Here is a 57,671-nt window from a genome sequence, read left to right on the forward strand (position 1 = left end):
CCCTTTAGGGGCTGACTGAAAAGGTTATGCGGTTGGTAGACTTTTTCAGAGAGTCTTGAGACTCAGCTAGTGTCATGCCCTTATAGGGCGTAATCAAGCCACCCGTTTTACGGGTGGGTACTGACTAACCGAACTAATTGCCGTTATTGTCCGGTCTACCCCCGAGCCAGTAACAATTACTTTATATGTGCCTGGAAATGTTCCACTATAAGGTATTAGCGTGTTTTTACTTGTAGCGCTTTGTATTGCAGTATTATTAACAAAGATCGGATCACTCTTGAGTTTGACTAAGGCGTGAACGACCGCTGCCTCAGCTAAGTACTGCGCCATAATACCATCACGGAATTCACAGGCTATCTCTAACTCTGTTGTAGTTAAGGACATTAAAGCAGTGCCCATAACACTAAGGAAAGCCAACGCAACGAGCGCCATCACACCTGCGGTACCTTGCTGGGTTAAACTCTTTTTAAGCCTATACATTAATATCACACCCATATAAGTTATGGATCTATAAATATGCTAGAGGCTGCAGTTTCAATAGTTATCTGCTGACCCGTTTGTAAATCTTCTGCCACGAGTTTGATTCCAATTGTCTTAGGCAATAAATTTTTACTAAGTGCAAGAACAGATATCTCTAGATTACTAATATGTATAGTAGTGTTTGTGCTTCCTCCAGTTACCGGCTGGCTGCTACGACGAAGTATGTACGGCGAATAGGCTGTATCTAGCTTATATGTTATTTTCTGATTCGGTGTCGCGTATTTATCAGTGACTATTTCGATCTGCTTGAAAGATAACACATTAATTGATTTCGCGAATTTTACATCGCGGACAATACTGTCAACAGCGTAACGAGCGGTCTGTTGAACGTCAGTGCGACTAGTACCATTACGCCAAGCAGCCATAGAAGTTGAGAGTACACCCGCAATGGCTGACAATAACATTGCAGTCAGCATTATTGCTGCAATAAGTTCAACTAACGTAGTCCCCTTCTGGCCTTTTAAACACTTAATTAATCTAAGTAAGTCCATTCCACTCAACTACCTTTTAAATGTGCTTAGAAAAAAACGTAGACAATTGAATAGCTTGGTTTTTATCTTCTGATTTCCATTCTACTCTAACTGTAACTTTGACTAAGTTATTATCTTCAGCAACAGAACCTGATTCAGTTTTTATATTGTAGGTAGTGTTGTTTAGTACTAAAGGAGGGACTTGAGATGAGTCCTGCCATGGAATATTTGAATCATTTGCATGGCTGTACCAATAGTTGGAGTCCTTATTTTTTAGTAATTCCAGTTGCTTTTGCGCCAGATTGGCAGCAACAGTATAGTGAGCAGCTTGGGTGTTAGCCTTAAATGACTGTATATTTAGTGCTGGAAAAGCGAGTAGAGCAACAGTGATAATAACAATAGCAACAATAACCTCTACCATTAGATAGCCCTGTTGTCTAAAAGTCATAAAACTTGTCCTCCGTTACAATTTATTCTATTCGTATACGGCCGACTGCATCAACTATCACTTTTTTATAGACACTACCGCTGCGTAGATTAATTGTAACAGGAGTAACGATATAGCCATTTGTACCAAAGGATATTTTATTATAAAATCCAACTACTTCAACAGTAGTTGGAAATATTTTCTTTTTAATTGTAACCGCGTTTTTAGTTATGTAATAACCATAAGGTGATGAAGTGTAAAAATATAATGATGCTATTGGATCAGAGGAAATACCTAATGAACTTGAACCTGCTGTAGCATTGACAGAGTTTTGCTGCAGCCAGCGTAAATCAGCCGCCAACTCGCGAGCAGCATTATCAAGCTCAATCAGCGCCATTGAGTGGTTTATCCTTGGCACTGCAATACCAGCCACTAAGCCTAATATTGCGATAACAATGAGTACTTCGATAGCGGTGAAACCTTTTTGTCTCACATAATCCACCTTATGTAAAGTTTTAGAATATCAATTCCATAAAGGTAACTTATGAATGCACCTGCGGCAATAAACGGCCCAAATGGAATATAGTCTTTTCTTCCTTTAAGCTTTAAGGCAAGTATAATTACGCCAAAGACGCCGCCTAGTATAAAGGAAATCAAAAGAGTCATAAGGGTAAACTTCCACCCCAACCAAAGACCTAAGGCTGCGGCGAATTTGATATCGCCTCCACCCATTCCCCCACGACTGGCAACAGCGATGAGCAAAAGCAAACCACCGCCTAATAGTGCGCCTAGAAGCATGTCAGGAATACTTGTGTAGCTGACAATAAAGCTAGTTTGTATATCAAATGAGCTTAAAATTTGGTTTATATTATTGAGAATAAGGTTTATAACAACACCAGCTCCTGCAAGCCATATAACGACCTTGTCAAGGATGAGCTGATGGTCGTAGTCAATAAAAGTGATTACGATCAAAAAGGATGTTAGGATTAGTGCTTTGGTTAGTTCTAGAGTTATATCTAGCTTTAGAAAACATACGCTAAACAGAATACCTGTTAATAATTCCACCAACGGATAGCGAATAGATATTTGCGTATTACAGTAACGGCATTTACCAAAAAGCATTAGCCAACTTGCAACAGGAATTAAATCAAATAGTTTCAGATTGCTTTTGCAACTATAACAATAGGAACTGGGAAAAACTACGGACTCTCCTTTTGGCAGTCGATAGATACATACATTCAGAAAACTACCAATTAGTAGACCTATTAAAATGGTATATGTAAAATTCATAATAAATCCTTTATATTTAGATCACCAAGGCGGCACTAGCCGCCTTGGAATTTTGTATTACTTTGTAAAAGTAGTCTCGCTCGAATATTGATAAGTTCCAGATGCTTTAGAGTAAGCAATTCTGCCATCGTTAACTACATAATGCCCGCCGTAGCCAGCAGGAACAGGTGGCAATGGATCAATTTGGTTAGTAAGTGCTGTTTTTGTTGCAGTAGTCGCTGTGCTATCAACGACAGTATCTTTAGTTAGAGCTGCGCTATTCACAAGGAACATCGCATAAGCACCCTCTAATGTTCTAAGGTCGGCTTGAATCTTAGCAGTTTTTGCACTATCCGATGCCGCAGTAAGCTTAGGTACTGCGATAGCTGCTAATATGCCAATAATTGCAATAACCACCATTAATTCTACCAGTGTAAAACCTTTTTGATTTTTCATTTTTTTTCTTAAATCATTCAACATAAATTCACCTCCCTTCATTTAAAAGTATACTTAAATTACATATGGACAGTTGTTATAACATCAAACATAGGCAATGCAACTGATATGACAATTGCCCCAATTATTACCCCAAGCACACCTATTAAGATCGGTTCCAATAAACTATTAAGTCTATTTACACTATCATCAACTTCACTCTCATAAAAATCGGCTATCTTATCTAACATTTTATCTAATTCACCAGTCTCTTCGCCAACCGCTACCATTTGAATAACTAACGGCGTAAAAATATTACTACTACCTAAGGGTGTTGATAATCCTAAGCCTTCACGAATACTTATTTGAGCTGTTGTCAAAGCATTCACAATCGGAATGCTATCAGTTGTCTTCTTTACTACTTCAAGGGCGGTGATAATAGGAACCCCTCCCCTTAGAAGAGTTCCAAATGTTCTGCTAAATCGTGCAATTGCAATCTTCTTAATTAATATTCCGAATACAGGTAATCTCAGTGATAGAGAATCAACATGTCCACGGTATTTAGGTATTTTATACAAATATACAAGTCCTAATATTATTGCGACAACTAACAATAAGAGAACTGGCCAATAATTTTGCATAAAGTTACTTAATAAGATTAATATTTTAGTAGGAAGAGGTAATTCAGTTTTCATACCCTCAAACATCTTCATAAAGGTCGGTAGTACAAATGTTAGGATAAATGCAACTGCCAACGCCGCCATAGTTAGTACTACTGCCGGATAAGTCATAGCTGACTTTACCTTTTCATTCATTTTATATTGTTTTTCATAGTGGGTAGCCAGACGAGCCAGTACTTCATCCAGCACACCACCTACTTCGCCTGCTTCAATCATGTTTATCATTAGATTAGGAAATATTTTAGGATGGTCTGACATGGCATGCGATAATGATTCACCCTCTTGAACTTTTTTCAAAACATCTTTGAAGGCATCTTTTAGTTTCGGATGATCGGTCTGCTCAATTATTGTATTTAACGCAGTTATGAGCGACATGCCTGCGTTTATCATCGTGGAGAACTGCCAGCAAACTACAGCTAAGTCTTTGAGTTTTACTGGTTTTAAATTATTAATTGACGCAATAAGTGATTTTTTTGATTTTTGTTCCTTTATTTGCGTTATAAAATATCCCTTTTCCCTAATGAAGGTGGCAACTGCAGCTTGGTTTTCTGCTACAATAGTGCCGGACAACAATTGCCCTGATCGATCCTTGGCCTTATAGGCAAATGTTTTTGCCACCATTACAACTCCATTCTACATTTATATATAAAGGTTAATTAGTAACTGCTGCATAGGCGGCTGAAACCGTCTTGATCCGTGGCTCTAGACAAGGCTTCTTCGTATGAAATCAAGCCGCCGCGGTACAGATTGCGCAGGGCATTATCCATAGACTGCATATTAAGCTTCCCGCCAGTCTGAATGGCTGAAATAATCTGGTGAGTCTTGCCTTCACGAATTAGATTTCTTATCGCAGGTGTTGCTACAAGTATTTCTAGAGCAGCTATTCGCCCTGACCCATCCGATCTTGGGAGAAGCTGCTGAGCTACAATACCCTGAAGAGTTAATGATAGCTGAATGCGGATTTGCTGCTGCTGATAGGGAGGAAAGACATCTATTATCCTGTCAATAGTTTGAGCAGCATCACCTGTATGCAACGTAGCGAAAACCAAGTGGCCTGTTTCAGCCGCTGTAATGGCTGTCGCAATCGTCTCGGGATCACGCATCTCACCAACCAAAATTACATCAGGATCTTCCCTGAGTGCTGCTCTCAATGCAGTTGAAAACGAGCTGGTATCGGCGTGCAGTTCACGCTGGTTAATTATCGAATTATTGTGTTTATGAAGATACTCTATCGGGTCTTCCAAAGTTATCACATGGCAGGACCTTGTTAAATTTATTAGGTTAATCATAGCTGCCAATGTTGTTGATTTACCGCTGCCTGTCGGGCCAGTAACAAGTACAAGTCCGCGAGGTTTAAGAGCCATGGTTTTAAGTACTTCTGGGTGTCCTAACTGTTCTAAAGTTGGAATCTTATCTGCAACCAATCGAATGACAATAGCAGTTGAACCGCGTTGCCGAAAAGCATTCACACGGAATCTGCTTAGGCCAGCAATTGCGTAAGAGAAATCCAACTCACCGGTCTGCGCAAATTTTGCTCGCTGCTCCTCTGTGGTTATTGCTTCTAGGGCAGCTAGCGTATCATTTGGCAGTAACCTTGGTGCCGCATTACTAAAAACTAAACTGCCATTAACTCTAAAAGCCGGCGGTACACCAACTGTTATATGTAAATCAGAAGCTTTTCGTAAAAATGCCTCATGTAATAAGTCGTTCATCATATAGCTGGTTCCTCCACTATATACCCGAATACGCTACCCTCATAACTTCTTCAATCGTTGTCAGTCCATCAAGAGCTTTGTCTATACCATCTTGCTTCATAGTGCGCATACCTTGTCTGCTGGCAGCAGCACCTAATTCATCACTAGATACTCTTTTATTAATAAGACCGCGAATTTCCGAATCAATAATCATTACTTCATGAATAGCCATTCGTCCACGATAGCCTGTATATCCGCAGCGCGCACAGCCTATACCCTTATGTAACAGTACTGGCTCATCTTTTTTGAGTCCGAGGAAAATTCCTTCAGGTGAGTCTGGGGTTTGCATATAGGGCTGCTTACAGTCAGGACAAATAGTCCTGACAAGTCGCTGAGCAACAACACCTAGAACAGATGATGCTACTAAGAATGGCTCAACATCCATATCTAGTAATCGCGAAATTGCTCCTGGCGCATCATTTGTATGCAGTGTGCTGAGAACCAAGTGACCCGTTAATGCAGCTCTTACGGCAATATCAGCCGTTTCATTGTCGCGAATCTCGCCGACCATTACAATGTTCGGATCTTGGCGCAAAATTGAGCGTAGGCCGTTGGCAAAAGTTAGTCCAGCTTTAAAGTTTACCTGCACTTGATTAATGCCGTCGAGTCGATACTCTACTGGGTCTTCAACAGTAATTATATTTTTTCCAGGCAAGTTAAGTCCGGTAAGTGTAGAGTAAAGTGTTGTTGTTTTACCCGAACCAGTTGGACCAGTAACTAATATCATACCGTATGACTGACTAACTAAGGTCTTAAACCTCTTTTGGTTATCTTCGGTAAAACCCAGTTTGTTAACATCTAAAATAATCGCTTTTTTATCTAGAATCCTCATTACCACTTTTTCACCTAGAATAGTTGGTAGTGTTGAAACGCGTAAATCTATTTCCCGACCTGCCTCTTGAAACTTAATGCGTCCGTCTTGTGGTACGCGCTTCTCGGCAATATCCATATCGCTTATAATCTTAATCCTAGAAACTATGGGTGGATGGGTGTGCGGAGGAAAGGATGCAGTCTCTCGCAGTACCCCATCAATACGATAGCGTATTCTAAGCGATGTCGCCTGTGGTTCAATATGTATATCACTAGCTCGTTCTTTAATTGCTTGGCTGATTAGTGAATTAACAACATTTATAACAGGAGCATCATTTGCGGTTTCAACTTCAGCAATGTCAGTTACATCATGGGCACTAATCTTACTTACAACCTTTTCTACAAGCTCCTGCACTCCATAGGATTCACTAATTGCCTGGACAATTTCCCGCTCTGAAGCTATAACTGGTTCAATATCACAGCCGCAAACCATGCGGACGTCATCAATTGCGTAAAAATTAGTTGGATCAACCATAGCTAAAACGAGCTTTTTGCCGACTTTTTTAACGGGAATAACTTGATATCGCTCTGCTAAAGCCTGGGGAATTGCTGAAGCTATTTCGCGGCTTATCTTAATATCCGAAAGCTGCATATGTGGAACTCCAAGCTGAAATTCCAAGGCTTCAATAATATTTTGTTCGGTAACGTAGCCAAGGTTTATTAAAACCTTCCCTAGCCGTTCATTAGTCTTCTTCTGCACAACGAGCGCTTTATCAAGCTGTTCTTGTGTCATAAAGTTAGCTTCAATTAATAAGTCACCTAATCGCTTACGGCTCTTAAGCAAAATTTCACCACCTAAAATTAAAAAAAGCAACCAAAACTAACTAAACACATACAAATGTTTAATTGGCCGGTTGCACTACTTGCTCCCCTCAGGCTTGAAGTGCCCACATTCGTCCTGAATATCATTGCTTCCAATAAATATTTATTTCTCACAATTGTTATTCGCGATTTATGGGGAACTTCCTGCTAATACAACAGTAAGTTATTATAAAATTTTACAAAGATTTACACTTTTTTACGTGCAAGTTCAGCATACATCACTTCCGTTGGTGCCTGAACCCCAGTCCATAGAGTAAAAGCCGCTGCCCCTTGTTCCACAAGCATACCCATTCCGTTTATGATAAGATGACCCTGCTGTTCAGCATGTAATAGAAAGTTAGTCTTTGTAGGTGTATATATTAAGTCACATACTGCAATTGGACGAGTTAAATTTGGCCAATCTACTTGTGGTTCGGCTTGGACATTTGGGTACATGCCGAGCGGAGTTGAGTTGATTAATATATCGCAGTTAGATATTATACTGTCAAACTTAGTCGATGGCCACTGATAGGCGCTAATATTAGCGAAAGGTGTAAAAACATTCATTAAGTCCTGTGCTTTTTCAACATTACGAACCCCAATTGAAACGGACGCTATACCTTGCTCAATTAACCCCCAAATTACGGCACGGGCAGCTCCGCCAGCTCCAAGTATAACTGCGTGCTTACCAGAAAGTGTAACCCCTCTTTTTAAAAGTGACTGAATAAAGCCGCAGGCATCAGTATTATGGCCATAAGCTTTATTGTCTCTAATAACAATGGTATTAACGGCTCCAACCATCTTGGCACTTTGGTCGAGCTCATCTAAGTATGACATTATAGTAACTTTATGCGGAATTGTCACATTGGCTCCGACAAAACTAAGTGCTTTTAGTCCATTGACAGCCTTTGAAAGTTGTTCAGGATGTACTGCCAGCGGAACATATGTATAATCAAGTCCTGCTGACTTAAATGCTGCATTTTGCATTTGCGGTGAGAATGAGTGCTCAACCGGCCAGCCAAGTATTCCAAGACATTTTGTTTTTCCTGTTACCATTCGCCCATACCCTTTCGTAATATCAGTTTCGTTATCTAATTCTTCTTCAATCTAAGGGAACTTCCTGCAAAGTTATGTAAATTTAATGGATATCTTTGTGCCGTTTTTTTTATTAATGAAATTTATGTATAAATAGTAACAGCCTGGAGTACGCTCCAGGCCGTTACTATTTATACTTTTTAGATGAAATAACCTACCTTAATCCCCAATTTTCATTTCGGGAATTTCTTTGCCAAATTCATCAACCAGCTTCCACTCTACTTCATCTGGTATCTGAAAAGCTTTAGGTAATTCTTGTCTTATTGTTCCAACTCCTAAAGAGCTTTCAATATCATAAAACTTATCTTTATCAATAGATAATTGCGTGTCGGTATATTCAGGATTTATTTGTCTTAATTCATCCATACCCAGAATTATAGCTAACTCCCAATACTTTCCTTGATTTCTACTTTCAATCACTACCATGATATCCCCCAATTTCTGAAGAACTAAACTGTCTTTTCCCTTATATTTTCAGCGTATTTCTTTTTCGTTATGCGTAATACGGACATATCTATTAGTAGTGACTGCATATAATATTAAGTGAAGTCGCGTTACAACCGTAATTAACTCAAAATTAATCGGAGGATATATGAAACCAATACTCATGTTTACAATGGGGTCGTGCCCGCATTGCCAGAGAGCGCTAGCTTGGATGGAGGAACTTAAAAAGGAAAATCCAAAATATCTTGGTTTAGATATCTCAATGATCGATGAGAATGTCCAGCCAAGTGTCGCTAGTAAGTATGATTATTATTATGTGCCTACCTATTTTATTGATGACATAAAAGTTCATGAAGGTGTACCTACTAAAGGTATTATACGGAAAATATTCGAAACAGCTATTGAATAATAGCTGTTTCTTTAGTACGTTTATTTAATAATCCCTTTGAACTTCAATAAACGAACAGTCAATTTCTCTAATTTCCGAGTAATCTTGGTCCCGATAAATTCATTTGTACTAAGCGGTGCTACCCAGATTGTAAATAGACCGAGTCTGTTGCCCCCGAGAACATCTGTAAATAGCTGATCTCCTATAACGGCTATTTCAGACGGTTTGAGTTTTAGTTGGGCGATTGCCCGGCGAAATCCAGTTTTAGCTGGCTTATAAGCTTTGGGGACATAAGGAACACCTAATAGCTCGGCAATATTTTTAACCCTGTGAGTCATATTATTGGATAATAAGCAAATCCGATAATCTTGCTCAAGTAAACTGCCTATCCACGAAATTATTTCTGGCTGCATACTAGGACTATCCCAAGCAATAATTGTGTTATCCAAATCAAAAATAACACCCTTTATACCTTTTTTCTTTAATAGTTCTAATTCGATATCATGCAGCGATTTAGCAATACAATTAGGCTTTAATAAATGATACAGAAAACCACCCCCGTTAGTGTAAATTGCAATTATTACTACGTAATTGTATTGCTTCAGCTATATGGATATCCGTAATTTTTTCAGACTGTGTTAAATCGGCGATGGTGCGACCAACCTTGATTATCCTGTCATAGCTTCGGGCACTTAAGTTCATTTTGGTGTATGCCTGTTTCAAAAGATATTGCGCTTCGGCGGTAAGTGGGCATGTCGATTTAAGGTTCTTATGCCCCATCTGGGCATTGCAAAAAAGGCCGAATTTCGCTAAGCGGTTACGCTGTCTAAGTCTAGCTTCTTCAACCCTTTCACGGATTGCTGCAGAACTTTCCACTGGTTTGTCGCATGATAAATCACTGTAATCTAAGCGTGGCACATGCATATGTATATCAATACGATCTAATAGCGGGCCTGATATTTTTTTCGTATATCGTCGAATATCATTAGGTGAGCAACTGCATTGATTGCTGCTATCAGTCAAAAAACCGCATGGACAGGGATTCATCGACGCTATTAGCATTAGCTTAGCAGGAAAAGACAGTGAAGCGTTAACCCGTGATATAGTTACTTGTCCATCTTCAAGTGGCTGACGCAGTACTTCTAAAGCTCCCTTAGAAAATTCAGGCAGTTCATCTAAAAATAATACTCCATTATGACTTAAGGTAACTTCACCTGGCCGGGGAATTCTTCCCCCGCCTATCATACCAGCATCTGAAATTGTATGATGCGGACTTCGAAACGGTCGGTTTTTAACAAGTCCGGCATTATTAGTCAAAAGACCAGCGATACTGTATATTTTAGTTATTTCTAAAGCTTCCTGATTAGACATTGTCGGTAATATGGAATTAATTCTTCTAGCAAGCATGGTTTTCCCTGAGCCTGGTGGTCCCACCATTAGTACATTGTGCCCGCCAGCAGCTGCTATTTCTAACGCGCGTTTGGCTGCAAACTGTCCTTGAACATCAGCAAAATCCGCTTCATCGTTCGCTCTATTCTCCTCGTAAGAAACCTTCGCTAAAGGTGAAAGATCCTGTTCACCCTTAAGAAACAGAACTACCTCTAATAATGAAGATGGTGCAAAAACTGTTAAACCTTCCACTAAAAGCGCCTCATGAACGTTATCAGGAGCTACGAAAACTGTGGTCATATTTTGGTGTAATGAGTTAATAGCCATCGGTAAGAGCCCAGTAATTCCTCGAAGTTTACCTTCTAGCGATAACTCACTTATAAAGATATATTTTTTAACAATTTCTGCATCTAATTGTCCGCTGGCTGCTAAAATTCCAATTGCTATCGGTAAATCAAGACCCGAGCTATCTTTTTTCATATCTGCTGGTGCAAGGTTTATAGTAATTCTCCTAGTTGGGAATTCTAGGCCAGCGTTTTTAATAGCAGCCCTAACTCTTTCACGAGATTCCCTAACGGCAGTATCAGGCAAACCGACAATATCTAGTGCCGGTATTCCATTAGTAATATCTACTTCAACATTAATTAAAACACCATTAAGCCCTAGTGTGGTTGACCCATAGGTTTGCGCAAACACGTCGTCACCCCTAGATTACTAATTTCCCTGCCAGCGTTCAAAAAGAGTATGTTCTATCTTAAGCATGTCGCAAATTTTTCCGACCATCATATCAACTATTGACTCCAAATTTTGGGGACGATGATAAAAACCTGGACTAGCAGGAATAATTTTAACTCCGATCCGTGCCAGTTTAAGCATGTTTTCTAAATGAATTGCGTTCAGCGGCGTTTCTCGTGGAACTAACAATAGCGGTCGACCTTCTTTCAACATTACGTCGGCTGCTCTAGTCAACAAACTATCCGCAATACCATTTGCTATGCCACCAAGGGTCCTCATCGAACAGGGGACAATAACCATCGCATCTGTCCTAAATGAACCGCTTGCTATCGACGCTCCGATATTATTCACATCATGTAAATAATCAACTTTCATTTTTAACATCTCTTTATTTATAACGCACTCATATTCCAGTACCTGCCATCCGCTTTCTGATACAACAGCATGAATTTCACATCCGGCAGCTTTTAGTACCTCAATTAATCTAATTCCATAAATAGAGCCGCTTGCTCCAGTTATTCCAATAACTATACGCATAACTACGCTAAATACTCCTTTACTCGCCAAAAGCGTGAATAATATGATTTATACAAGGTTTTTCTTTTAAATTCGTGATGATAATTTCTAATATATCAAACCGGCAGGGACTATCGTATGCTCCCGAATGGTTAAGATACCATTGTGCAGTCTTAATTATTTTCCGTTGTTTACGATAATTCACCGATTCGCAGGGCAGTCCGTAAGCATTATTTCTACGAGTTTTCACCTCTACAAATACAATAACGCCACCGTCGCCTGCAATGATGTCGATCTCACCTGTCTTTGTTCGATATTTATGTACTAATACAGTGTATCCTTTAGTCTCAAGATAACTAATAGCCGCCTTTTCACCTAGTTCACCAAGAGCTATATGGTTCAAAGCTAACACCTCAACTTACATTATTCCCTAAAAATAGGTAACATCCTGCTTTGTAAATGTCAGCTATCTAATAAAATATAACAAAAAACAACGGCTTACGCTAATATATTTAGCGTTAAGCCTTATAATCTATTGCGATTAATCTATCTACAGTATAAGCAACCAAAGAACGTGAAATACCTTATATTAGACCTCTTTGTATATAAGTCGACCTTACGCAGCGCGTCGAATGCTTACGGGGCAAACGTAACTTGTATAAAAAAAGAGCCTTGCGGCTCTTTTGCTTTTCTAGATTCATCTTGTTTAAAGCTATTATTGATGTAATTGTTTTATAATATCTTCTCTGCCCATTTTTTTAAGAACATTTTTAGCTTCATTTATATTATTACCGAGAGTTACTGATTGAATAGACCCGACTTGCATTAAAGAGAATTCTTCATTATAAGAAATTTTCTCTTTCATATCACTACTCATCCATATGGTTAATGACATTTTATACCTCCTTGAGCTATCTTATTTAAAATTCATTAATTACATCATCAGTATGTGGTGCAATTAAAACTACACCTTAATTTAGGATTCACAATTTTAGTATGTTTATGCAAAGCTATAAAAGAGCTTTCAAACTTATCTGAGTTCTTTCAGCAGATCAAAAAATTATAAGGATTTGTTTTCTTCTCATCACACATTTATTTGAGTTGTTTCTTATTCGAAGTAAATAAATTTAGAATCCATATAAATAATAGTTTAAAGTATTGTTAGTTTAAGGCGGTGAATCAGTTGGACTTGTTTTTTATGATTACATTCTTTATTTCGTGGATAATATGGTTTATTCTTGCAGACAAATCACGTTGGAGAGAAATTCTACCAGTCTGTGTTCTTGCTTCAGGTTTGGGTATGCTTACCGATGACCTAACTGAACACGCAATAATGTATTGGGAATATTTTGGAGAAGAACCCAAATGGGTCGTACAAATAGCAGATGATCTAGGTATATACGTTGTAGTTACATATTTATTCATTCAATGGCTCCAAAAAGAAAAAACATTACCAAACATGCTACCATATTGGTTTATCTGGACTGGACTCTCAATAACAATTGAATATATTCATATAGCAACAGGCCATATGACGCATCAATATTGATGGAATTATTTCTACTCATATCTATCTAATTGGATTCTATTTTGGATATTTTATAAATTTCATGCGTCATTTAATTTTAGTAAGCTAAATAATAGAGCTTACTGACCACTACCCCTTTAAATTAAATTTCTATGTGTGATGCTAGAATGTTTTACATTTTAATAATAAAACCATTTTCATTCGTTAAGCAGATTTACTTAATTTTATCGAATCTAAGAATTAATAAATCACATTCTTACTTCCCCTACATATTATGTAATAAGCGAATCTTACCAACCACACAAGAACAACTACCCTTTTCCACGAATGGCTGATCTATATAGATCAGCCATTCTATTTTATCTAGAAAGTATAGTGTTATATATAGAATTAATACCAGCTTTTATTGAGATATGCTCAAAGAGGTGTCGTAATGTGAGAAGGGTTCTTTAATGCTATTCGTCGGTCTCTTCATTCAGCCCTTAATAAATTCGGCTTTTATCATGATTTTATACGCATTGGCATGTCCATTGATTATCGTTATCTTAAGACTTCAGTACAGAGGCGCTTCTACTTGATGTTAGAAAAAATAGTAGATTGTGATCCACCTGGGAAATTAAATGAGAAATCGTAAAAATCTAGTCGGTGAATTTTTCGTAGGAACAAAAAAAGCCTGAGACTAAAAAGCCTCAGGCATAAATTACCGTTAAATATAAGTTATGTTGATTAACTGTACGGACAGGGATTCATAGAAGCTATCAGCATTAGCTTAGCAGTAAAAGACAGTGATACGTTAACCCATGCTATAGTTACTTGTCCATCATGAGCGGCTTACGCTGATGCATTTCTAGCGTTAAGCCGTTTATTCAATTGCGATTTATCTTTCTACAGTATCGGCAATATATAAACTAGTGTTCTTAGACAAATCAATTTCCGAAAAATCAGTTACAGGCACTTTATTCTCGTCTAACAAAATCCTTAGCACAGGTTTTGTTTTAGACTCGCGCGATACATCAACAACTACACCTATTTGCTTATTACTTAACCGTACTACTGACCCAATAGGATAAACCGCTATATTATCCGTAAAAACCTGAACTAATTCATTGTTAAAGCAAGTGCCTGATGCTTTTTTAATAAGCGCAATAGCTTCATATACCGACGTAGCCCGTCGGTAGCAAGATCCTGACACTAAAGCGTCGTATACATCTGCTATACCAACAATCTGCGCATATCGGTTAATCTCATCCCCTTTACAGCCCTTCGGGTAACCTGATCCATTAATACGTTCATGATGCTGCATAACACATTGAGCCGAAAGCGAACTAATCTTAGGATTTTTGTCGAGTATGTTGAACCCTATAAGAGGATGTTCTTTTATCTCATCTTCTTCCTGCTGGCTAAATCGACCGTTTTTTGCTAATAGTTCAGGTGATACTCCTAGTTTTCCAATATCGTGAAGCAATGCTCCTACACCTAACTCATTCAAGCATTCTTTATCATAACCAATACTTATGCCAGCCATTATTGATAAAACACATACATTAACAGAATGGCTATATAAATAGTCATCGACTGTTCTCATATCAATGAAATTTACCATTCCTTTATTTTTGGACAACTCAGAAACAAGAAGGTCAACTGTTTTTCGAATCTGATTAAGATCAATATTCTGCCCTAGTCTGACTTTTTCAAATAACTCTTTCACACTAGCGACAGCATTGACACGAGTTTTCTCATTTATAACATCCGGAACATCGATATCAAACGCCGAGTCTTCTTCGATATAAACGTATGTTACTTTTAATTTCTTAAGTTGATAAGTAATGCCCGCATTCATTTGTGTTCCGGCATTAAAAAGCACTGTGCCATCTGAGCTGTATAGCGGCTTTGCCAGCTTCATTCTTGAAGATATGTTATCCAAGAGAATTCGACGCATGCTAACCTCCTATTTGGGGAGTTTTCCTAACCGCTGATCAATCCGGTATACATGAGCCAAAACTTCTGCTATTGCTTGATATAGCTCAGGAGGAATTTCGCGATCTAAGTCAATAGCCATTAATACTCCTGTTAGAGTCTTATTGTGATACACAGGGACTGTATTTTTTTGCGCCAAAGCCAAAATTTGTTCAGCTACGTAACCGGAGCCTTTCGCTACAACTCTAGGAGCAGTATCTTTTTCTTGATTATAATTCAGGGCGACTGCTTGTTTTGGTTTTTCATGATTAACACTCATTTTTCACCTATTGAACCAATACTAATATCCGTCAATATTATAGGGGTAGTTTCGATCGCATTACGTAGTTCTGGGACAAGCTCACTGAAAAGCGGCGCTGCTTTGGGTTCAGTGAAACCAAGTTTTAGACTAAGATTATTATCCTTGTAAAGCCTAAACATCAAATCAACTATTCCCATATTTTCGGTGTCTAAGCAGATTCTTACCCATGTTTCGCGTTTTTGTTCCTGCAAACCGCCATGGTTTTCTTCACTCTGCTGAAAGACATGGATAAAGGCCGGATATGCTTGGCCATTATCGCCTAAATAAATTGGCGTGGTAAAAGCCATTATACGATGACTTTCGGCGCTTTCGCTATTTTGAATTTGCGGCGACTTAAATGATTGAGCAAGTTCACCTAACAGCTTGGTGGCACTATTCATCGTCTTTTGATCTAAACCACTTAGTTCACTTACATCACTTAACTGATTTAGTACCCATAACTGCTGTAGTTCGGGCATATTATATTTTTCAGCGGCTTGCCTTATTGTGTTCGGAGTACTATGAACACAAGCTTTGATAATATTCTGTAAGCTTTCTAAGTCCTTTTTTGAGTAACTGGCTAGTACATCTTCTTTAAGAAATCCCCTCAGCACAGACATATCATTTTTACTAATCTGAGGTTTACTATTTTCCATAATAAATTGAGCAAGAGCCTTTACCATTTGGGTTAGGAGTTTCAAATCAGCTTGTATTTTCTCGGATTTGGCATTTGCTAGGCTGCCACTCGTTAGATTACCATTATATAATTGTCCTTGTTTAAGGTTGTCATTACTTTTGGCAAAGCTTTCAATCAGTTGCTTAAAGCTGTCATTCGGCGTTACATCATCACCACGGACTACTGTCCCAAATATCTTTTTGATAAATGAAGCAGTTTGTTCCTGAGTTGTAGTATCCGACAATTTACTGATAAGTAAGTACAACCGGTTGTTGGTAAGGCGCTCTCCTCCGTTTTCATCTGGCTCGGATGGAAAGCTATTCTGTAAAAGTATATCAAGCGAATTGGGTAATTTAGAAGTTTTAGCTACATTTGCGCCTAGAAATTGAAGGGTTTTTGTTAGGGAAGTTAACTGCTCAACAGTGAAGTTCTGAGTTTTGATTAAATTAGATAGACCTTGGCTAAACAGCGTATCCTTCGGCTGAGTTTGCTTCAGTATCTGTTCAGCTTGATTTTTTATAGGCTGTGGCAGAGCTTGAAGCAATTCATTTCTCTTCATCATTGTTTTTGACAATTGCTCTAGCATCATATTAATGGATTCATCAATTGCCAGTTGAGTATGTACTGCCTTCCCGGGAGTGCCGATACTCTGCTGACCATCAATGTCTACACTTGAATTTTTCATGTCACGAAGGTGATTTGCCACAGATCCGGCGATTCCAAGATCAACCTTCATTACTATCCCCCCACGATTTTATGGGTTCAAAACTTTTTCTATGTATTGTGCACGGTCCTAGGCTGTTTATTGCTTTTATATGCTCTGCCGTTCCGTAGCCCTTATGTTTAGCAAAACCATAGCCAGGAAACTCATTATCGTAGTTTTCCATAATAGCATCCCGCTCAACTTTAGCAATAATCGAAGCTGCAGCTATTGAGGCAGACAGTGCATCACCATTAATTAATGATAAGGACGGAATTTTTATTTCAGTCAGTGGCACTGCATCAATCAATACAGCTTCTGGCTGAGGAGTAAGCGAGGCTATTGCTTCGTACATTCCTTTAACGGTAGCTTGATATATATTTAGCTCGTCGATTTGAGTCGCGTCAACTACGATATGAGTTGTTGTAATGGCATTCTTTTTAATGTCTTGGTACAATTTTAGTCTCTGTATAGCTGAAAGCTTTTTTGAATCGTTCAAATAAGGCAAATGGTATCCGATTGGCAATATAGCTGCTCCGATTACAACAGGTCCTGCTAGCGGACCTCGGCCAGCTTCGTCAACTCCTGCAATCAATTTAATGCCTTTATCATATAGCTGCTGTTCGTGAAAAAACATCTTGCGCAGACGTTCTTTTTCAATCTCGAGCTCTAATTGGCGCTGCTGCCATTTCTGCAGTAAACGAATAACAGAAACCCGTGAATCGTCTTTAAGAGAAGTAATTGCGCTTTCGGGAACATTATCTTGGGCTAGAAGAGACGACACTTGTGCTACAGTTAAATGGCTTTTATGCAAAATAATCACTCCGAAATAATAAAACATTCTATTTCTTGTATATTCTTGATAAGTCAGAAAAACCCTGTCAGCGTTCTTTATAAAGTTGACACACAGTTGTCAACTTTAATTTCATCATTATTCGACGACTATAGAGACCTCCCTTAATTTCCAAATAAAAAAAGAATAGCGTGTTACGCTATTCTTTGAAGTTAAAATATTTACTTTATATCATCTAATGTAAATCGGCCAAGTTTGCCTGCGCGAAATTCATTTAAGATTATTCGCCGCACTTTTTCTTCGTCAACAATTCCTCCGCTGCGCAGGCAGCCGCGCTTAGCACCAATAACTTTAAGTAGTTCAGCGCTGTCTTGGGGCAATGGAGGTGTAAGCTTATAGCGCTCTATTAATCTTTCACTGTAGTTTTCCTGAAGAAAAGTTAAAAACTTTGCCATTACTTTTTCCATGTCATATACTTCATCATTAATGGCCCCCGTTACCGCAAGCTTGAAGCCAACTTCGGGGTCCTCGAATTTTGGCCATAAAACGCCTGGAGTATCGAGGAGCTCTAAATTCTTGCCAATTTTAATCCACTGCTTCCCCCTAGTTACGCCAGGTTTATCAGCAGTACGGACTGTTGCAGTGCCTAATAGTCGGTTAATAAGCGAAGATTTCCCGACATTCGGAATACCTAATATCATTGCACGAACTGCCCGCGGATTTATCCCTTTGGCAATAAGGCTGTTGATCTTGGTACTGGCAAGCTGCTCTACTCTGCTTACTAAGGTTTTTGCCCCTTTTCCGGTCATCGAATCTAGCGCAACTACCTGTAAGCCTCTGCTGCGAAATTCAGCTATCCATCGTTCAGTCCAGTCAGGTTCGGCTAAATCTGCTTTATTTAGCGCCACTACTCTTGGCTTATTTTCAATAATATCATTGATTACTGGATTAGCACTGCTGATAGGTAGCCTAGCGTCAACAAGCTCAATAACCACATCGACCAGTTTTAGGTTTTCGCGAATCATTCGCTGGGCCTTTGCCATGTGTCCAGGGAACCAATTTATGTTCATTTGAGGTGTTTCGTTAGTTTCGTTCATCAATATCACTCTCTGCGAAAAGTTTATCTTATATAGTATTCAACTATGGCAGCGACTTTATGTGGTCTAATGGCCAAAACACCAGAACTGCTTTTCCTTTAATAAGTTCAAGCGGGACAAAACCTACATCCTTAAACCGACTGTCTTCTGAGTTATTACGATTATCTCCCATTACGAAGACAGTGCCCTCAGGTACAGTTGAAAGAGGGTATGAGCCGCGAGTTTTCTCAAGAATATAAGGCTCATTTAAAAGCTGACCATTTACAAATACTCGCCCTTCTTTAAGCTCAATAGTATCGCCAGCCACAGCAATTACACGCTTAATAAAATCTCTGCTGGGGTCGCGGGGATAACGAAATACTAATACTTCGCCTTTCTCCGGAGTTTTAAAACGGTAGATAAATTTATTTACAACCAATCTTTCACTGTTTACCAGTGTAGGTCTCATTGACGGTCCTTCGACCATATATAGTTCAACAATAAAATATCGAATGAAAAAGGCTAAAACCACTGCTATAAGTATCGATACTACCCAGTCTTTTATTTCTTCACCCAGACTTGTATTGCTCACTTTGTTTTCCCCCTGATTGAAATGAATAATAGGGACTGCATTACAGTCCCTATCAATACTAGCGTTTTTCTCTGATACGAGCAGCTTTACCAGTAAGGTTGCGCAAGTAGTACAATTTAGCACGACGTACGATACCTCTGCGAGCTACTTCGATTTTTTCGATACGAGGAGAATGTACAGGGAATGTACGCTCTACACCAACATTATAAGAAACACGTCTTACAGTGAAAGTCTCACGTACTCCGCCGCTTTGGCGGTTGATTACAACACCTTCGAAAACCTGGATACGCTCACGGTTACCCTCGACAACCTTTACGTGAACACGTACTGTGTCCCCTGGTTTGAATGAAGGAATATCCTTGCGAAGTTGTTCTTGTTCAAGAGCTTGAATAATGTTCATTTATTATTTCCTCCTTATTTAGACGTTCATGCCGGATAAAGCAGAGGACCATCTACGTTACACGAAAAACATTATACCATATCATTAAAGGAAACTCAAGAAATATATGGACAAATAACGTTATTCGTTAATCCACCACTTTTCTCCCAGAAGTCTATCTAAAATAATAGCTACTGCTGCTCGTACAGGTAGATGATTATAGTCACCCGGCCCATATATAGGTTCTAGAATATAATCAAACTTTTCCATAACTTCTTTTTGAATACCCCAACCTGTGCCAAACAACAGTAAACATGGTCTATTTTCATTTTCAATGTTATGACGGAGCTGCTGATAAGAAACAGTGTTTGAATACTTTCTGGCGTCTGTTGTAACAATAAATGGTTCTGTTCCTTCTATTTCTTTAATCCTGTTGACGGCAGTTTCGATGCTTTCAGACAGTTCTATAATACTAAAAGCCTCTCGCCGATCAGGATTATAACTTCCACCATATCCTTCCTGCCAGTAAGTTAGCACTTCCTTTGCTAACGCGGCCTGGCTTTCAAGCGGATGGATAATAAAATACTTTCGTATGTCATATGTGCGCGCCGTACGCGCAATATCATGGATATCAAAATTCGTTAACGCTGTCGTAACTACTTCATCGTTTTTATTATAAATTGGGTAGTGCACCAAACCTATATAAATAGGAAACATACTATCCTCCGGCAAGCTGAGCGATAATTTCATCTAAGAGTTTTTTATCATCAGTACTAAGTTCTACCTTATCCAGTAAATCTGGACGTCGCACTAGCGTGTTTTGAAGTGATTGTTTACGGCGCCATCGCTCAATTTTAGCGTGATCACCTGAAAGCAGTATTTCCGGGACTTCGTATCCAGCGTATTCGCGCGGCCTTGTATATTGAGGATATTCCAACAGACCATTATAGAAGGAATCATGCTTAGCCGAGTCGTTAGAACCAAGCACACCTGGCAGCATCCGCGCAACCGAATCGACAATGACCATTGCCGGAAGTTCGCCGCCTGTAAGGACATAATCTCCAATCGATATGGCCTCATCTGCAAGGAATTGTCCTACTCTGGCATCAATACCCTCATAATGTCCGCATATAAATACCAGCTGCTCATACTCGGCAAGTTGTTTGCATTTTTGCTGATCGAAGCGGCTGCCTCCGGGGCACATAAGAATTACACGGCGTTTTTCAATATTAGCTTCAGAAACAATACTTTCGACAGCGCGAAAAAACGGCTCTGGCTTCATGACCATGCCTGAACCTCCGCCAAAGGGATAATCATCAACAATACGATGTTTATCATAAGTAAAATCCCGGGGATTTACAACGTTGATATCGAGCAGATTATTTTCCCTGGCTCTTTTAATTATGCTGTGACCAAATGGCCCAGCAAACATTTCAGGAAATAATGTAACAATATCAATTCTCATAAACTACTCCCATTCTTCCTGGAGTTTTACAGTCATTTGACCGCCTTCAATATCAATATTTGTTACTACTTTCTTTAATGCAGGAATAAGCACTTGACGTTTATCTTCCTGCTCGGCCACATATACATCATTGCTGCCTGTTTTCAGTACTTCAGTAATTTTTCCGATATATTGCCCTGCATCATCATATACCTTTAGGCCAATAATTTCAAATGTGTAATATTCACCCTTAGGCAATTTTACAGCATCTTTTTTGGCTATTTTAAGTAGTTTACCCCGCAGATGTTCTATATCATTCCTATCATTTAATCCAGAAAACTTAATAGTTATGCCTTGATTATGAGTTTTAGCATACTCGATATCCAATGTAGAACCATCATCTAAAAAAACGCTCTTTAACTTACTAAACCGCTCAGGAAAATCAGTTAAAGGAATAACACGAACTTCACCCCGCACACCGTGCGGGGCTACAATTTTGCCTACAACAAGAAGTTGTTCCATATTAATTGCGAAACGCCAATACTTTGCCGTCTTCCAGCAAAATCTCGGTGTTCATAAGCTTAGGCAGATCGTCGCCGATTTTCACTTCAACGATTCTTTCTAAAGTGCCTTGAACAATTTCCGAGCCTAATTCTAGTTGAGCGGTTTCTTTAAGCTTGTCTAGCAGATGATTTTTAAATTCAATCCGCTTTTGCTTTTCAGCATCTACTTGCTGACGAATAGCAATCAAGCCTTGAGCGTCTTGCTTAGCTTGTTCAGCCATTATGCGCTTAGCATGAAATTCTATTTGTTGCAGTTCGAGATCGGCCTTTTTGATGTTTTCCTGAATCTCGGCAGCTAAATGTTGCTTTAATTCCTCTGTAACTTTAGCTTTGATAGTTACTGGACACTTTAAAGTAATGCTTTCCATGTCAGGCCCACCTTTTTTTATAGCATAAATAGCCAGCAAGCTGGCTATTATGCATTTATTTAGATAATTTCTACAGTCACCTTTTTGCTTTCGCGGGTGGCAGCAGCCTTTACAACAGTACGTAGTGCTTTTGCTATACGGCCTTGTTTACCAATTATTTTGCCCATATCATCAGGAGCTACTCGTAATTCGTAAACAGTTGTATTATTATCAGCTGCTTCTGTAACACTGACTTGTTCAGGATTTTGTACTAATGCCTTGGCGATAACTTCCACTAATTGTTTCATAGTTATTACGCCTCTTTCTTAGTGCGTTTCATTTCATCCCATTTTTTCATGATACCAGCTTTGCTAAACAAAGCCTTAACAGTATCAGTAGGTTGAGCACCTTTTTTCAGCCAGTCGATAGCTTTATCTTCATCAATCTTCACAACAGCTGGTTCAGTTGTTGAATCATAATGTCCTAAGTTTTCGATAAAACGGCCATCACGTGGAGAACGGGAATCAGCTACAACTACACGATAGAATGGGTTCTTTTTAGCTCCCATACGTTTTAAACGGATTTTAACTGCCACAGAAATCACCTCCTTCATAGAATATCAGTAAAATTTATTTCATAAAGGGCAGTTTAAAGCCGCCGAAGCCCTTCTTTTTACCGCCTTTTTGCATTTCTTGCATCTTTTTCATCATTTTTTTTGCTTCAACAAATTGTTTCAGCAGCTTGTTAACATCTTGAACTCTAGTCCCGCTGCCCGTTGCGATGCGTTTGCGGCGACTGCCGTTAATAATATTAATATCACGGCGTTCTTTCTTAGTCATAGAGCGAATTATCGCTTCAATATGTTTCAGCTCTTTTTCATCAAAATCGACACCACTGAGCTGTTTTTTGAGATTCCCCATACCAGGCAGCATCCCCAGTATCTGGTCTAAGCTGCCAAGCTTACGTACTTGCTGCATCTGCTCAAGGAAATCATCTAAGGTAAAGTCCTCTTTGCGAAGCTTTTTCTCCATTTCCTTGGCTTGTTCAATGTCAATTGTGGATTGGGCTTTTTCTATTAAACTAAGCACATCACCCATTCCAAGTATACGCGATGCCATTCGATCTGGATGAAACGGCTCTAAAGCATCTAGTTTTTCGCCCATACCAGCAAACTTAATAGGGCAGCCCGTAACAGCTTTAACCGATAACGCTGCACCACCACGAGCATCACCATCAAGCTTAGTTAATATGACCCCATCTACTCCAAGCTCATTGTTAAAAGTCTCAGCAACGTTTACCGCATCTTGACCAGTCATGGCATCAACTACGAGTAGAATCTCATGTGGCTTCACTGTCTGCTTAATAGATTTTAACTCCTGCATGAGCTCTTCATTTATGTGCAAGCGGCCTGCAGTATCTATAATAACAATATCTCTAGCATGAGAGTTAGCATATTCAATCGCCTGATCGGCAATTTTCACAGGGCTTACATCTGAACCCATCGTAAACACAGGCAAATCAAGCTGTTCGCCAAGTACTTGGAGCTGCTTAATTGCCGCCGGACGGTATATATCGCCAGCAACTAACAAGGGACGTTTGTTCTGCTTTTTTAGTAGCAGCGCCAGTTTACCCGCAGTAGTAGTTTTACCTGCGCCCTGCAAGCCAACCAGCATTACTACAGTTGGCGGACGAGATGAAATGGTAATCCTACTTTGAGTACCACCCATAAGGGCAGTCAACTCATCGTTTACTATTTTTATAACATGCTGAGCAGGTGTCAAGCTTTGCATGACTTCCTGACCAACAGCTCGTTCTTTTACTTTAGTAATAAAATCCTTAACAACCTTAAAGTTAACATCGGCTTCCAGTAAAGCCATTCGCACTTCGCGCATTGCATCATTTACATCAGACTCTGATAACTTGCCGCGACCGCGCAGCTTTTTAAATGTCTGCTGCAGTCTATCTGCTAAACCTTCAAAAACCATGCTACACCTCCTCGGATTCGACGATTAGGTCTGCCAGTTTGGTTAATACTGACTGAATCTCTGGTATATTTCTTATGTCAGCCGATAAGTTATTTACTAACTCAAAGGCTTGTTTTATATTTAGCTGTTCACGCTGATAGCGTTCTACTAGCTTAAGTTTTGTTTCATATTCGATAAGTATCTGCTCAGACCTTTTTAATATATCATGCACAGCCTGACGTGATACACCAAACTCTTCAGCAATTTCCGAAAGCGATAAATCATGTGAATAGTGCATTTCGAGGCAACGCTGCTGCTTTTCTGTAAGAAGTGCACCGTAAAAATCAAACAACATTCCTACTTTTAGTACTTTGTCCAACATGATTTCACCTACTTTTTCGTCAAGTGAATTACCTTTACAGTATTATTATATTAATAATCAAATTCGTTGTCAAGCTTTTTTACTTGTCAGTAAATAATGCCTGAGCAAAGTCATCTGGATTGAACGGACGGAGATCATTAACGCCTTCACCAACACCGATCCATTTTACCGGCAATTTTAGTTCAGCTTTCATACCAATAACCACGCCGCCTTTGGCCGTACCATCAAGTTTTGTTAAAACTACACCGGAAACTTGTGTTGCTTCGCCAAAAATCTTGGCCTGACTGATAGCATTCTGCCCTGTCGTTGCATCAAGCACTAATAGCGTTTCATGAGGGGCGTTAGGAATTTCTCTGGCGATAATTCGTTTAATTTTTTTCAGTTCTTCCATTAGATTGGATTTAGTATGCAGACGACCTGCTGTATCTATAATTAAAATATCAGCTTTTCGCGCTTTAGCAGACTGCACAGCATCAAACGCTACCGCGGCCGGATCAGCTCCTTCAGTATGTTTAATTACCTCTGCATTAATACGCTGTCCCCATATTTCCAACTGATCGATGGCCGCTGCGCGGAAAGTATCTCCAGCAGCCAACATTACTTTATGCCCCTGCTCCCGATAATAATTACCCAATTTTCCAATTGTAGTTGTTTTGCCAACTCCATTAACACCGACTACCATAACTACAGTTGGTGCTTCATTAGCTAAAGTATCTTCAATAAAACCATCTGAAAGAATTGCACTAATCTTTTCCTGTAAAAAAGGCTTAAGGTGATCTGGTGACTGAATCTCCTTACTTTTTATGCCTGCTCTGATTTCAGACATCAGCTTAGATGTAGTATGAACACCCACATCTGCTGATAAAAGGACCGCCTCTAAATCATCTAAAAATTCATCATCGATTTTCGCGTAGCCCATAACTAATTGCTCAATTTTTTCTGTAAAGCCTTTACGCGTCTTTTCCAACCCAGCTTTTAATTTATCAAAGAAACCCATAATTTACCCTCCACTTAACTTACTTTATCAACTAATTTGACTGAAACTACTCTAGATACACCGGCTTCTTCGACAGTTATACCATGAAGCACATCTGCGGCCTCCATAGTGCCTTTTCGGTGTGTAACAACAATAAATTGTGTTTGCTCTGCAAAATGTTTTAAAAAGCTGCTAAATCGTTCTAGATTTGCCTCATCAAGTGGCGCATCAATTTCATCTACCACGGTAAATGGCGCAGGACGATAGGAAAGAAACGCAAACAACAGAGCAATAACGGTTAGCGCTCTCTCGCCGCCTGATAACAATACCAGGTTTTGAAGCTTTTTCCCTGGCGGCTGGACAAGTATCTCGATACCTGTTTCAAGTAAATTATTATTGTCAGTTAGCTGTAATTTAGCAGTACCGCCGCCAAATAACCGAACAAATGTTATACCGAAGTAATCATTAATCTTTTTAAAAGCTTCAATAAACTGCTTTGACATATTATTATCAATATCATTAATTATAGTCGAAAGATATTCTTTGGCTTCGACTAAATCAGAATACTGTTGTTGCAAGAATTGATAGCGCTCTTGCAGTTTAGCATACTCATCAATCGCGTTAGGGTTTACAGGTCCTATTTCATTTATTTCCAGTTCAAGCTTACTTATCAGCTTTGCCAGCTCAGCTTCTGACTCCTGCCGCCTTAACGCCTTAGCTTGCTCAATAGTTAATGAATGCTGTTCACGAATCAATTCCAGGCATTTTTCTACTTCATATCTGTATTTAGTATAAAGCAGATCAGCTTCATGCAGCCTTTCTTGTGTCTCATTACATTTTCGGCGCAAATCTTTGATTTCTTTATCTATTATCTGCCCTGCTGCTAATTTTGTTAGTTTCTCAGCATACTGACTATCACGTTTCTGTTCGAAATCTTGCTTTTCAGCGACTAAGCTATTTTGCAATTCTTGTATCCGATTCAGCTCCTGATTAGCCTGAATAGTTTGCTCAATTATGCTGTTCTTTTCTGTATTTAACTGATTAATCTGCTTGGACAACTCAGCTAAGTTCTGCTCATACTGATGACTTGACTGTTTTAATAATATAATATTCTGCTGAGATGTTTCGTATTTGATTTTAAATGAAGTTAATTCGGAAACTACCTTATCACGTACTAGATTTAATTCAGTCAAATTCAGCTGCATGACGTTTATTTCTTGTTTTTGAACAATATCAAGATCTTCTAACCGTGCAATGCTTATTTGAGTTTTATATAGGCTGTCTTCAAGAATTGAAATCTCAGTACTGCATTTCATAATTTCAGCCTTAGCAGAATTTATCGCTATTTGTAATCTATCTAGTTCGAGTTTAATTTTATCTCGATGCACCGATAATTCTGCCTGCCTTACTTCCTTTTGACGCCAGGTTTCACTAAGCGCACTTATTTGCTGATCATGTTCATAAATACCTTGAGTTAGCTTACTTATCTGCTCCTGAAATTCAAGACTTTCTGATGTGAGCGATTTTATCTTATGGGATGTTGATTCTATTTCACTGGAACGGCTTAGAAAACTTGCATCCCTTCTGATATTACTTCCACCGGTCATAGATCCGCCAATATTAATCAGTTCACCGTCAAGAGTTACTATTCTAATTCCAAACGAATATTCTCTTGCAATTTTTAATGCTGAATCTAGGTTTTCCGCTACAACAGTACGTCCCAGCAAAAAGGATACAACATCATTATATTTAGGCTCACAGGTAATTAACTGAGAAGCAAAACCAAGTGCTCCTTGGGTTTTTGAAGCACTTACCTCGTTATTTCTCGGTTGCTGCGATCTAATACTATTTAAAGGAAGGAAAGTAGCGCGTCCTAGATGCTGTTTCTTTAGATAGTTAATAGCTTGCTTAGCTATCTCATCAGTGTCCGTAATAATGTTCTGAAGAGCTCCTCCTAATGCAGTTTCAACCGCTACTACATACGGAGCCGGAACGCTTATTACTTCAGCCACTGCACCGCAAAGACCGCTGCTCCAGCTAAAAGACGTCTTGAGCACACTTTTGACTGCTCGTCCAAAACCTTCATATTCAAGTTGCATGCTTGCTAATACTTTAGACCTTGAGTTTAATTCACTTAGCTTTTGTAGCAGCACATCATACTTATGCTTGGTGCTTTGCAGATTATCACTTAGCTGTAGCTTTTGTGCTGTGAGATTAGTTTTATCACAGTTAAGGTTATCAACTTCCATCTTAAGGCGCGACAGCTCACTAAGCACAGTTTGGTGCTCATATTCAGCTTCAGACAATTGCGTTGAAAAATCAGCCAGCTCATTTTCATAGTCAGACTGACGGGCTTTAAATCTATTTAGATCTCTATCGATTACCTCGATTTGACTCTTCTTAATACCAAGTTCACGCAAGTCATCGTTCGTTTTATTCTTAATATCATCAATATTTTGTTCTATTTGTCTAATTTCACTAATTAATTTATGGTCCTGGTCTGCGAGGGTAGACAACTTGGTTTTTAAATCCCTTGACTGACTCTCTATATCGGCCATTGAGATTTGGAGTTCATTAAGACGATTTTGATTGTCATTTTGGTATTGTACAGATCGAATAATGTCATTCTCAACACGCGATTCTGCGATTTTAGCCTGTTTAATACGCTCTTCAAGCACTGAAAGCTGTACATTATTTTTATCAATTTTTTCAGTAACTGCTCTAATACTATTACCAAAATGCTGCATCTGTTCATCAAAAAGTGATAACTCTTCTAAGCTTTTCTCTTTATCAATTTCTTTAAGAGTTAATGCAGTACTAAGATCAGACTGCAAGAGAGAAAGTGTTTTTTTCTGGACATCGGCACTGTCAATAAACTGACTATATTTCTCTAATTTATTGGCAAGAAGTGTCACCTGGCAAGATCTCAATTCAGAATAAATATGATTATACCGTTTTGTTTTCTCGGCACTTTCGCCAAGCGGTGAAAGCTGTACTTCAATTTCATTTATTATATCTGAAACCCTGGTAAGATTCTGTGAGGTATCATCTAGTTTACGCAAGGCTTCCTTCTTGCGATTTTTAAAGCGAGTAATGCCAGCTGCTTCTTCAAATATCAACCGTCGATCTTCAGGTTTGCTGTTTAGCACTTCGTCGATCTTGTTCTGACTTATTACTGCCATAGCATCTCGTCCTAAACCAGTATCAGCCAGCAGATCATGAATATCTTTAAGGCGGCAATTTGATTTGTTAATATAATACTCACTATCGCCTGAACGGAATGCTCTACGTGTAATAGTTACTTCCTTAAAATCAATTGGCAGTTTACCAAGACTATTATCAAAAGTTAATGAAACTTCAGCTACACCTAATGCCCGCCGTGCTGAACTTCCAGCAAAAATAATATCCTCAGATTTAGACCCACGTAAGTTACGTATGTTTTGTTCCCCAAGAACCCATCGGATAGCATCAGTTATATTACTCTTTCCGCTCCCGTTAGGACCAACTATAGCGGTAATGCCTTTACCAAATTCAATTTCCAGTTTGTCAGCAAATGATTTAAAGCCATATGCTTCTAGCTTACGCAGTAACATATTGTTCACCAATCCAATATCAAAGTAGGTGTACCCAACAAAAATCCTTCATTCTTCATTATACCAAATATACCCTACATTAGAATAGCAAAAAACCTGTTTGCATAGCAAACAGGTTTTAAAAGTCTAAACCTAGCGTGGCTCTACAATAAAGCGAATTGCGGTTCTTTCTTCCCCTTCGATCGTAATTTCAGCAAAAGCAGGAACACTAATTAGATCAATACCATTTGGGGCTACGAAACCACGAGCTATCGCAATTGCTTTTATAGCTTGATTGACCGCCCCTGCGCCAACTGCCTGAACTTCAGCGGAACCTCTCTCACGTAATACGGCAGCTAGAGCGCCTGCTACAGATTTGGGATTTGATTGTGCAGATACTTTAAGAACCTCCATTAGTTTACCTCCTTTAGTGTAAGGGCTTATATCTTAAAGTATTCTGCTCATTTCCTAAAAATTCCTGCTTTGTAAAATTAAAGATAAATAAGCATGTTTTTATTCATAACATATCTCATATTTCGGTATTCAAGAACTACTTCACCTGTATTTACTCCGTCCTGAACTAGCTCTATATCTATTTTATATTTATTTACCCAATACTTTACATTAGTATTTTTTAGGCCACGAATCTTAGAAGTATCTTTAGGGTGATGACTAATTAATATTTTGCCAGCACTAAAACATACTTGGTCTAAACACTGTTCCACCATCGCCTTAAATATGTGACTTTCAACCATTTCGCCAAAAGCCGGGTGATATGGACCTGCCAATACGACATTTTTACTTGCCAGCTCGTCAGTAGCCTGAAGACCTGTTCTGATAACCTTTATATCATTTTTTTCAAAGAATAATCTTAAATAGGCACAGTATCGCACTGCTTGCACTATTGTAAGTGGCTTATATAGGTTATATTGATAAAGATCGGCAAGTTTGGTATTGGCAATTACTATTGTAGGATATATTCTCACGAAATCCGGTTTAAGCCCTGCTATCTGTTGAGCTGTTTTTATTAAACTGTTTAAATTCTCGTTTGGGAGGCCGGGCATCAGCTGAATGCCTAATTTTATAGGCGTTTTTCTAATACTGTTAACCGCTTTAATAACGTGCCCCGAAGTATGCCCCCTATTAGCTGCTATCAAAACGTTATTATCCATAGACTGAACGCCCAATTCAATGGTCGTAACGCCATAAGAATATAGAAAAGAAACTATTTCAGCGCTAATGCAGTCTGGACGTGTAGAGACACGAATAGCATGTATAGCTCCCTTTTTTAATGCAACGTGAGCCGGTGTGAGCAGAGCTCTTTGTATATCTATACCCAAGGCAGTAAAACTCCCACCATAAAAAGCTACTTCAATTCGTCGAGGTTTTGTTATTAGTTTTAGATGACGTTCAATCTCTTCACTAATTTGTTCTGGTGTGAACGGCGTAGTAAAACCAGTAATTTTACGCTGATTACAAAAGACACAATCATGGGGACATCCGTAGTGCGGTATAAAAATCGGAATAATATAATTCTTCATTATTACCCCCATAGTAAACATGGGCGACCCGTAGGTCACCCATTAAAATTACCACTATTCAATTCGTCCAAAGCCTGTTTAGCAGCCTGCTGTTCGGCTTCTTTCTTGCTTTTACCCAATCCAATACCTAGCTGCTTGCTGTTGACCAGCACCTCAATTTCAAAAGTCTTATCATGGTCTGGACCACGTTCAGCAATTATTTCATAATTAATTCGACTATCAGAATTTCTCTGCACTACTTCCTGCAATAAAGTCTTATAATCCTTTACATAATCGCCGCTTTCAACTAAAGCAAGCTGGTCTTTCAGCTGTCCTATAACAAAGGATTTAGCGGATTCAAAGCCGCCATCCAAATAAATAGCACCAATAATAGCCTCAAATGCATCAGCTAAAATTGAAATACGTTCTCTTCCCCCGGATACTAGTTCACCTTTTCCAAGAAGCAAATACTTACCAATGCTTAGTGAAGCAGCACGGCGGGCAATTGTAGCTTCGCATACAATTGCTGCTCGAGCCTTAGTAAGCTCACCCTCAGGCAGATTTGGGAACTGTCGGAATAAATATTCGCTAATAACTAAATCCAACACAGCATCACCAAGAAATTCCAATCGCTCATTGTGAATTACACTTGTGCCTTTAGTCTCATTAGCAAATGATGTATGAATCAAAGCCTGATTTAATAAACTTAAATCATTCAAGTCTATTCCTAAAACCTTGCATAGCCCTTTTAGGGATGAAATGCGCTGGTTATCTAATTTACTACACATAATTTATTCTTTATATTTTTTTACTAGAATTGTAGCATTGTGGCCGCCAAACCCGAATGAGTTGGATATTGCTACATTTACTACTTGTTTACGTGCCACATTTGGAACGTAATCCAAATCTAGATCGTTATCAGGAGTTTCATAGTTGATAGTTGGAGGAATCATGTCATTTGCAACAGCAAGTACGGATGCAATAGCTTCGATGCCTCCAGCAGCGCCAAGTAAGTGGCCTGTCATTGATTTAATTGAGCTTACCGCTACTTTATATGCATGATCTCCAAATAGCGCTTTTATTGCCAGAGATTCATTTTTATCGTTAAGCGGAGTAGATGTACCATGGGCGTTAATATAACTAACATCAGACGGAGCGATACCCGCATCCTTAATTGCCATTTCCATACACTTAGCAGCTTGAACGCCCTCAGGAGCTGGAGCTGTGATATGGTATGCGTCAGCATTAAAGCCATAACCTGCAACTTCGGCATAGATATGCGCACCTCTCGCTAATGCATGCTCTAGGCTCTCAAGAATTACAATACCAGAACCTTCACCCATTACAAATCCGTCACGCTCTTTTTCAAAAGGACGAGAAGCTTTTTGCGGCTCATCATTACGTGTAGACATGGCTTTCATAGCACAAAATCCAGCAACAGCAGCTGGCGAAATGCAAGCCTCTGTACCACCCGCTACCATTACATCAGCATCACCACGCTGAATAATTTTAAACGCATCGCCGATAGAATTTGTGCCTGTCGCGCAAGCAGTAACTACACAAGTACTTGGACCTTGCAGACCAAAAGTAATAGATGTTTGTCCTGCTGCCATATTTGCAATCATCATAGGAACGAAGAATGGGCTAACCCGTCCTGGTCCCTTATCAAACAATGTTTTGTATTGATCGTGGAGAGTATCAATACCACCAATACCAGTTCCGACAACAACGCCAACACGGGTACGGTCTGTCTTATCGAGATCCATACCAGAATCCTCAAACGCCATTTTTGCTGCTGCAACAGCAAATTGCGTACATCTGTCCATACGTTTGGCTTCTTTTTTATCTATATATTTTGCAGGTTCAAAATCCTTAACTTCACCTGCAATACGTGTCGTATAATCGCTTGCATCAAAACGAGTAATTGGGCCGATCCCTGACTTTCCAGCCAAAAGGGATTGCCAAAATTCATCTTTACCACTACCCACTGGTGTAATAGCACCAATACCTGTAACTACGACTCTTTTCTTCAAACCGGATCACCTCACTAATTTATGGCTTCAACTTCTTTTAGAAGTCTAGCAAATATTTCTTTAACTGGTAATATTTCATCTATTTTATGAATGTACTCGCCCGTAAATACTAGGCCACTTTCAACATCGCCCTGCTGGGCACGAATAAGCGCTTTAATGATACAAAAGTTCTTTTCGCAATGTTTTAAACAAGCTTCGCAAGAATCAATAGGCGAAGTACTTTCCATTATTTTCTCTGCAAAAGGGTTTCTTACGGCACGGCCAGGAAGTCCTACTGGACTTTTGATTATTACTACATCTTCTGGTTTAGCCTTAAGATAAAATTCTTTTAATGCAGGTGCAGCATTTGATTCTACGCTGGCTGCAAAACGAGTACCCATTTGAACACCATCGGCGCCTAGTCTTATTACATCAACGATGTCTTGACCAGACATAACGCCGCCAGCACCAATAACCGGAATCTTAACAGCATTCTTAATATCAGGTATTAGCACCTTCATTGGCTGATCTGTGCCTAAATGTCCGCCTGCTTCTTTACCTTCAACAATAACTGCTGAAGCACCAAGCGCTTCTGAAATTTTAGCTAATTTAACCGAGGAAACAATTGGTACAATCGGAGTACCAGACTCTTTACCCATACCAAACATATCTCTAGAAAAACCGGCACCTGCCACTACTATATCAATGCCTTCATCAATGGCTGTCTTAACAAGGTCAGCAAATTGTCTTGCTGCAACCATTGCGTTTATTCCAATTACTCCTTTTGTAAGAGAACGGGCTAAGCGAATTTCGTAGCGCAGTTCATCTAAAGACATACCTGATGCAGCAATAAGGCCAATTCCTCCAGCCTCAGCCACAGCAGCTGCTAACCGCGCAGTAGAGATGCGTATAGCCATTCCGCCTTGAATAATAGGTACTTTAGCCACATGTTGGCCTATTTTAAGTTCTGGAAGTTTCAAGAATTAACTCCTCCATTCAAGTAACGCATTACCTTTAAGAAAGTCCCGTAAAAGGAGCTTTCACGGGACTTTCTCATTACGGTAATATCTTTAGCCTTGCTTCTCCTGGTCTATGTAGGTCACAGCGTCTTTTACTGTTTTAATTTTTTCGGCCACTTCATCAGGAATCTCAATGTTAAATTCCTCTTCAAACGCCATAATCAACTCAACAATATCAAGAGAATCTGCACCTAAATCATCGATAAAAGTGGAATCGATAGCAACATCGGCTTCATCAACGCCAAGTTGTTCTACTACGATTTCTTTAACTTTGTCAAAAGTTGTCATGATTTCACCTCCTTCCAAGGTTTATTTACATAACCATACCGCCATCTACATTCAATGTTTGACCAGTAATATAGTTTGCTGCTTCTGAAACTAAAAATAACACAGCAGCGGAAATATCATCAGTGGACCCTAATCTGCCTAACGGAATTTTGGTCGTTAACTCAGATTTAACTTGATCTGGCAATACCGCAGTCATGTCTGTTGCAATAAAACCAGGAGCAACAGCATTAACCGTAATACCGCGCGATGCTAATTCTTTAGCCATTGACTTAGTAAAGCCTATAACTCCAGCTTTAGCGGCCGCATAATTCGACTGACCAGCATTGCCAGTGATTCCAACAACTGAAGTCATGTTAATTATCTTACCGCATTTTTGCTTCATCATAATGCGCGATACAGCTTTTGTACAATTATAAATACCTTTTAAGTTAGTATTCATAACAGCATCCCAGTCTTCTTCCTTCATTCTCATGAGTAGATTATCCCGAGTAATTCCAGCATTATTGACTAATATATCAATTCGGCCGTAACTGTCCATCACTTGTTTCACCATCGCATCAACTGATTCGCTGCTTGCAACATCGCTCTGGATTATTATAGCCTCACCGCCGTTAGACTTAATTACATTTTCAACGTCTTGTGCTGCAGTTATGTTACCAGAATAATTAATTATTACCTTAGCTCCGGCTTTTGCTAGCTCAATTGCAACTGCGCGGCCAATTCCTCTGGAAGCTCCGGTAATTAGTGCCACTTTACCGTCTAAATGCATTTTAGCGAACCTCCTTGAAATAATCAAGGGTTTTTTCTAAGGAAGCAATATCTTCTACATTTAAATTATGAACTTCTTTTGCAATTTTCTTAGTAAACCCTGTTAGAACCTTACCAGGACCAACTTCGACAAATGTATCTGCTCCAAAGGCAGTCATTTCCTCGACACAATCTTCCCATTTTACAGGGCTGGCTGCTTGTTCAACAAGCAGTCCTTTAATAACATTGCTATCGGTCATTATTTTACCGGTAACATTAGCTACTACAGGAATTGTCGCATCATTAACTGTTAGTTTGTCTAATTCGGCAGATAACTTTTCCGCGGCTGGTTGCATTAGAGTACTATGGAACGGTGCACTGACCGGTAGCATCACAGCTCTTTTAGCACCCGCTGCTTTAAGCATTTCCACTGCTTTTTCAACAGCTTCTGCTGTACCGGCAATAACCACCTGTCCAGGGCAATTAAAATTAACTGCCTGAACTGCCCCAAACTCAGCCTGAGCTTTTTCACAAACATCGATAATTATATTTCTGTCAAGACCTAATATGGCTGCCATACTGCCCTGACCTATCGGCACCGCTTGTTGCATATACTGGCCGCGCTTATTTACTAATTTTACAGCATCACTAAAGCTAAGCGCTCCAGCTGCTACCAATGCTGAGTACTCACCGAGGCTGTGACCAGCAACAATATCAGGTGTAATACCTTGCTGCTTTAATAACTCATAGCAAATTACACTTACAGTTAAGATTGCAGGCTGAGTATTATAAGTTTTGCGCAAGTCTTCTTCAGGTCCGTTAAAGCACATATCCATAATGGAAAAACCTAAAGCTTCGTCAGCCTTATGGAATAACTCTCTTGCAACTTCATATTTTTCATATAATTCTTTCCCCATCCCGACTACTTGAGAGCCTTGACCAGGAAATACAAATGCAACTTTTCCCATAGTTATTTTCTCCTATTATCATTCCACAATATTTTTTATATCAGTCATTACTTGTGGTATTCCACTAATTAAATCCTGAATAATATCGTCGACAGTCTTTATACAATCAATCATTCCCGCGATTTGACCAATCATTACAGAACCGTAGTCGACATCGCCTTCATGTGCCGCAATCCGAAGTTTGCCTGCTCCGAGGTTTTCAAGTTCTTCCACGCTTGCGCCGCGTTTTTCCATCTCACTGTATTCACGAGTCAGTTTGTTAGCAATAACCCTGACCGGATGACCGGTAGATACACCTGTAACTACAGTTGAACGATCTTTAGCTTTTATAACTGCCTGCTTATATTTTTCATGTGCAATACACTCTTGGGACGCAACAAAACGCGATCCAATTTGGACGCCTTGAGCACCTAGTGCTAAAGCGGCAACGACACCTCTAGAATCAGCAATACCACCTGCTGCAATAACAGGAATACTTACAGCATCAGCTATTTGCGGAACTAACGCCATAGTAGTGATTTCTCCTACATGCCCACCACTTTCCATACCTTCAGCAATAAGAGCATCTACGCCTATTCTTTCAAGTCTTTTTGCTAATGCAACAGATGCCACTACTGGAATAACTTTACTTCCAATTTCTTTTAATGCCGGAATATATTCTCCTGGATTACCAGCACCAGTGGTAACAACAGGTACACGTTCTTCAATAACCACTTGCATTACTTCTTTAACATATGGTGACATAAGCATGATATTAACACCAAATGGTTTAGTAGTTAATGCTTTAGTTTTTTGAATTTCTTTTCTAAGCGCATCAGGAGGCATATGCCCTGCTCCGATCACTCCTAAGCCGCCAGCATTAGACACAGCTGCTACTAACTCAGCAGTTGCAATCCATGCCATACCGCCTTGTAAAATAGGATATTTAATATTCAATAATTGGCAAATTTTATTATTTATCAAAACCTAATCCCCCTTGCACCATTTTAATACGCACGATGCCCACGTAAGTCCAGCACCAAATCCAACTAATACAACAATATCGCCTTTTTTGACTCTTCCGCTTTTTACTGTTTCAGCTAAAGCAATAGGAATGGATGCAGCTGATGTATTGCCGTATTTATCAACATTAACTACCACCTTATCCATAGGGACCTTAAGACGCTTAGCTGCAGATTGGATTATTCGAATATTAGCTTGATGCGGTATCAGACAATCTATACTTTCAGGATCTAGCCCTGCATCGTCTAATGCCTTAACAGCAGCTTCTCCCATTACTTTAACTGCAAATTTAAACACTTCATTACCATTCATATGTATAAAGTGCAATTTATTATTGCAAGTTTCAATAGATGTAGGCTGACGAGATCCACCAGCTGGAACTTTCAGTAAGTCGCCGCCAGATCCATCTGCACCAAGTTCTACCCCTAATATGCCATAGCCGTCTTCTACTTGACCTAGTACAGCGGCCCCAGCACCATCACCAAACAAGATGCAGGTATTACGATCTTCCCAGTCAATGATTTTTGAAAGTGTTTCAGCACCAATCACTAAAACTTTTTTATAAACACCTGACTTTATGAAAGAACTCGCTACAACCATACCATAAGTAAATCCAGAACACGCAGCTGACAAGTCAAAGGCTGCAGCGTTTTTAGCTTTTAATCTATCTTGAACCAGACAAGCTACTGATGGAAAAGACATATCCGGTGTAACAGTAGCTACAATTATAAGGTCTATCTCCTCAGCAGTAATACCAGCGTCAGCAAGCGCCATTTCAGCAGCCTTAGCTGCAATATCTGATGTCGCCGTATCACCATCAGCCACTCGCCGCTCCTTAATACCTGTTCTCTCAAATATCCATTCGTCGGAAGTTTCTACTACCTTCTCCAAATCAGCATTTGTTACTATTTTTTCTGGAAGATATGATCCTACGCCTATTATACCTACAGCTTTATTATTCACCGTCATTGTTTAAAATCCCCTCCTTTGCTATATTCTCCCGAATATGTTCAACAACCTTGTTCTCATTAAATTCTATTGCTACCCGTATGGCGTTTTTAATCGCTTTAGCTTTGGAACTACCGTGACATATTATAAAACAACCATCTACTCCAAGCAAAGGAGCACCACCATATTCAGCATAATCGATTTTTTTCTTAAGGCTTTTGAGCGCCGGCAAAACCATGAGCGATGCGATTTTAGTCATAAGACCGCTATTTTTTATTGATTCTTTTATAAGCTGCATTATCGCACCAGCAAGACCTTCACCAAACTTTAGCACAACATTGCCAACAAAGCCATCACATACAACTACATCGACCGTTCCTTTTGGAATGTCGCGGCCTTCAGCGTTCCCGATAAAATTTATAGTCTGAAGTTTTTGGAGCATCGGATATGTGGCTAATACCTGTTCATTGCCTTTAGTCTCTTCTTCCCCAATATTCAGCAATCCTATGCGAGGATTTTTTATTCCTAAGATATACTCGGCGTAAATTGACCCCATAATAGCACTTTGCACTAAATGTTTTGGCTTGCTGTCGACATTAGCACCTGAGTCTAATAGTACGGTTGTACCGCTTATATTAGGCATCGGAGTTGCAATTGTCGGACGCTCGATACCTTTAATGCGCCCTAGTCCGAAAAGTGCTGCGGCTACACCAGCCCCAGTGCTTCCGGCTGAGATAACCCCATCGCAAACCCCTTCTTTTACTAGCCTTGTTGCAACAACCACCGAAGCATCTTTTTTCTTGCGAATAGCAGCTCCCGGATGTTCCTGCATCTCTATTACTTCGCTTGCGTGCTGAATAGCAATATTTAAATTTTTAGTATCGTTCTTATGTAATATTTTCTCAATTTGTGCTTGGTCGCCGACGAGAACTATGTCACATTGATACTCTTTAGCAGCTTCTATTGCTCCTAATACTATTTGCTCTGGGGCGTAATCACTCCCCATCGCGTCAACTGCGATTTTCATTGAGTATCTCCCTTCGTTAGTCCAATGAAACCATAATAAATTTTGCGCGAAAAACTTCTTGCGCTTCGTTCCTAGTTTTTACCCAAATAAAATATTTATTGCCTCTTTGTTTAACAACTTCTGCTTTTGCGACTAATTTTTCACCTATTTTAATTGGTACTTTATATTTAATGTTGGCGACACCTGTTACAGCTGCCGGAGCATCTATAACAGCCAGTGCCAGCGAATTGGCTTGTGAAAAGACGTGGTGACCACGCGCGACTTGAGTTTTTTCAAATACCATTTCCGGTGTAACAACCATCATCGAAATACCTGATTTACCTAATACTAAGTCAATCAGATCTCCAACAACCTCGCCTTTAGATATAGCTTTTACTTTAGTCTGAGCATCTTCCGCCATTAGCTTAGTGCGTTCACGAAGTTCTGGTATACCTAGTTCCAACCGATCTAGTCTAATTGTCTGGACACTAACGTCTAATAATCTAGCTAATTCCTCGTCAGTAAGGAATGGGCTAGACTGAATTTTTTCAATTAATTGCTGTTGTCTGTGTTTTTTTTGTATTCTCGCCATTACATCACCTAGTTTTATCAGTTAGTACTAGAACCAGTTGTTAATACCTATTATAGCCATTAACTTTCAATAATGCAAGTAAAAACGAGTGAGCAAGACAGAGTCTTAATAACTCATATCTTGCTCACACTGGAAAATATTATTCTGCTTTAACTACTATCTTACCATTGTAGTGACCACACTCAGGACATACACGGTGCGGCATTTTTGGTTCATGACATTGCGGACATGCAATAAGACCAGGAACAGTTAGTTTCCAGTTAGCACGACGTTTATCACGACGAGCCTTGGACGTTTTACGCTTAGGTACTGCCATTTACTACACCTCCTTAACAGCGAACGTTCAACTTGCGAGTTAGAGCCCTCATAAGAAGTAACTCAGCTAGTCTTTATTAAAAAATTTTTGTAATTCGGCAAGCCTAGGATCAACGATATGACGATCACAAGAACATTCTGACTGGTTAAGATTGTTACCACATTTTATGCAAAGACCGCGGCACTCTTCTTTACAAACAGTGCTTATAGGCTGTGCAAGTAGAATATTTTCACGAACTAACTCCGAAAGGTCTATTTCATCACCCTGAAAATAGCTAATATCTTCCTCGCTATCATCAGAGCTATTGCCTTCCAGAAACTCTTCGTTAAAGGCTATTTCTACATTAGTACAAAATTCATCCAGACAGCGATCACATTGGTAGCACGCAACAGCATTAATAGCTCCTGTCACTTCAAGAGCTCTACCTGTGTTTACAACTTGACCTTCAACATTTATGTCGTTATCTGTCCATGGGTGCTCATCGCCGATACCCAATTGTTCAGCAGAAGTGACGAACTTAAACATATGCCGGCTACCAATTTCATTCTTCGCCTGTGTTACATTAATTTTCATCATTTTCCACCAACCTTCATCTATTATAGCTACCACTATAATGTTTGTCAAGAAATCTAAAGGTAGGAACGTACTATTACGCGCTCCTACCTTCATTTATTCTATTTTACTTATTGCAGATAACTTTAGTGTCACGAGCAATCATTAATTCTTCGTTTGTTGGAATAATGAATAATTTTACTTGTGAGCCTTCAGCGCTAATTTCGCGTGCTTTACCACGAACATTATTACGCTCGTTGCAAATCTTAGTTCCTAAGAAGTCTAAACCTTCAGCAATCATTGCACGCATGCTTACAGAATTTTCACCAAGTCCCGCAGTAAATACAATTGCATCAACGCCACCCATTGCTGCAACGTAGCTGCCGATATACTTGCGAACGCGGTACGCGAAAATATCAAGAGCTAACTGAGCACGCTCGTTACCTTCTTCTGCAGCACCTTCAATATCGCGGAAGTCGCTTGATACGCCGGAAATTCCAAGAACGCCGGATTTTTTGTTGATATAATTATCCATATCTTCTACAGATAGGCCTTCTTTTTTCATTAAGAAAGGCAGAATGGCAGGATCAACATCACCGCAGCGTGTTCCCATTACTAAGCCTTCAAGCGGAGTAAAGCCCATGCTTGTATCAATAACTTGTCCATTTTTTACTGCTGCAACGCTTGATCCATTGCCTAAATGACAAGTTACGATTTTAAGTTCACTTATATCTTTGCCCATAAGTTCAGCTACGCTTTGCGCAACGAATTTATGTGAGGTGCCATGGAAACCATATCTTCTAACGCGATGTTTTTCATACGCTTCATATGGCAAGCCATAGATAAAAGCTTTTTTAGGCATTGTTTGATGGAACGCAGTATCAAAAACACCAACTTGAGGTACACCAGGCATAAGTTTTTCACAAGCATTGATGCCTAAAATATTTGGCGGATTATGTAATGGAGCCATTTCGATACATTCTTCAAGTGCTTGCATTACCTCAGGAGTAATTAATACTGAGCTAGCAAACTTTTCGGCACCGTGTACTACACGATGGCCAACCGCAGTAATTTCCTGCATGCTGGCAATAACACCGTGCTCAGCATTTGTTAAGGCATCTACTACTAATTTAATAGCAATGCTATGATTTTCGATGTCTGCATTAATGATTGTTTTATCTTTGTCGGCAGGTTGGTGTGTTAAAACTGAACCCTCAATACCAATCCGTTCTACTAACCCTTTTGCCAATACAGACTCATCAGTCATGTCAAATAATTGATACTTTAAAGAAGAACTACCACAATTTACTACTAAAACTTTCACCCTAAAAATCCCCCTAACATATTTGGTTGTGCTGCAATTTGCAGTTAGCAAAAAGACAAATCCAATATTAGCCTATTCGACACACTTATTATTTCCCCTGCAAAAAAGAAAAATATCAGACTACTTTTTACATATAGGCATATTATCTGCAGGATTATAAGATAAATTCCCGAAGCATAACAAATCATTTGCAACAGTTTTATCAAGTTAATCTAACTGTTTCTATACTAAATAACTTTAATAGAGGTGTTATTAAATGCGCGCTGTTGGTATTATTGCTGAATATAACCCTTTCCACAACGGCCATCAACTACAGATCAATGAAGCAAAAAAATCATCAGACTGCAGCCATGCCATATGCGTAATGAGCGGAAATTTTATGCAGCGTGGTGAACCAGCAATCTTCGACAAGTGGAAACGAGCTGAGATGGCAGTCACAGGCGGAGCTGATCTAGTACTAGAGCTGCCTGTTGTCTTCGCTGTGCGAAGCGCGCAATATTTTGCCCAAGGAGGAGTTCGGCTACTAAATGCGTTAGGAGTTGTCGGTCACCTAAGCTTCGGGGCAGAACATCCTGACTTGGAAATACTGCAGAAAATTGCCGAAGCAACGGAAAATAAAGAAGTTATTGAAGCACTGCAGTTAAACTTACAGAACGGTCAGACTTACGCTGCAGCTTTAAGCAATGCCATACTTTCCATACAAACTGTCCCCAAGGAAATACTTACTTCACCCAATAATATTCTTGCAATAGAATATCTGCGTTCCATCCGAAAATTTGCACCGACAATTATACCTATAGCCATTAAGCGCCAGCACGCGAACTATCATGATATAAACATCACTGGTTCAATAGCTAGCGCTACCGCGATAAGACGGTCCCTTGTCGAACGGCAGAACGATGACATTAGTCGAACTGTTCCTCCTGAAGTATATAGTATTATTCAGGAAATAACAAAAAACCAGCGCGGACCATCCGAGGCTGGCAAGCTGGATAATATTATACTTGCTAAACTAAGGACAACTAAAGCGTCCGAACTCGAAAAAATTCCCGACGTATCGGAAGGACTGCATAATAAGATGATGAGTTCAGCCTTAGAAGCCGGAAACACGACTGAGTTGTTAGCGTTGATTAAAAGCAGACGCTACACTGGTACAAGGCTTCGGCGCATACTAATTCACTTATTATTAGGTACCTCTCAAGCCGAAATAGTGCATTTTGATAAACAGGGACCTCTCTACGCCCGGGTGTTAGCCTTTAACAAAAAAGGCCGCGAACTCCTCGGTGAAATTAACAAAACATCATCGATACCACTTGTAACTAAAACCACTCATTACTTAAACAGCAGAAGCCGCAACAATCATGACCTTGATACTCTACAAAAAATGCTCTCTTATGACACATTGGCTACAGATATCTACACACTAAGCTTACCAGCAGCTCCCTGGACCTATGGAGGTCTGGATTTTCGCCATTCTCCTATTTATCACCCCTGACAGCCGTCCTCTAAAATTTTCTTAATATCTGGAAGAGCAGCTTCGGCGGCCTGTTCGCCTAATAGTACGCATTCATCGATAGCCTCGAACGAACTTGGAGAAATATGGGCAATTTCAGGTCTAATAAGCACACTGCAGTGTTGCTGCCGATATTTAAACAACTCCCTTTCCATAATATCGATTGACTGAATAATAACATCAAACATATTGTTCAGACTGCATACAGTACCGGCATGCGCTAAATCAACGGCAATTACAACATCTGCACCCATATTTCGAGCTATATCAATCGGCGTTGGATTAACTACTGCACCATCTACAAATAGCTTGTCATTCCATCTATACGGAACGAAGACCCCCGGAACCGACACGCTAGCTCTAACAGCTTTAGCTATATCACCTTCTGTAAAAACGACTTCCTGCCCACTATTTATTTCAGTAGCTACAACCGCGAGCGGAATATTAAGATCTGCGAAGGTTTTCTGCTGTGTTAATAGTCGGGTGGTTTCTAAGACTTTATCACCCGAAAAAATCCCCATTTTCGGAACAACAAAATCAAGCCAATGCCTTCTTTTCAAATGCTTTGCCAGCTTTAAAATAGTTTCAGGAGTATGCCCACAGCAGTATAAAGCCCCTATCAAAGCGCCGATACTGCAGCCAGAAACATAATCTATCTTAATTTTTTCTCTTTCTAATACTTTTAAAACACCCACATGAGCTAAACCTCTTAAACCACCTGACCCGAGAACCAAGCCAACTTTGGATCTCATACAGCACCTCACTTCAATTGTTGTATTTTGGTTATATTACCTTCCTCTATTCAATATATATATTATCAGACTGCCTGGGATGGAGGAGGGGTTTTTATTATGAGGATTTGGGGCAGAGGCAAACGTTATCAGTCCCGCCTACAGACATATCTTATGGCTTTTTGTACAGTATTTATAACAATAGCCATGGTAGAATTTCCAAAAGAAGCGTTTGACTCGGCCATAGTTGGATTAAATCTATGGTGGAATGTTGTTTTTCCATCATTACTGCCTTTTTTCATTGTATCCGAAATCCTTATGGGAGTAGGGGTTGTTCACTTCATTGGTGTATTACTAGAACCACTGATGCGCCCGGTATTTAATGTACCAGGTGTCGGCGCCTTTGCAATGTCCATGGGCTTAGCGTCAGGATATCCTATGGATGCAGTTATCACCTGTAAATTCCGTAAGAATCAGCTGTGCAGCGCAGTAGAAGCTGAACGCCTTTTATCTTTTACTAATACCGCCGACCCTCTATTTATGTTTGGTGCTGTTGCGGTAGGTATGTTCGGAATGCCGGAAATTGGGGCAACAATAGCTATCGCCCACTATGTCGCAAGCTTTATAGTTGGTGTTCTGTTTCGTTTTCACGGCCGTCACCGTGACACAAAACCTAGCGAACAGACTTCACAATCAGGCGGCAATATTGTAGTTCGTGCGTTCCGAGCAATGTTTGACGCCAGACAAGAAGACAGACGTTCCTTCGGCCAACTGCTCGGAGATTCAGTAAAAAATTCGATGAATACAATCCTACTAATCGGCGGATTCATTATTCTTTTCTCTGTATTTCTCAGGATTTTATCAGTAGTCGGCATCACCGGCTATCTTGATACATTATTTGCTGTACTTTTAAGCTCGTTCGGTATTAGCACAAGTCTTGCACCAGCACTTGTAAGCGGCTTATTTGAAATAGATTTAGGAGCACTAGCAGCCAGCCAAGCAAACGCACCACTTACAGAGAAAGTTATGATTGCGAGCGCAATAATTGCTTGGAGCGGTTTATCTGTTCATGGCCAGGTTGCTAGTATCGTAATCGAATCTGGTATTAGGATGACTCCTTATATGGTTGCCCGCGTATTGCACGCCATCTTTGCTGCTATCCTAACTGCTGTTCTTATGGGCCCGTGCCAGGGAATAACCAAGTTATTCATCACACCCGTAATGTTCAATGTAGGCAGCGCAAATACATTTGCTTTCTGGGGAGCACGGATAGAACAGGTCGGTTATCAGCTCCTGCTATTGCTTAGCCTATTAATCTCAATTTCGATAACTATACATATCGTCCGAAGCCTATTTACATATGTAGTAAAAAGATAAGGGAGCACTGCTCCCTTATTGATTTTGTTTATTTTGCTGTAAGTTATTATGCCCCTGCTGAACTACTTCCAGGGCTTTTTTAAGATTGTTTTCAAGATGCGTAAACACGTCATCAGCATATGTAATAGCATCATTCTGTAAATCACGAGCGGCTTTTCTCGCTTGCAGAACTATTTCATTTGCTTGCTCCTGAGCCTGCTTGGAAATTATATTTTCATCCGTTAGTTTTGTCCCATATACCTTAGCTTGGTCAACTATATTCTGAGCTTCTTTCTGGGCCTCCTCCAAAATACGCTGACGTTCGCTGACAATTTTCGCGGCATCCTTTATTTCTTGTGGCATCACTTCGCGCAGTTCATCTAAAAGACGAATTAAATCATCTTCCTCAATTACTAGCTTGTTAGTAAATGGTACACGGGTTGAATCAACTAACATATTTTCAATTTCATCAAGTATCTCATCTATAGTCATTATTACCTCTCCCATTATAATTAAAACATAAAATTAGTAATCTAACATTCTCTGACCTATCCTTTGTTCTACACATTCTGGGACAAGTCCTTTAATCGGTCCGCCAAATTTTGCTAATTCTTTAATTCCGCTTGAACTTAAGAATGAATACTCACTACTTGTCATCATAAAAACTGTTTCAATAACTGGATCTACTTTTTTTATAAGAAGCGCTCGTTGAAACTCATATTCAAAATCACTCAAAGCCCGTAAACCTCTGACAATAATATTCGTATTTTTTTGACGAACATAGTCATTTAAAAGTCCTGAAAAAGAATCAATTTGTATGTTTGGTATATGCTTAGTAGAGATAGATAAAAGCTCGACTCTTTCTTCCATGCTGAATAAGGGCTTCTTATTCGGATTATGGAAAACTGCAACAATAACTAAATCATACATATTACTAGCCCGTTCGAATATATCGATATGACCATTTGTTACAGGATCAAAACTACCAGGACAGACCGCGATGCGCATTGCAACATCCTCCGCTTCTATTAATGCTTCGATTGATAAATAAAAAAACTAACAATTGTCTCACCATATTTCTCACTGCGTCTTAGTTCTAAGCTTTTCCATTCGCCTTCAACTGATTCATGACGAGAATGCTCTAAAACTAAAATTCCCTGCTCAGCAAAAATGCCATTTTGATCAAGTTTTTCTAACACAGACCTTACATATCCTTTATTATACGGAGGATCGCAGAAAACTAAATCAAACATCCTATCCGTATTACTAAGTCTATCTAATACCCTTAATACATCACCTTTATGAATTTCGGCGTAATCTACGAGCTTTGTATGAGCGGCGTTATCTTTAATAACACCTATACTAACAGCGCTTTGATCGATAAACACTGCTTGTGTCGCACCGCGACTAAGAGCCTCAAGACCTAAGTTACCTGTGCCCGCAAACAAATCTAGAACTTTCGCGCCATTAACAACATCGCCAAGTATATTAAATATAGACTCTTTAACTCTATCTGTTGTAGGTCTTGTATCCAAACCTCGAGGTGCTTTCAGCTTTGCACCTTTAGCCTTGCCAGTTATAATTCTCATAAAATACCTCTAATTTAATATTATATATTGTAGCATATTTTTTTACCGCAACATAGATTTATACCTTAGCTTATCATTACTGACAATTCTGATTTACCTTATTACAGGAATTTTTTATAACTAAGCGAATACAATTGAGCAAAGGAAAAGAGGTGACCCATGCAAAAACGCTACGTAGCAGTCGTTATTATACTACTTATATCAATTATTTCAATCTTCAACGCCCAAAAACCTTATTTTCCCCTAAAACCTATTAACATTATTGATAACCAAAATTACAAATTAAATGTCGTTTTAGTACCTCTCGACAGCAGGCCTGCCTGTACACAGTTTGTCGTAGACTTAGCTAAAATTGCAAATATAAAAATTATAACACCACCGGAAAGTATTCTTGATAATTATAAAACTCCAGCTGACAAACAGGCTTTAAGAAGCTGGCTGCTCCGAGAGGCTAAAACAGCCGATGCTGCAATTGTATCTATTGATATGCTCATTCACGGCGGGCTGTTGTCTTCCCGTTTATCAACAGGCACTTCTCAAGACGCCAATGAAGTTATTGCTTTATTGACTAAAATACATCAAGATAGACCCTATCTGCCAATTCACGCCTTTAGCATAATTCCTCGCCTTTTAATTGCTGACAGCAGTCAAACAGTCCAACATCAGAAAAATATGCTAAAATATTCTACACTTAAAGATCAAATTTATACATTCGAAAACCCTGTCGATATTGAGGCACTAGAGAAACTAGAACAGCAAATACCTCCAGAAATTATTGCACGTTATAATTCACTTTATAAAAAGAATATTGATCTTAACTTAGCCCTAGTTGACCTTGCCGAAAAAAACATACTAACCAGTTTGGTACTAGGACAAGATGACGGCCAGCCTTTCGGCATGCCAAACATCGCAAAACATAAGCTAAAACATCACTTAACCCAAAATAAAAATCTATTTGACAAGGTTTTTATTACAAGAGGTACCGATGAGGTTGCTTTAACTATAGTCGGGAAGATTGCATCTCACCTAAATTCCTTTAACCCCAAGGTGTATGTAGCCTACTCTGATGCAGAAGCACCACAAATAGTCATGCCGTACATGCCACATTCGGTAGCCAGTACTGCTCGCGAGAAAATCAAATTAGTCGGCGGTATTCAGGTAGAGCATCCAGATCTGGCAGACTTCATTCTATTTATCCATATCGGAACAAAAAGCAATATAAATATATTACCATCAACCGCACAAACGGTACAAAACTATATTAATCAGGGCTATAAAGTTGCATTAGTCGACCTTAGCGAAAACTTCTTAGCAGAAGAAACAGTGTTTTCTTATCTGCTACAACAAGATACAAAGTTAAATAGACTCATTGCTTACGCCGGCTGGAACACGACAAGCAACTCGATAGGTACAGCTGTAACTCAGGCCACAGTGTTCACTGCCACTCTTCCTAACACAATCAATGATGATAGGGAGTTATTGAAACTCTATAAAGATAATCTAACCTTCTTAACAGCCAGGTTTCTCGATGATTGGTACTACCTAAAAGAGGTTCAGCCCTTTATAAATAATCGATTGAAAGCAAGTATAATTGATCCTTATAATTTGGGTTCACACTACGCACAGACAAATACTATAATCAACCAATTTATGCAAAACAACTGTCGCCAGCTGTTTAACACCAAAGCTTTTAGGCACCCCATAGAAATTAAAACTGCCCAAGGCAAGCTGGAAGCAGCTGTAACTTCGATTAAACTTCAAACTCATTTACCCTGGGAGAGAACATTTGAAATCTATCTAAAGCCCGAAATAACACTATCAGAAATCAATTCAAAATAGCTCCATAAGGGCTAAAAAGCTATCGCAAGCTGACTGTCAGCTCGCGATAGCTTTAATTTTTGGTCTTAACTAAATTTCTGTACCAGCTTTCTTATTACTTGCAATTATAGTTTCTGCCAAGCGCTGTGGTACTTCTTCATAATGGGAGAACATCATATCAAAAGTTCCGCGTCCTTGTGTTATTGATCTAAGGTCAATAGCATACTTAAATAACTCGGACATTGGAACTTGAGCTTTAACAACACCTAATCCTTGGCCAATTGGTTCCATGCCTTGAATTCTGCCTCGTTTGCCGTTCAAATCGCCAATGACATCGCCCATAAAGTATTCAGGAACTTTTACTTCAACATTACACACAGGCTCTAAAAGGACAGGTTTAGCCTGCATAGCGCCCTTGCGCAAGGCTGATGAGCTAGCAATTTTAAAAGCCATTTCAGAAGAATCGACAGTATGATACGACCCGTCATATAGTGTCACCTTAACGTCCACCATCGGGAATCCAGCTAATATACCGCCAGTCATTGCTTCACGCACACCTTTTTCAACTGCCGGAACATACTGGCGCGGTACCGATCCGCCAAATAAGGAATCAACAAACTCGAAATTTCCGCCTGGCGCTAATGGATCAAGCTGCAGCCAAACATGTCCATATTGTCCGTGGCCGCCACTCTGTTTCTTATGCTTACCCTCTATTTTTACCGAACTTCTTATTGTCTCACGATAGGGAACTTTAGGTGGCTTTAATAATATCTCGACACCGAATTTTCTTTTTATTCTTTCAGCCATTATGTCTAAATGCAGCTCTCCTACACCATTCACTAAGAGCTGACCTGTTTCGCTATCTTTCTTAACCTTTATTGTTGGGTCCTCATCAATTATCCGGCTAAGCGCATTGCCGATTTTATCTTCATCGCCTTTGTTTTTCGTTTCAAGGCACATTGTAAACATAGGTTTAGGATAAGATATTGGCTCAAATAAAATGGGTTTATCTTTTTCACACAGAGTATCACCGGTACCTGTTTCTTGCAGCTTAGCAACAACGGCAATATCGCCGGCATGAACACTAGTTAATGTCTCCTGATGTTTGCCTCTTAAGGTGAATACATTACCGATTCTTTCACTCTTTCCTTTCGACATGTTAAATAATGTGCTGTCCGGTTTTAACGCTCCCGAATACACTCTTATGTAACTAAGCCGGCCGACAAACGGGTCAGCAGTTGTTTTAAATACCATTGCCGAAAATGGATCTGTGCTTCTTCTTTCGAGCATTTCTTGCGTAGTTGGGTGTTTGCCAGCTACTACCCTTTTATCTGGTGACGGTAAATATTCCAGTACTGAGTCCATCAGCTGCGGAATACCAATATTACGGAAGGCTGAACCGCACATAACCGGATAGATTTTGGCCTCACTTACACCCTTTACTAAACCAAATTTAATCTCATCATTTGTCAATTCTTCACCGTCTAGGTATTTTGTTAATAGGTCATCATCCATTTCTGCTACAGCCTCAATCAATTGCTGCCTTGCAGTTAAGACTGAATCAGCTAGTTCATCTGGGATGACTGTTTCTTTATATTTATTTGAACCAATAGAAGTTACAGCCGTCATATTAACTAAGTCAACTACGCCCTTAAAGCTTTCTTCTGCCCCGATTGGAATTTGGACAGGGATAATTCTGTCTCCGAAACTATTTTTCATTTTATCAAGCACAGCATAGAAATCCGCGTTTTCCCGATCCATCTTATTAATAAACACCATTCTTGGTAAAGCTAGTTCTTCAGCATAGTTCCATACTTTTTCCGTCTCTACCTCGACCCCTGCTGCTGCGCATAATAGAACTATTGCACTGTCCACTGCTCTAAGCGACCCTTTAACTTCTGCCACGAAATCTGAATATCCCGGCGTATCCACAAAATTAATTTTATGTTCACGCCATTCACAAGGTGCTAGTGCTGTACTGATTGTTACTTTTCTTCTTACTTCTTCAGGTTCAAAATCTGTTGTTGTAGTGCCATCATCAACCTTGCCTAAACGGCTGATAATTCCCGAGTTAAACAGAAGTGATTCGGTCAGTGACGTCTTCCCAGCTCCTCCATGTGATATAAGCCCGACATTTCTTAAGTTGCTGCTTCTGTACTCTTTCAAACAATATCCCTCCTAAGCTGTTTCTATAATCTTACAGCAATAATAATTGTTTGTATTTTCTGTATTCTCTGTTAACTTTATACTTCCTTCTTTACCAATTTATTCCTGAATAAAAAAAATAATAACCGTTTATGTACGGTTATTATTTTTTGTCTTTTTAGCTATTTTTGCAAAAAACTTGCATAATTTTACGCAGTGGTTTCGGCACCGAAACGACATAAATTTTAAGTGTTTTCACCGCGCTCGCCCCCTTATTATATGTATACAATTCTCGTTATAATGTATGTCAAACTAAGCGGATTTGTGACAATTAAAAAACTCCTTAAAATACTTTTGCATTTTAAGGAGTTTTTTGTAGTCAATGTTCTTCAAATCTCATTAGTACAAAACATAAGTCAGACATGCGATTTAGTACAATGATTAAAACTTCATCCACCGATTCAGTCTCAGATAGCCGCCACACTTGGCGTTCAGCTCTCCTAGCAGTAGTTCGAGCAGCATCTAATGCCGCTCCCCCCTTAGTACCTCCAGGTATCAAAAAACTGGAAAGCGGTGGTAGCTGCTGATCAAATTTATCAATAGTCTGTTCTAATTCTTGAATATGCTGCGCTGAAGTATATTTATGCTCACTGTTTACGCTAGCTAGATCAGCCATTATCATCATTAGAAGTTTTTGCATCTTTAATACTTCTTCACGAACCTGAGGCTTTTCACACCAAGCACGAGCAATACCTAATGCCGAATTAATTTCGTCTACATTACCGTAGGCTTCTACTCGCACACTGCTTTTATCGACACGCTCACCAGTTAGTAAGCCAGTAGTGCCCTTATCGCCAGTTTTAGTGTATACGCTCATTCTGCACCTCTCTTAACCTAATTCAGATCAAATGAAAACCTCATTTTGCTCAAAGAAAATCTTTATTTCACGCTCTGCGCTCTCTATACCGTCAGAACCATGAACTATATTCCTTTCCATTGTAGTAGCATAATCACCACGGATAGTCCCTGGTGGTGCATTCACCGGATTAGTTGGTCCCATCATTGTACGAACAATTTTCACAGCCTCATTACCTCTTATCACCATTGCCACAATCGGACCAGAAGTAATATAGTAAAGCAACCTCTCAAAAAAAGGTTTGCCAACATGCTCTTGGTAATGCCTCTCAGCCTGTTCGCTAGAAAGGATCAGCAGTTTAAGCCCAACTACTCTTAACCCACGCTTTTCAAAACGTGTGATAATTTCACCGCATAAGCCTCGCTCAACTCCGTCTGGCTTAACTAATACAAGTGTGTTCTCCATATACTTATTCCTTCGCAAGATAGTCTTGCGCCAATTTGTAATAATTCATGGCCGAAGCTCTAATATTTTGAATATCTTCATCGGTTAGCGTGCGTACCACCTTGGCTGGCGATCCCATTACCAAAGAGTTCGGTGGAATTTTCTTACGTTCTGGTATCAGTGAACCAGCAGCAACTATACAATTATCGCCTATCTCAGAATAACTAAGAATTATAGCGCCCATTCCAATTAGACAATTATTGCCTATCGTTGTTCCATGTATAACTGCACCATGACCTACAGTTACATAATCTCCAATAATTGTAGGGTAGTCATGCATAACATGCACTGTTGAATTATCCTGTATATTGGTATACTTACCAATTTTTATAGGATGCATATCGCCTCTTAAAACAGTGTTATACCAAATATTTGCGCCGGTATCTATTGTTACGTCACCAATGGCAAAAACACCAGGAGCTACATATACCTCATCTTTTATTTGGGGCTTAACACCACGGTAAGGAAGAATATTTTGGTTCATCTCAACAACTCCTCATACTTTTGGAAATCTAGTTTTTTCATAATAGTCACGAGCAGCCTTACCGCAGCATCGTAATCATCTCGGTGAATAATGCTGTTGTGACTATGGATATAGCGTGTCGGTATACTTAATACAAGACTTGGAACACCCTTGGCATGAACATGAATACGTCCAGCATCCGTACCGCCACCCTCTGTAAACGCTAACTGATAAGGAATATTATTTTCTTCAGCCAAATTTATAACAAAATCACGCAGCTTGGTATGAGGAATCATACTAGCATCGTAAAAAGTAATAGCAATACCCTTACCCAGCTTAGCCGGTGCCTGATCTTCACTAACTCCTGGTGTATCACCAGCCACACAGGTATCAACTGCAAACGCAAGGTCTGGGTCAACAGCACCAGCGCTAGTTGTTGCACCGCGTAAGCCAACTTCTTCCTGGACTGTTCCTACGCCATATACCGTATTCGGATGCAGCTCACTATTCATAGCCTCAAGTACATCAGCCATTATCGCACAGCCTACACGATTGTCCCACGCTTTTGCCATAAGAAGTTTTTCATTTGCCATCACTGTAAATTCACTGTAAGGAACTACAGCATCGCCAGGACGTACACCAAAGGTCTTTTTAGCCTCGTTTTCATCAGTTGCACCAATATCTATGTACATGTCCTTTTTCTGGACTACTTTTTTTCGTTCGTCAGGCGTCAAAATATGCGGTGGTTTGCTGCCAACAACACCAGGAATAGCACCTTTGCTAGTCATAACTGTTACTCTTTGGCCTAGCATAACCTGTTCCCACCAACCGCCGATAGTAAGAAACTTTAAATAGCCATCTTTAGTGACATTCTTAACCATAAAACCGATTTCATCCATGTGGCTTGCCAGCATAATCTTAGGCCCAGATTTTGCGCCGTTTTTCTTAAATATCACACTGCCAATTTTATCGGTAGACAACTCCGCCTTACCGTCAAGTTTTTTTACTAACAGTTCTTTGATCTTATCCTCAAAGCCAGATATTCCAGGCGCTTCAGTTATTTCCTTAAGCCATTGTAATGTTTTATCCATAATTACCCCTCCTTGTTTAAACATAGTCTATGGGTATTTATAAATTAGTATTCCGCACGCCAGAAATAACCAGCGTAGGTCTGCTATTTTTTTGCCAATTGTTTTAAAACCTCAACACGTCTCCTAGTCTCGGGATGTGTGCTAAACAAATTCATAACCCAGTTGCCTTTGCCGCTGAATGGATTAACAATAAACATATGTGATGTGGCAGGCGTCGCCTCTGGCATCACTCTATCCATCGCATGTCTTTCAATTTTCTCAAGCGCACTAGCTAAAGCCGATGGATTACCCGATATTTGACTTCCTGTTTCGTCAGCTTTAAATTCACGTGCACGCGAAATACCAAACTGAATTAAAGTTGCCGCCAGCGGAGCTAGCAACACCATAACAATTACTTCAGCTGTGCTGGCAAATCTATTGTCCTCATTTTGATTAATCTTACCAAAACCTAAAAGGACAACCCACTGTATAATGTTGGCAACCATCGTAATAACCCCAGCAACAGTAGCTACAATAGTGCTAATTAATGTATCACGATTTTTGATATGAGCTAATTCATGTGCTAGAACAGCCTCTAACTCTTGCGAGTCCAAAACATTTATAATTCCCTTAGTAAGAACAACAGCAGCATTTTCAGGATTTCTACCTGTTGCAAAGGCATTAGGAGCATCTGCATCTGTTAAATAAACTTTCGGTATCGCAATCTTTGCCTTTTGGGCAAGTGCCGACACCAAGCGAATTAGCTCAGGAGAGTCTTGAGAAGTGACTAACTTTGCCCCATACATGCTAAGAACTATTTTATCACTGTACCAGTAGCTGACAAAATTAGTAACAATCGATACCACTAGCATTATTGTCATACCTGTTGTCCCGCCGAGCAAACCACCCAGCGCCAGCAGCAGTCCTGTTAATCCGGTAAGTAATAGCATTGTCCTCATACTGTTCATAATCGACCCCCATAAAATACTTTGAAGGCATATATAAGGTAACTTAGTTTTCTATTTATTATTTTCCATCTTATCTTTTATTGCGTTAAGCATATTAAGACTGTTTTCCCGAACTTTTTTCTTTAAAATTGGGTTCAAAAGTCCGGCAATCATCGGAATACCAAATTCAAAATCGACAGTTAGTTTTACCTCTGTGCCCCCGGAAATTGGCGTTAATATCCACTCTCCTTCAAACCGTTTGAGATCCCCCTCAAGCTGACGATACGCTATATGTAAATTCTCATCATCAAAAGTGTCTAACTCTGTCCACTTGATTGTTCGTCCATCTACATTTGATACCCACTTGGTAATGGTAGTATTTTCTTTTCTTTCTAATACTTCTACACTAATCAAATCTGCCATGAAATCTGGATACTTTTCCATATCTTTCAAGATAGGGTATATATCTTGACGATCACACATTACCGGTACACTTACTTCGACGAAAGGCATATTAAGTTCCTCCTCAAAAATCATCTATCATATCATTTGCTTTTTCAATAGCATCTCTGAACGCGCCTACAACTTTGTTCACACGGTCACGCGAAATATTTAGAGGTGGTTCAATGCGGATAACGTTCGGATTATTCAACGTATAAGCTACCAACACACCTTGCGCGATTAACTCTGACATAAGGAAACCGCCAATTCCTTCTTTGGTAAGCTCAACACCAATCATTAGCCCCTTACCGCGCATTTCCTTAACAACTGCTGGGAACTGCTTTTGGATTTTATTCAGCTCATCAATAAAATAACGTCCAGTCTGGTCAGCTTTCTCTGCTAATTTTTCCTCTATTATGGCCTCTATTGCCGCAATAGCCGCAGTACACGCCAGCGGATTACCGCCAAAGGTTGATGTGTGTAGAAACGGACTTTCAATATATTTATCCCATAAATGAGGTCTGGCTGTGAATGCCCCGATTGGCATAACGCCGCCCCCAAGTGATTTAGCAGTCGTAATGATATCAGGAACAACACCATAATGATCAACTGCAAACATCTTGCCTGTGCGCCCCAAGCCTGTCTGCACCTCATCACAAATTAAGACCACACCAAGCTTATCACACAGCGCCCTAACTTTAGCAAAATAATCTTGGGGCGGCACAATGATTCCACCTTCGCCCTGGATAGGCTCAAGAATTACAGCTGCTGTATTTTCATCGACAACTTTCTCTAATTCCGAAAAGTCACCAAAAGACACATGACTAAAACCACTAAGCAACGGCCTGAACGGGCGACTGAAAACATCACGCCCAGTTGCGCTAAGAGCCCCCATCGTTTTACCATGAAAGGCATTAGCAGTGGCAATAACCTTTTCCCGCCCAGTATAAACACGAGCTAATTTTATTGCTCCTTCAACAGCTTCAGCTCCGCTGTTTCCAATAAAGCTGTATTGCAAATCGCCCGGAGTTATTTTAGCAAGTATTTCAGACAAATCTGCCATTGGCTTATTAAAAAGCACCTTACTTGAAAGAGGCATATAATCAAGCTGTTTTTTTACTGCTTCAATAACCTTCGGATGACGGTGGCCTAAGCTAAATACACCATAACCGCCTAAACAATCAATATACTCTTTGCCATCAATATCACGAATGATATCCCCTTCAGCTTGCCATTCTATTGTAGCAAGCCCCATAAACCGAAATAATCTGGCAATAGCCGGATTAATATACTTTTCATACTTCTCTATCGTTTCGCTGATAATTAACTCTTTGTCCACGAGATAACCTCCCTGTTTTTAGGCAGTCTGGTATTGTTTCTATTTTTAGCTAAAAAATTCCTTTTTTATTCAAATGGGGTCTTGTGTTTTTTTAAAGAACATATGCTGTTGAAAAATATCTATTAACCTAACGGCAAAAAAAGCACCATCTTCCGGTGCTTTCAAAGAAGCCATTGCAGATCTGAATAGAACCTATTTATTATCTTCTTCGTTCTCATCTTTTCGCTGCTTACTCTTTATTTTATGATTTACGTAAGACGCTACCCCGTGAGCTATCACACCTGCTGTTGTTACACCTGCCGCAATCATTCCGAATTTATCGGCATTAGTTATTGTATTAGGCGCGGGAATATTCGGCAGCCTCTGATGAAAAGGATCATTATCCCAAAAATCATTTGCGGCACAGGCGATGCACGGTGCACCAGATTGAATCGGATAAGACATGCCGTTCCACCATCTTAAGTTGCCGCATGAGTTATAAGCCTCCGGCCCTCTGCACCCTACTTTATATAAGCACCAGCCGGCTTTGCTGGCAATATCGTCAAAAGTTTCAACAAACATTCCTGAATCGAAGAAAGCGCGTCGATAACAAGTATCGTGAATCCTATTGCCGAAAAACTGTTTAGGCCGTCCTTTACTGTCTAGCGGCGGGATGGTGCCGAACAAGCTGTAATGCATAACAACACCAGTTATAACCTCCGGAATAGGCGGGCATCCAGGAATTTTTATAATAGGCTTACCGCTTATTACCTCGCTGATAGCAACAGAATTAGTCGGATTAGGTTTAGCGGCCTGTATTCCGCCCCACGTTGCGCACGACCCGACTTCAATCACAGCCGCTGCGCCTTGAGCAGCCTCTTTAAGCTTATCAACAAAAGGCTTACCGCCTATCATGCAGGTAATTGCACCCTCGCCAATTGGTACAGCACCTTCTACTAACAATAGGTACTTACCGGCATACTTTTGCATAATTTCCTTCGAATGATGTTCTAAAGTTTCCCCAGCCGCAGCCCCAAGCACCTCCATCTCTTCAAGTGATATCATATTTAAAATTGTATCTGACGCCAGAGGAGTCTGGGATCTGATAAACGCTTCATCACAACCAGTACACTCATGCCCATGTATCCAAAGCACAGGTATCAGCGGCTTTTTTTCGGCCGCATTAACAACCTCCGTAAGCATGTGCGGTGCTAAACCAAGAATGCTTGTTACCATTACGCAATTTTTAATAAAATCCCGTCTACTGAGATTTCTGCTCTGAAATATATCCCATAACGATTTATTCATAGCTTCCCTACTCTCTTAGCAAATCAAAATAAAGCTAACAAGCTCGGTCTAATTATTATTACGTAAATAGGCTTAGCACAAAAAAGTGCAAATATACATCCCGAACTAAATCGCATATTTTAGAAAGCTTTATCAGTAGCAACTTCTATTTACTATCTCTATTATTTTTAATAAACAAAATTTCTGACTTAGCAAAAAGCAACTCGTTTACGCTGATTTCATAAAATAGTCAGTACCCACCCGTAAAACGGGTGGC

The 57,671-nt window shown here is 39.6% G+C and carries 66 protein-coding genes, 1 pseudogene and 1 riboswitch; of the genes and pseudogenes, 5 read left to right on the forward strand and 62 right to left on the reverse strand.

Features of this window, described 5'->3' with window-relative positions; translation table 11 throughout:
- Positions 1-93: 93 nt before the first annotated feature.
- The 11 genes from V6C17_RS00215 to V6C17_RS00265 all read right to left on the reverse strand — a co-directional run bounded on the left by V6C17_RS00215 (position 94) and on the right by V6C17_RS00265 (position 8,767).
- Positions 94-480, reverse strand: a complete 387-nt coding sequence (locus V6C17_RS00215) for a hypothetical protein (protein ID WP_333520550.1) — start codon at positions 478-480, stop codon at positions 94-96.
- Between the two features lie 20 nt (positions 481-500).
- The gene (locus tag V6C17_RS00220; RefSeq protein ID WP_333520551.1) at positions 501-1,031 is read right to left on the reverse strand and encodes a PilW family protein; all 531 of its coding nucleotides are present in this window, start codon (positions 1,029-1,031) and stop codon (positions 501-503) included.
- Positions 1,032-1,047: 16 nt separating this feature from the next.
- The gene (locus tag V6C17_RS00225; RefSeq protein WP_333520552.1) at positions 1,048-1,458 is read right to left on the reverse strand and encodes a prepilin-type N-terminal cleavage/methylation domain-containing protein; all 411 of its coding nucleotides are present in this window, start codon (positions 1,456-1,458) and stop codon (positions 1,048-1,050) included.
- Positions 1,459-1,480: 22 nt separating this feature from the next.
- A complete protein-coding gene (locus V6C17_RS00230; RefSeq protein ID WP_333520553.1) occupies positions 1,481-1,930 on the reverse strand; it encodes a pilus assembly FimT family protein in 450 nt (149 codons plus the stop codon).
- The gene (locus tag V6C17_RS00235; protein WP_333520554.1) at positions 1,927-2,727 is read right to left on the reverse strand and encodes a prepilin peptidase; all 801 of its coding nucleotides are present in this window, start codon (positions 2,725-2,727) and stop codon (positions 1,927-1,929) included. Before V6C17_RS00235 ends, V6C17_RS00230 begins: the two co-directional genes overlap by 4 nt.
- A 57-nt stretch (positions 2,728-2,784) precedes the next feature.
- Entirely contained in the window at positions 2,785-3,186 is a 402-nt protein-coding gene (locus V6C17_RS00240; protein WP_333520555.1) for a prepilin-type N-terminal cleavage/methylation domain-containing protein, read from the reverse strand.
- Positions 3,187-3,221: 35 nt separating this feature from the next.
- Positions 3,222-4,439, reverse strand: a complete 1,218-nt coding sequence (locus V6C17_RS00245; protein ID WP_333520556.1) for a type II secretion system F family protein — start codon at positions 4,437-4,439, stop codon at positions 3,222-3,224.
- A gap of 38 nt (positions 4,440-4,477) precedes the next feature.
- The gene (locus V6C17_RS00250) at positions 4,478-5,536 is read right to left on the reverse strand and encodes a type IV pilus twitching motility protein PilT (RefSeq protein ID WP_333520557.1); all 1,059 of its coding nucleotides are present in this window, start codon (positions 5,534-5,536) and stop codon (positions 4,478-4,480) included.
- A gap of 16 nt (positions 5,537-5,552) precedes the next feature.
- On the reverse strand, positions 5,553-7,229 hold the full coding sequence (locus V6C17_RS00255) for a GspE/PulE family protein (protein ID WP_333520558.1): 1,677 nt from the start codon (positions 7,227-7,229) through the stop codon (positions 5,553-5,555).
- Positions 7,230-7,284: 55 nt separating this feature from the next.
- Positions 7,285-7,370, reverse strand: a riboswitch (cyclic di-GMP riboswitch).
- A gap of 83 nt (positions 7,371-7,453) precedes the next feature.
- The gene (locus tag V6C17_RS00260; RefSeq protein ID WP_333520559.1) at positions 7,454-8,302 is read right to left on the reverse strand and encodes a shikimate dehydrogenase; all 849 of its coding nucleotides are present in this window, start codon (positions 8,300-8,302) and stop codon (positions 7,454-7,456) included.
- Positions 8,303-8,500: 198 nt separating this feature from the next.
- Positions 8,501-8,767, reverse strand: a complete 267-nt coding sequence (locus V6C17_RS00265) for a hypothetical protein (protein WP_333520560.1) — start codon at positions 8,765-8,767, stop codon at positions 8,501-8,503.
- Positions 8,768-8,933: 166 nt separating this feature from the next.
- Here V6C17_RS00265 and V6C17_RS00270 point away from each other — a divergent pair, with 166 nt between their 5' ends.
- The gene (locus V6C17_RS00270) at positions 8,934-9,194 is read left to right on the forward strand and encodes a glutaredoxin family protein (RefSeq protein WP_333520561.1); all 261 of its coding nucleotides are present in this window, start codon (positions 8,934-8,936) and stop codon (positions 9,192-9,194) included.
- A 20-nt stretch (positions 9,195-9,214) separates the two neighbouring features.
- Here V6C17_RS00270 and V6C17_RS00275 read toward each other — a convergent pair whose 3' ends face one another.
- The 5 genes from V6C17_RS00275 to V6C17_RS00295 all read right to left on the reverse strand — a co-directional run bounded on the left by V6C17_RS00275 (position 9,215) and on the right by V6C17_RS00295 (position 12,708).
- Positions 9,215-9,778: a YqeG family HAD IIIA-type phosphatase gene (locus V6C17_RS00275; RefSeq protein WP_333520613.1), complete on the reverse strand. Its 564-nt coding sequence runs from the start codon at positions 9,776-9,778 to the stop codon at positions 9,215-9,217.
- Positions 9,735-11,258 carry a YifB family Mg chelatase-like AAA ATPase gene (locus tag V6C17_RS00280; protein ID WP_333520562.1) on the reverse strand — a complete coding sequence of 508 codons (1,524 nt, stop codon included), beginning with the start codon at positions 11,256-11,258 and terminating at the stop codon, positions 9,735-9,737. The genes V6C17_RS00275 and V6C17_RS00280 overlap by 44 nt, the downstream gene beginning before the upstream one ends.
- An 18-nt stretch (positions 11,259-11,276) precedes the next feature.
- Positions 11,277-11,834, reverse strand: a complete 558-nt coding sequence (locus tag V6C17_RS00285) for a UbiX family flavin prenyltransferase (RefSeq protein ID WP_333520563.1) — start codon at positions 11,832-11,834, stop codon at positions 11,277-11,279.
- Positions 11,835-11,853: 19 nt separating this feature from the next.
- Positions 11,854-12,216 (reverse strand): YraN family protein, encoded by a 363-nt coding sequence (locus tag V6C17_RS00290; RefSeq protein ID WP_333520564.1) that lies wholly within the window; start codon positions 12,214-12,216, stop codon positions 11,854-11,856.
- A 312-nt stretch (positions 12,217-12,528) separates the two neighbouring features.
- Positions 12,529-12,708, reverse strand: coding sequence for a hypothetical protein (locus V6C17_RS00295; protein WP_333520565.1), 180 nt, complete (start codon positions 12,706-12,708; stop codon positions 12,529-12,531).
- Between the two features lie 288 nt (positions 12,709-12,996).
- Here V6C17_RS00295 and V6C17_RS00300 point away from each other — a divergent pair, with 288 nt between their 5' ends.
- Positions 12,997-13,362, forward strand: a complete 366-nt coding sequence (locus tag V6C17_RS00300) for a CBO0543 family protein (protein WP_333520566.1) — start codon at positions 12,997-12,999, stop codon at positions 13,360-13,362.
- A gap of 705 nt (positions 13,363-14,067) precedes the next feature.
- Here the strand turns inward: V6C17_RS00300 and V6C17_RS15935 are convergent.
- From V6C17_RS15935 to V6C17_RS00460, 33 genes and pseudogenes are all read right to left on the reverse strand, one after another.
- Positions 14,068-14,151: pseudogene (locus V6C17_RS15935) on the reverse strand (hypothetical protein); the annotation flags it as partial.
- A 67-nt stretch (positions 14,152-14,218) separates the two neighbouring features.
- Positions 14,219-15,280, reverse strand: coding sequence for an HD-GYP domain-containing protein (locus V6C17_RS00305; protein WP_333520567.1), 1,062 nt, complete (start codon positions 15,278-15,280; stop codon positions 14,219-14,221).
- Between the two features lie 9 nt (positions 15,281-15,289).
- Positions 15,290-15,577, reverse strand: coding sequence for an EscU/YscU/HrcU family type III secretion system export apparatus switch protein (locus V6C17_RS00310; RefSeq protein ID WP_333520568.1), 288 nt, complete (start codon positions 15,575-15,577; stop codon positions 15,290-15,292).
- Positions 15,574-17,010: a hypothetical protein gene (locus V6C17_RS00315; protein WP_333520569.1), complete on the reverse strand. Its 1,437-nt coding sequence runs from the start codon at positions 17,008-17,010 to the stop codon at positions 15,574-15,576. The genes V6C17_RS00310 and V6C17_RS00315 overlap by 4 nt, the downstream gene beginning before the upstream one ends.
- Positions 17,000-17,788 carry a ribonuclease HII gene (locus V6C17_RS00320; RefSeq protein ID WP_333520570.1) on the reverse strand — a complete coding sequence of 263 codons (789 nt, stop codon included), beginning with the start codon at positions 17,786-17,788 and terminating at the stop codon, positions 17,000-17,002. Before V6C17_RS00320 ends, V6C17_RS00315 begins: the two co-directional genes overlap by 11 nt.
- A gap of 200 nt (positions 17,789-17,988) precedes the next feature.
- On the reverse strand, positions 17,989-18,864 hold the full coding sequence (gene ylqF, locus V6C17_RS00325; RefSeq protein WP_333520571.1) for a ribosome biogenesis GTPase YlqF: 876 nt from the start codon (positions 18,862-18,864) through the stop codon (positions 17,989-17,991).
- A 43-nt stretch (positions 18,865-18,907) separates the two neighbouring features.
- The gene (gene lepB, locus V6C17_RS00330) at positions 18,908-19,435 is read right to left on the reverse strand and encodes a signal peptidase I (protein ID WP_333520572.1); all 528 of its coding nucleotides are present in this window, start codon (positions 19,433-19,435) and stop codon (positions 18,908-18,910) included.
- A gap of 58 nt (positions 19,436-19,493) precedes the next feature.
- Positions 19,494-19,835 (reverse strand): 50S ribosomal protein L19, encoded by a 342-nt coding sequence (gene rplS, locus V6C17_RS00335; RefSeq protein ID WP_127035180.1) that lies wholly within the window; start codon positions 19,833-19,835, stop codon positions 19,494-19,496.
- A 120-nt stretch (positions 19,836-19,955) separates the two neighbouring features.
- Entirely contained in the window at positions 19,956-20,531 is a 576-nt protein-coding gene (locus V6C17_RS00340) for an RNA methyltransferase (protein WP_333520573.1), read from the reverse strand.
- Between the two features lies 1 nt (position 20,532).
- Positions 20,533-21,279 carry a tRNA (guanosine(37)-N1)-methyltransferase TrmD gene (trmD, locus tag V6C17_RS00345; RefSeq protein WP_333520574.1) on the reverse strand — a complete coding sequence of 249 codons (747 nt, stop codon included), beginning with the start codon at positions 21,277-21,279 and terminating at the stop codon, positions 20,533-20,535.
- A 3-nt stretch (positions 21,280-21,282) separates the two neighbouring features.
- Complete coding sequence (rimM, locus tag V6C17_RS00350; protein ID WP_333520575.1) at positions 21,283-21,780, reverse strand: ribosome maturation factor RimM; 498 nt, start codon at positions 21,778-21,780, stop codon at positions 21,283-21,285.
- Position 21,781: 1 nt separating this feature from the next.
- Positions 21,782-22,189, reverse strand: a complete 408-nt coding sequence (locus tag V6C17_RS00355) for a YlqD family protein (protein WP_333520576.1) — start codon at positions 22,187-22,189, stop codon at positions 21,782-21,784.
- A gap of 59 nt (positions 22,190-22,248) precedes the next feature.
- Positions 22,249-22,476, reverse strand: coding sequence for a KH domain-containing protein (locus tag V6C17_RS00360; RefSeq protein WP_333520577.1), 228 nt, complete (start codon positions 22,474-22,476; stop codon positions 22,249-22,251).
- Positions 22,477-22,481: 5 nt separating this feature from the next.
- Positions 22,482-22,763: a 30S ribosomal protein S16 gene (gene rpsP / locus V6C17_RS00365; RefSeq protein ID WP_333520578.1), complete on the reverse strand. Its 282-nt coding sequence runs from the start codon at positions 22,761-22,763 to the stop codon at positions 22,482-22,484.
- A 34-nt stretch (positions 22,764-22,797) separates the two neighbouring features.
- Positions 22,798-24,153, reverse strand: a complete 1,356-nt coding sequence (ffh, locus tag V6C17_RS00370) for a signal recognition particle protein (RefSeq protein ID WP_333520579.1) — start codon at positions 24,151-24,153, stop codon at positions 22,798-22,800.
- 1 nt (position 24,154) lies between these two features.
- Positions 24,155-24,514 (reverse strand): YlxM family DNA-binding protein, encoded by a 360-nt coding sequence (ylxM, locus tag V6C17_RS00375; protein ID WP_333520580.1) that lies wholly within the window; start codon positions 24,512-24,514, stop codon positions 24,155-24,157.
- 79 nt (positions 24,515-24,593) lie between these two features.
- Positions 24,594-25,511, reverse strand: a complete 918-nt coding sequence (gene ftsY, locus V6C17_RS00380) for a signal recognition particle-docking protein FtsY (RefSeq protein WP_333520581.1) — start codon at positions 25,509-25,511, stop codon at positions 24,594-24,596.
- A 14-nt stretch (positions 25,512-25,525) separates the two neighbouring features.
- Positions 25,526-29,083: a chromosome segregation protein SMC gene (smc, locus tag V6C17_RS00385; protein ID WP_333520582.1), complete on the reverse strand. Its 3,558-nt coding sequence runs from the start codon at positions 29,081-29,083 to the stop codon at positions 25,526-25,528.
- A 132-nt stretch (positions 29,084-29,215) separates the two neighbouring features.
- Entirely contained in the window at positions 29,216-29,476 is a 261-nt protein-coding gene (locus tag V6C17_RS00390; RefSeq protein WP_333520583.1) for a stage V sporulation protein S, read from the reverse strand.
- A 77-nt stretch (positions 29,477-29,553) separates the two neighbouring features.
- The gene (locus V6C17_RS00395) at positions 29,554-30,603 is read right to left on the reverse strand and encodes an elongator complex protein 3 (protein WP_333520584.1); all 1,050 of its coding nucleotides are present in this window, start codon (positions 30,601-30,603) and stop codon (positions 29,554-29,556) included.
- A gap of 35 nt (positions 30,604-30,638) precedes the next feature.
- Positions 30,639-31,370: a ribonuclease III gene (gene rnc / locus V6C17_RS00400; RefSeq protein WP_333520585.1), complete on the reverse strand. Its 732-nt coding sequence runs from the start codon at positions 31,368-31,370 to the stop codon at positions 30,639-30,641.
- Positions 31,371-31,373: 3 nt separating this feature from the next.
- A complete protein-coding gene (fabF, locus tag V6C17_RS00405; RefSeq protein WP_333520586.1) occupies positions 31,374-32,615 on the reverse strand; it encodes a beta-ketoacyl-ACP synthase II in 1,242 nt (413 codons plus the stop codon).
- A gap of 14 nt (positions 32,616-32,629) precedes the next feature.
- Positions 32,630-33,574 (reverse strand): NAD(P)H-dependent flavin oxidoreductase, encoded by a 945-nt coding sequence (locus V6C17_RS00410; protein ID WP_333520587.1) that lies wholly within the window; start codon positions 33,572-33,574, stop codon positions 32,630-32,632.
- A gap of 90 nt (positions 33,575-33,664) precedes the next feature.
- Entirely contained in the window at positions 33,665-33,901 is a 237-nt protein-coding gene (locus V6C17_RS00415; RefSeq protein WP_333520588.1) for an acyl carrier protein, read from the reverse strand.
- A gap of 25 nt (positions 33,902-33,926) precedes the next feature.
- The gene (gene fabG, locus V6C17_RS00420; protein ID WP_333520589.1) at positions 33,927-34,670 is read right to left on the reverse strand and encodes a 3-oxoacyl-[acyl-carrier-protein] reductase; all 744 of its coding nucleotides are present in this window, start codon (positions 34,668-34,670) and stop codon (positions 33,927-33,929) included.
- A 1-nt stretch (position 34,671) separates the two neighbouring features.
- Complete coding sequence (gene fabD / locus V6C17_RS00425) at positions 34,672-35,616, reverse strand: ACP S-malonyltransferase (protein WP_333520590.1); 945 nt, start codon at positions 35,614-35,616, stop codon at positions 34,672-34,674.
- A gap of 18 nt (positions 35,617-35,634) precedes the next feature.
- Positions 35,635-36,576, reverse strand: coding sequence for an enoyl-[acyl-carrier-protein] reductase FabK (gene fabK, locus V6C17_RS00430; RefSeq protein WP_333520614.1), 942 nt, complete (start codon positions 36,574-36,576; stop codon positions 35,635-35,637).
- 6 nt (positions 36,577-36,582) lie between these two features.
- Positions 36,583-37,587: a beta-ketoacyl-ACP synthase III gene (locus V6C17_RS00435; RefSeq protein WP_333520591.1), complete on the reverse strand. Its 1,005-nt coding sequence runs from the start codon at positions 37,585-37,587 to the stop codon at positions 36,583-36,585.
- Entirely contained in the window at positions 37,574-38,593 is a 1,020-nt protein-coding gene (plsX, locus tag V6C17_RS00440; RefSeq protein WP_333520592.1) for a phosphate acyltransferase PlsX, read from the reverse strand. Before plsX ends, V6C17_RS00435 begins: the two co-directional genes overlap by 14 nt.
- Before the next feature lie 16 nt (positions 38,594-38,609).
- Positions 38,610-39,164 (reverse strand): transcription factor FapR, encoded by a 555-nt coding sequence (fapR, locus tag V6C17_RS00445; protein ID WP_333520593.1) that lies wholly within the window; start codon positions 39,162-39,164, stop codon positions 38,610-38,612.
- A 139-nt stretch (positions 39,165-39,303) separates the two neighbouring features.
- A complete protein-coding gene (rpmF, locus tag V6C17_RS00450; RefSeq protein ID WP_333520594.1) occupies positions 39,304-39,480 on the reverse strand; it encodes a 50S ribosomal protein L32 in 177 nt (58 codons plus the stop codon).
- A 66-nt stretch (positions 39,481-39,546) separates the two neighbouring features.
- On the reverse strand, positions 39,547-40,149 hold the full coding sequence (locus V6C17_RS00455; protein ID WP_333520595.1) for a YceD family protein: 603 nt from the start codon (positions 40,147-40,149) through the stop codon (positions 39,547-39,549).
- Between the two features lie 10 nt (positions 40,150-40,159).
- A complete protein-coding gene (locus V6C17_RS00460; protein ID WP_333520596.1) occupies positions 40,160-41,356 on the reverse strand; it encodes an acetate/propionate family kinase in 1,197 nt (398 codons plus the stop codon).
- 256 nt (positions 41,357-41,612) lie between these two features.
- On the opposite strand from V6C17_RS00460, the gene V6C17_RS00465 reads away from it, so the two are divergent.
- The gene (locus V6C17_RS00465) at positions 41,613-42,851 is read left to right on the forward strand and encodes a nucleotidyltransferase (RefSeq protein WP_333520597.1); all 1,239 of its coding nucleotides are present in this window, start codon (positions 41,613-41,615) and stop codon (positions 42,849-42,851) included.
- Here the strand turns inward: V6C17_RS00465 and V6C17_RS00470 are convergent.
- Positions 42,842-43,621 carry a patatin-like phospholipase family protein gene (locus V6C17_RS00470; RefSeq protein ID WP_333520598.1) on the reverse strand — a complete coding sequence of 260 codons (780 nt, stop codon included), beginning with the start codon at positions 43,619-43,621 and terminating at the stop codon, positions 42,842-42,844. The genes V6C17_RS00465 and V6C17_RS00470 overlap by 10 nt on opposite strands.
- Before the next feature lie 99 nt (positions 43,622-43,720).
- Here V6C17_RS00470 and ylbJ point away from each other — a divergent pair, with 99 nt between their 5' ends.
- Positions 43,721-44,977, forward strand: a complete 1,257-nt coding sequence (gene ylbJ / locus V6C17_RS00475) for a sporulation integral membrane protein YlbJ (protein ID WP_333520599.1) — start codon at positions 43,721-43,723, stop codon at positions 44,975-44,977.
- A gap of 15 nt (positions 44,978-44,992) precedes the next feature.
- Here ylbJ and V6C17_RS00480 read toward each other — a convergent pair whose 3' ends face one another.
- The 3 genes from V6C17_RS00480 to rsmD are packed head-to-tail and all read right to left on the reverse strand — an operon-like array spanning position 44,993 to position 46,545.
- The gene (locus V6C17_RS00480; protein ID WP_333520600.1) at positions 44,993-45,448 is read right to left on the reverse strand and encodes an ATPase; all 456 of its coding nucleotides are present in this window, start codon (positions 45,446-45,448) and stop codon (positions 44,993-44,995) included.
- Positions 45,449-45,481: 33 nt separating this feature from the next.
- Positions 45,482-45,964, reverse strand: coding sequence for a pantetheine-phosphate adenylyltransferase (gene coaD / locus V6C17_RS00485; protein ID WP_333520601.1), 483 nt, complete (start codon positions 45,962-45,964; stop codon positions 45,482-45,484).
- Positions 45,965-45,984: 20 nt separating this feature from the next.
- Positions 45,985-46,545: a 16S rRNA (guanine(966)-N(2))-methyltransferase RsmD gene (gene rsmD / locus V6C17_RS00490; RefSeq protein WP_333520602.1), complete on the reverse strand. Its 561-nt coding sequence runs from the start codon at positions 46,543-46,545 to the stop codon at positions 45,985-45,987.
- 159 nt (positions 46,546-46,704) lie between these two features.
- On the opposite strand from rsmD, the gene V6C17_RS00495 reads away from it, so the two are divergent.
- Complete coding sequence (locus V6C17_RS00495) at positions 46,705-48,384, forward strand: DUF4127 family protein (RefSeq protein ID WP_333520603.1); 1,680 nt, start codon at positions 46,705-46,707, stop codon at positions 48,382-48,384.
- 69 nt (positions 48,385-48,453) lie between these two features.
- Here V6C17_RS00495 and fusA read toward each other — a convergent pair whose 3' ends face one another.
- From fusA to V6C17_RS00540, 9 genes are all read right to left on the reverse strand, one after another.
- Positions 48,454-50,529 (reverse strand): elongation factor G, encoded by a 2,076-nt coding sequence (gene fusA, locus V6C17_RS00500; RefSeq protein ID WP_333520604.1) that lies wholly within the window; start codon positions 50,527-50,529, stop codon positions 48,454-48,456.
- A 358-nt stretch (positions 50,530-50,887) separates the two neighbouring features.
- Positions 50,888-51,385, reverse strand: coding sequence for a cob(I)yrinic acid a,c-diamide adenosyltransferase (locus V6C17_RS00505; RefSeq protein ID WP_333520605.1), 498 nt, complete (start codon positions 51,383-51,385; stop codon positions 50,888-50,890).
- Positions 51,386-51,412: 27 nt separating this feature from the next.
- Complete coding sequence (gene ndk / locus V6C17_RS00510) at positions 51,413-51,829, reverse strand: nucleoside-diphosphate kinase (protein WP_333520606.1); 417 nt, start codon at positions 51,827-51,829, stop codon at positions 51,413-51,415.
- Positions 51,830-51,833: 4 nt separating this feature from the next.
- The gene (locus tag V6C17_RS00515; protein ID WP_333520607.1) at positions 51,834-52,352 is read right to left on the reverse strand and encodes a gamma carbonic anhydrase family protein; all 519 of its coding nucleotides are present in this window, start codon (positions 52,350-52,352) and stop codon (positions 51,834-51,836) included.
- The gene (locus tag V6C17_RS00520) at positions 52,349-53,422 is read right to left on the reverse strand and encodes a M42 family metallopeptidase (protein ID WP_333520608.1); all 1,074 of its coding nucleotides are present in this window, start codon (positions 53,420-53,422) and stop codon (positions 52,349-52,351) included. Before V6C17_RS00520 ends, V6C17_RS00515 begins: the two co-directional genes overlap by 4 nt.
- Positions 53,423-53,505: 83 nt before the next feature.
- Positions 53,506-54,369, reverse strand: coding sequence for a zinc metalloprotease HtpX (locus V6C17_RS00525; RefSeq protein WP_333520609.1), 864 nt, complete (start codon positions 54,367-54,369; stop codon positions 53,506-53,508).
- Between the two features lie 51 nt (positions 54,370-54,420).
- On the reverse strand, positions 54,421-54,861 hold the full coding sequence (locus V6C17_RS00530; RefSeq protein ID WP_333520610.1) for a type II toxin-antitoxin system RatA family toxin: 441 nt from the start codon (positions 54,859-54,861) through the stop codon (positions 54,421-54,423).
- 13 nt (positions 54,862-54,874) lie between these two features.
- The gene (locus tag V6C17_RS00535) at positions 54,875-56,128 is read right to left on the reverse strand and encodes an aminotransferase class III-fold pyridoxal phosphate-dependent enzyme (protein WP_333520611.1); all 1,254 of its coding nucleotides are present in this window, start codon (positions 56,126-56,128) and stop codon (positions 54,875-54,877) included.
- Positions 56,129-56,320: 192 nt separating this feature from the next.
- On the reverse strand, positions 56,321-57,415 hold the full coding sequence (locus V6C17_RS00540) for a hydrogenase small subunit (protein WP_333520612.1): 1,095 nt from the start codon (positions 57,413-57,415) through the stop codon (positions 56,321-56,323).
- Positions 57,416-57,671: the final 256 nt, after the last annotated feature.

The sequence above is a fragment of the Dendrosporobacter sp. 1207_IL3150 genome, assembly GCF_036763085.1.
Classification (GTDB): domain Bacteria; phylum Bacillota; class Negativicutes; order DSM-1736; family Dendrosporobacteraceae; genus JBAIYU01.

What these genes read in the sequence shown, in the direction of transcription:
- V6C17_RS00480 (WP_333520600.1), bottom strand. Translation starts at nt 45,448, where the DNA reads ATGACTATAGATGAGATACTTGATGAAATTGAAAATATGTTAGTTGAT.
- V6C17_RS00395 (WP_333520584.1), bottom strand. Translation starts at nt 30,603, where the DNA reads ATGAAGAATTATATTATTCCGATTTTTATACCGCACTACGGATGTCCC.
- rpmF (WP_333520594.1), bottom strand. Translation starts at nt 39,480, where the DNA reads ATGGCAGTACCTAAGCGTAAAACGTCCAAGGCTCGTCGTGATAAACGT.
- V6C17_RS00240 (WP_333520555.1), bottom strand. Translation starts at nt 3,186, where the DNA reads ATGTTGAATGATTTAAGAAAAAAAATGAAAAATCAAAAAGGTTTTACA.
- trmD (WP_333520574.1), bottom strand. Translation starts at nt 21,279, where the DNA reads ATGAGAATTGATATTGTTACATTATTTCCTGAAATGTTTGCTGGGCCA.
- V6C17_RS00465 (WP_333520597.1), top strand. Translation starts at nt 41,613, where the DNA reads ATGCGCGCTGTTGGTATTATTGCTGAATATAACCCTTTCCACAACGGC.
- ndk (WP_333520606.1), bottom strand. Translation starts at nt 51,829, where the DNA reads ATGGAGAACACACTTGTATTAGTTAAGCCAGACGGAGTTGAGCGAGGC.
- V6C17_RS00295 (WP_333520565.1), bottom strand. Translation starts at nt 12,708, where the DNA reads ATGTCATTAACCATATGGATGAGTAGTGATATGAAAGAGAAAATTTCT.
- ylqF (WP_333520571.1), bottom strand. Translation starts at nt 18,864, where the DNA reads ATGAACGAAACTAACGAAACACCTCAAATGAACATAAATTGGTTCCCT.
- rimM (WP_333520575.1), bottom strand. Translation starts at nt 21,780, where the DNA reads ATGGAACAACTTCTTGTTGTAGGCAAAATTGTAGCCCCGCACGGTGTG.
- V6C17_RS00285 (WP_333520563.1), bottom strand. Translation starts at nt 11,834, where the DNA reads ATGCGTATAGTTATTGGAATAACTGGAGCAAGCGGCTCTATTTATGGA.
- V6C17_RS00310 (WP_333520568.1), bottom strand. Translation starts at nt 15,577, where the DNA reads ATGAGTGTTAATCATGAAAAACCAAAACAAGCAGTCGCCCTGAATTAT.
- V6C17_RS00540 (WP_333520612.1), bottom strand. Translation starts at nt 57,415, where the DNA reads ATGAATAAATCGTTATGGGATATATTTCAGAGCAGAAATCTCAGTAGA.
- rnc (WP_333520585.1), bottom strand. Translation starts at nt 31,370, where the DNA reads ATGTGTAGTAAATTAGATAACCAGCGCATTTCATCCCTAAAAGGGCTA.
- V6C17_RS00220 (WP_333520551.1), bottom strand. Translation starts at nt 1,031, where the DNA reads ATGGACTTACTTAGATTAATTAAGTGTTTAAAAGGCCAGAAGGGGACT.
- V6C17_RS00265 (WP_333520560.1), bottom strand. Translation starts at nt 8,767, where the DNA reads ATGGTAGTGATTGAAAGTAGAAATCAAGGAAAGTATTGGGAGTTAGCT.
- V6C17_RS00495 (WP_333520603.1), top strand. Translation starts at nt 46,705, where the DNA reads ATGCAAAAACGCTACGTAGCAGTCGTTATTATACTACTTATATCAATT.
- ffh (WP_333520579.1), bottom strand. Translation starts at nt 24,153, where the DNA reads ATGGTTTTTGAAGGTTTAGCAGATAGACTGCAGCAGACATTTAAAAAG.
- fapR (WP_333520593.1), bottom strand. Translation starts at nt 39,164, where the DNA reads ATGGCGAGAATACAAAAAAAACACAGACAACAGCAATTAATTGAAAAA.
- fabG (WP_333520589.1), bottom strand. Translation starts at nt 34,670, where the DNA reads ATGCATTTAGACGGTAAAGTGGCACTAATTACCGGAGCTTCCAGAGGA.
- V6C17_RS00315 (WP_333520569.1), bottom strand. Translation starts at nt 17,010, where the DNA reads ATGAAGGTTGATCTTGGAATCGCCGGATCTGTGGCAAATCACCTTCGT.
- V6C17_RS00215 (WP_333520550.1), bottom strand. Translation starts at nt 480, where the DNA reads ATGTATAGGCTTAAAAAGAGTTTAACCCAGCAAGGTACCGCAGGTGTG.
- V6C17_RS00355 (WP_333520576.1), bottom strand. Translation starts at nt 22,189, where the DNA reads ATGGAAAGCATTACTTTAAAGTGTCCAGTAACTATCAAAGCTAAAGTT.
- V6C17_RS00250 (WP_333520557.1), bottom strand. Translation starts at nt 5,536, where the DNA reads ATGATGAACGACTTATTACATGAGGCATTTTTACGAAAAGCTTCTGAT.
- V6C17_RS00225 (WP_333520552.1), bottom strand. Translation starts at nt 1,458, where the DNA reads ATGACTTTTAGACAACAGGGCTATCTAATGGTAGAGGTTATTGTTGCT.
- V6C17_RS00515 (WP_333520607.1), bottom strand. Translation starts at nt 52,352, where the DNA reads ATGAACCAAAATATTCTTCCTTACCGTGGTGTTAAGCCCCAAATAAAA.
- ylxM (WP_333520580.1), bottom strand. Translation starts at nt 24,514, where the DNA reads ATGTTGGACAAAGTACTAAAAGTAGGAATGTTGTTTGATTTTTACGGT.
- ftsY (WP_333520581.1), bottom strand. Translation starts at nt 25,511, where the DNA reads ATGGGTTTCTTTGATAAATTAAAAGCTGGGTTGGAAAAGACGCGTAAA.
- V6C17_RS00470 (WP_333520598.1), bottom strand. Translation starts at nt 43,621, where the DNA reads ATGAGATCCAAAGTTGGCTTGGTTCTCGGGTCAGGTGGTTTAAGAGGT.
- V6C17_RS00390 (WP_333520583.1), bottom strand. Translation starts at nt 29,476, where the DNA reads ATGGAGGTTCTTAAAGTATCTGCACAATCAAATCCCAAATCTGTAGCA.
- V6C17_RS00260 (WP_333520559.1), bottom strand. Translation starts at nt 8,302, where the DNA reads ATGGTAACAGGAAAAACAAAATGTCTTGGAATACTTGGCTGGCCGGTT.
- V6C17_RS00340 (WP_333520573.1), bottom strand. Translation starts at nt 20,531, where the DNA reads ATGTTTCCTATTTATATAGGTTTGGTGCACTACCCAATTTATAATAAA.
- V6C17_RS00415 (WP_333520588.1), bottom strand. Translation starts at nt 33,901, where the DNA reads ATGACAACTTTTGACAAAGTTAAAGAAATCGTAGTAGAACAACTTGGC.
- V6C17_RS00305 (WP_333520567.1), bottom strand. Translation starts at nt 15,280, where the DNA reads ATGCGTCGAATTCTCTTGGATAACATATCTTCAAGAATGAAGCTGGCA.
- plsX (WP_333520592.1), bottom strand. Translation starts at nt 38,593, where the DNA reads ATGAAAATCGCAGTTGACGCGATGGGGAGTGATTACGCCCCAGAGCAA.
- V6C17_RS00435 (WP_333520591.1), bottom strand. Translation starts at nt 37,587, where the DNA reads ATGACGGTGAATAATAAAGCTGTAGGTATAATAGGCGTAGGATCATAT.
- V6C17_RS00360 (WP_333520577.1), bottom strand. Translation starts at nt 22,476, where the DNA reads ATGAAACAATTAGTGGAAGTTATCGCCAAGGCATTAGTACAAAATCCT.
- V6C17_RS00530 (WP_333520610.1), bottom strand. Translation starts at nt 54,861, where the DNA reads ATGCCTTTCGTCGAAGTAAGTGTACCGGTAATGTGTGATCGTCAAGAT.
- coaD (WP_333520601.1), bottom strand. Translation starts at nt 45,964, where the DNA reads ATGCGCATCGCGGTCTGTCCTGGTAGTTTTGATCCTGTAACAAATGGT.
- V6C17_RS00520 (WP_333520608.1), bottom strand. Translation starts at nt 53,422, where the DNA reads ATGGATAAAACATTACAATGGCTTAAGGAAATAACTGAAGCGCCTGGA.
- V6C17_RS00235 (WP_333520554.1), bottom strand. Translation starts at nt 2,727, where the DNA reads ATGAATTTTACATATACCATTTTAATAGGTCTACTAATTGGTAGTTTT.
- V6C17_RS00455 (WP_333520595.1), bottom strand. Translation starts at nt 40,149, where the DNA reads ATGAAGGTAGGAGCGCGTAATAGTACGTTCCTACCTTTAGATTTCTTG.
- fabD (WP_333520590.1), bottom strand. Translation starts at nt 35,616, where the DNA reads ATGGGAAAAGTTGCATTTGTATTTCCTGGTCAAGGCTCTCAAGTAGTC.
- V6C17_RS00505 (WP_333520605.1), bottom strand. Translation starts at nt 51,385, where the DNA reads ATGAGCGTATACACTAAAACTGGCGATAAGGGCACTACTGGCTTACTA.
- rplS (WP_127035180.1), bottom strand. Translation starts at nt 19,835, where the DNA reads ATGAACATTATTCAAGCTCTTGAACAAGAACAACTTCGCAAGGATATT.
- V6C17_RS00525 (WP_333520609.1), bottom strand. Translation starts at nt 54,369, where the DNA reads ATGAACAGTATGAGGACAATGCTATTACTTACCGGATTAACAGGACTG.
- V6C17_RS00270 (WP_333520561.1), top strand. Translation starts at nt 8,934, where the DNA reads ATGAAACCAATACTCATGTTTACAATGGGGTCGTGCCCGCATTGCCAG.
- smc (WP_333520582.1), bottom strand. Translation starts at nt 29,083, where the DNA reads ATGTTACTGCGTAAGCTAGAAGCATATGGCTTTAAATCATTTGCTGAC.
- rsmD (WP_333520602.1), bottom strand. Translation starts at nt 46,545, where the DNA reads ATGAGAATTATAACTGGCAAGGCTAAAGGTGCAAAGCTGAAAGCACCT.
- ylbJ (WP_333520599.1), top strand. Translation starts at nt 43,721, where the DNA reads ATGAGGATTTGGGGCAGAGGCAAACGTTATCAGTCCCGCCTACAGACA.